At 57.3% G+C, this 57,671-nt stretch carries 48 protein-coding genes and 1 pseudogene (2 of these 49 cut by a window edge); 21 read left to right on the top strand and 28 right to left on the bottom strand.

What is annotated here, in order from left to right:
* The 8 genes from trpC to BMZ66_RS05000 form a co-directional block, all read left to right on the top strand.
* Nucleotides 1-736, top strand: partial view of an indole-3-glycerol phosphate synthase TrpC gene (trpC, locus tag BMZ66_RS05035; RefSeq protein ID WP_092669614.1) — the 3' portion only. Its footprint begins 89 nt before the window's first position; the window shows 736 of its 825 coding nt (coding positions 90-825); the start codon falls outside the window, past its left edge; the stop codon is at nt 734-736.
* A gap of 13 nt (nt 737-749) precedes the next feature.
* Complete coding sequence (locus BMZ66_RS05030; RefSeq protein ID WP_092669611.1) at nt 750-1,520, top strand: phosphoribosylanthranilate isomerase; 771 nt, start codon at nt 750-752, stop codon at nt 1,518-1,520.
* Nucleotides 1,521-1,538: 18 nt separating this feature from the next.
* Nucleotides 1,539-2,735 carry a tryptophan synthase subunit beta gene (gene trpB, locus BMZ66_RS05025; protein WP_092669609.1) on the top strand — a complete coding sequence of 399 codons (1,197 nt, stop codon included), beginning with the start codon at nt 1,539-1,541 and terminating at the stop codon, nt 2,733-2,735.
* A gap of 102 nt (nt 2,736-2,837) precedes the next feature.
* Complete coding sequence (gene trpA, locus BMZ66_RS05020) at nt 2,838-3,620, top strand: tryptophan synthase subunit alpha (RefSeq protein WP_092669607.1); 783 nt, start codon at nt 2,838-2,840, stop codon at nt 3,618-3,620.
* Between the two features lie 137 nt (nt 3,621-3,757).
* Nucleotides 3,758-4,762, top strand: a complete 1,005-nt coding sequence (gene aroF / locus BMZ66_RS05015) for a 3-deoxy-7-phosphoheptulonate synthase (protein WP_439645757.1) — start codon at nt 3,758-3,760, stop codon at nt 4,760-4,762.
* Between the two features lie 411 nt (nt 4,763-5,173).
* Nucleotides 5,174-5,890, top strand: coding sequence for a hypothetical protein (locus BMZ66_RS05010; protein WP_092669603.1), 717 nt, complete (start codon nt 5,174-5,176; stop codon nt 5,888-5,890).
* A 53-nt stretch (nt 5,891-5,943) separates the two neighbouring features.
* The gene (locus BMZ66_RS05005; protein ID WP_143080059.1) at nt 5,944-7,269 is read left to right on the top strand and encodes a helix-turn-helix domain-containing protein; all 1,326 of its coding nucleotides are present in this window, start codon (nt 5,944-5,946) and stop codon (nt 7,267-7,269) included.
* Nucleotides 7,270-7,365: 96 nt separating this feature from the next.
* On the top strand, nt 7,366-8,205 hold the full coding sequence (locus BMZ66_RS05000) for a DoxX family protein (RefSeq protein ID WP_092669599.1): 840 nt from the start codon (nt 7,366-7,368) through the stop codon (nt 8,203-8,205).
* Between the two features lie 96 nt (nt 8,206-8,301).
* On the opposite strand, the gene BMZ66_RS04995 is transcribed toward BMZ66_RS05000, so the two are convergent.
* The 5 genes from BMZ66_RS04995 to BMZ66_RS04975 form a co-directional block, all read right to left on the bottom strand.
* A complete protein-coding gene (locus tag BMZ66_RS04995; RefSeq protein WP_092670287.1) occupies nt 8,302-9,174 on the bottom strand; it encodes a dienelactone hydrolase family protein in 873 nt (290 codons plus the stop codon).
* Between the two features lie 74 nt (nt 9,175-9,248).
* A complete protein-coding gene (locus tag BMZ66_RS04990) occupies nt 9,249-10,580 on the bottom strand; it encodes an ABC1 kinase family protein (protein ID WP_092669597.1) in 1,332 nt (443 codons plus the stop codon).
* A 92-nt stretch (nt 10,581-10,672) separates the two neighbouring features.
* Nucleotides 10,673-11,302: a TetR family transcriptional regulator C-terminal domain-containing protein gene (locus BMZ66_RS04985; RefSeq protein WP_092669595.1), complete on the bottom strand. Its 630-nt coding sequence runs from the start codon at nt 11,300-11,302 to the stop codon at nt 10,673-10,675.
* A 117-nt stretch (nt 11,303-11,419) separates the two neighbouring features.
* A complete protein-coding gene (locus tag BMZ66_RS04980; RefSeq protein WP_092669593.1) occupies nt 11,420-12,745 on the bottom strand; it encodes a cryptochrome/photolyase family protein in 1,326 nt (441 codons plus the stop codon).
* A gap of 137 nt (nt 12,746-12,882) precedes the next feature.
* Nucleotides 12,883-13,599: an SDR family NAD(P)-dependent oxidoreductase gene (locus BMZ66_RS04975; protein WP_092669591.1), complete on the bottom strand. Its 717-nt coding sequence runs from the start codon at nt 13,597-13,599 to the stop codon at nt 12,883-12,885.
* A gap of 330 nt (nt 13,600-13,929) precedes the next feature.
* Between BMZ66_RS04975 and BMZ66_RS04970 the strand changes: the two genes are divergently transcribed.
* On the top strand, nt 13,930-17,370 hold the full coding sequence (locus tag BMZ66_RS04970) for a pyruvate carboxylase (protein ID WP_092669589.1): 3,441 nt from the start codon (nt 13,930-13,932) through the stop codon (nt 17,368-17,370).
* 81 nt (nt 17,371-17,451) lie between these two features.
* The gene (locus tag BMZ66_RS04965; protein WP_092669587.1) at nt 17,452-18,255 is read left to right on the top strand and encodes a hypothetical protein; all 804 of its coding nucleotides are present in this window, start codon (nt 17,452-17,454) and stop codon (nt 18,253-18,255) included.
* 134 nt (nt 18,256-18,389) lie between these two features.
* On the opposite strand, the gene BMZ66_RS04960 is transcribed toward BMZ66_RS04965, so the two are convergent.
* On the bottom strand, nt 18,390-19,220 hold the full coding sequence (locus BMZ66_RS04960) for a transporter family protein (protein WP_092669585.1): 831 nt from the start codon (nt 19,218-19,220) through the stop codon (nt 18,390-18,392).
* 140 nt (nt 19,221-19,360) lie between these two features.
* Between BMZ66_RS04960 and BMZ66_RS04955 the strand changes: the two genes are divergently transcribed.
* Both BMZ66_RS04955 and BMZ66_RS04950 read left to right on the top strand, forming a co-directional pair.
* Nucleotides 19,361-20,287: an alpha/beta hydrolase gene (locus tag BMZ66_RS04955; protein WP_092669583.1), complete on the top strand. Its 927-nt coding sequence runs from the start codon at nt 19,361-19,363 to the stop codon at nt 20,285-20,287.
* 272 nt (nt 20,288-20,559) lie between these two features.
* On the top strand, nt 20,560-21,918 hold the full coding sequence (locus tag BMZ66_RS04950; protein ID WP_092669581.1) for a M20/M25/M40 family metallo-hydrolase: 1,359 nt from the start codon (nt 20,560-20,562) through the stop codon (nt 21,916-21,918).
* Between the two features lie 64 nt (nt 21,919-21,982).
* Here the strand turns inward: BMZ66_RS04950 and BMZ66_RS04945 are convergent, their stop codons facing one another.
* Nucleotides 21,983-23,335, bottom strand: coding sequence for a leucine-rich repeat-containing protein kinase family protein (locus BMZ66_RS04945; protein ID WP_092669579.1), 1,353 nt, complete (start codon nt 23,333-23,335; stop codon nt 21,983-21,985).
* Between the two features lie 186 nt (nt 23,336-23,521).
* Here BMZ66_RS04945 and BMZ66_RS04940 point away from each other — a divergent pair, with 186 nt between their 5' ends.
* Entirely contained in the window at nt 23,522-24,061 is a 540-nt protein-coding gene (locus tag BMZ66_RS04940) for a vitamin K epoxide reductase family protein (protein ID WP_092669577.1), read from the top strand.
* A gap of 327 nt (nt 24,062-24,388) precedes the next feature.
* Here the strand turns inward: BMZ66_RS04940 and BMZ66_RS04935 are convergent, their stop codons facing one another.
* Genes BMZ66_RS04935 through BMZ66_RS04925 form a run of 3 tightly spaced genes read right to left on the bottom strand, consistent with a single transcriptional unit; the run spans nt 24,389 to nt 28,828 of the window.
* Nucleotides 24,389-27,829 (bottom strand): UvrD-helicase domain-containing protein, encoded by a 3,441-nt coding sequence (locus tag BMZ66_RS04935; protein ID WP_092669575.1) that lies wholly within the window; start codon nt 27,827-27,829, stop codon nt 24,389-24,391.
* Nucleotides 27,830-27,835: 6 nt separating this feature from the next.
* Complete coding sequence (locus tag BMZ66_RS04930) at nt 27,836-28,369, bottom strand: hypothetical protein (protein ID WP_143080058.1); 534 nt, start codon at nt 28,367-28,369, stop codon at nt 27,836-27,838.
* 48 nt (nt 28,370-28,417) lie between these two features.
* The gene (locus BMZ66_RS04925; RefSeq protein WP_177204599.1) at nt 28,418-28,828 is read right to left on the bottom strand and encodes an acyl-CoA thioesterase; all 411 of its coding nucleotides are present in this window, start codon (nt 28,826-28,828) and stop codon (nt 28,418-28,420) included.
* 155 nt (nt 28,829-28,983) lie between these two features.
* Here BMZ66_RS04925 and BMZ66_RS04920 point away from each other — a divergent pair, with 155 nt between their 5' ends.
* Entirely contained in the window at nt 28,984-29,178 is a 195-nt protein-coding gene (locus BMZ66_RS04920; RefSeq protein WP_035564390.1) for a cold-shock protein, read from the top strand.
* Nucleotides 29,179-29,658: 480 nt separating this feature from the next.
* Nucleotides 29,659-31,692, top strand: coding sequence for a DEAD/DEAH box helicase (locus BMZ66_RS04915; protein ID WP_092669569.1), 2,034 nt, complete (start codon nt 29,659-29,661; stop codon nt 31,690-31,692).
* Between the two features lie 370 nt (nt 31,693-32,062).
* Here BMZ66_RS04915 and BMZ66_RS04910 read toward each other — a convergent pair whose 3' ends face one another.
* From BMZ66_RS04910 to BMZ66_RS04895, 4 genes are all read right to left on the bottom strand, one after another.
* Nucleotides 32,063-32,503, bottom strand: coding sequence for a ferritin-like domain-containing protein (locus BMZ66_RS04910; protein ID WP_092669567.1), 441 nt, complete (start codon nt 32,501-32,503; stop codon nt 32,063-32,065).
* Nucleotides 32,504-32,641: 138 nt separating this feature from the next.
* The gene (locus BMZ66_RS04905; protein ID WP_092669565.1) at nt 32,642-33,427 is read right to left on the bottom strand and encodes a transporter; all 786 of its coding nucleotides are present in this window, start codon (nt 33,425-33,427) and stop codon (nt 32,642-32,644) included.
* 33 nt (nt 33,428-33,460) lie between these two features.
* Entirely contained in the window at nt 33,461-34,726 is a 1,266-nt protein-coding gene (locus BMZ66_RS04900) for a BaiN/RdsA family NAD(P)/FAD-dependent oxidoreductase (RefSeq protein WP_234794977.1), read from the bottom strand.
* Between the two features lie 117 nt (nt 34,727-34,843).
* Complete coding sequence (locus BMZ66_RS04895) at nt 34,844-35,722, bottom strand: NAD-dependent epimerase/dehydratase family protein (protein WP_092669563.1); 879 nt, start codon at nt 35,720-35,722, stop codon at nt 34,844-34,846.
* Between the two features lie 180 nt (nt 35,723-35,902).
* Between BMZ66_RS04895 and BMZ66_RS04890 the strand changes: the two genes are divergently transcribed.
* Entirely contained in the window at nt 35,903-36,775 is an 873-nt protein-coding gene (locus tag BMZ66_RS04890; RefSeq protein ID WP_092669561.1) for an SDR family oxidoreductase, read from the top strand.
* 154 nt (nt 36,776-36,929) lie between these two features.
* Here BMZ66_RS04890 and BMZ66_RS04885 read toward each other — a convergent pair whose 3' ends face one another.
* The 8 genes and pseudogenes from BMZ66_RS04885 to BMZ66_RS04850 form a co-directional block, all read right to left on the bottom strand.
* Entirely contained in the window at nt 36,930-37,748 is an 819-nt protein-coding gene (locus tag BMZ66_RS04885) for a DUF1571 domain-containing protein (protein WP_177204598.1), read from the bottom strand.
* 107 nt (nt 37,749-37,855) lie between these two features.
* A complete protein-coding gene (locus BMZ66_RS04880) occupies nt 37,856-38,155 on the bottom strand; it encodes a YciI family protein (protein ID WP_143080057.1) in 300 nt (99 codons plus the stop codon).
* A 431-nt stretch (nt 38,156-38,586) separates the two neighbouring features.
* Nucleotides 38,587-38,739: pseudogene (locus BMZ66_RS26535) on the bottom strand (YkvA family protein); the annotation flags it as partial.
* A gap of 294 nt (nt 38,740-39,033) precedes the next feature.
* Nucleotides 39,034-40,224 carry a hypothetical protein gene (locus BMZ66_RS04870; RefSeq protein ID WP_092669553.1) on the bottom strand — a complete coding sequence of 397 codons (1,191 nt, stop codon included), beginning with the start codon at nt 40,222-40,224 and terminating at the stop codon, nt 39,034-39,036.
* A gap of 30 nt (nt 40,225-40,254) precedes the next feature.
* Nucleotides 40,255-41,079, bottom strand: a complete 825-nt coding sequence (locus tag BMZ66_RS04865; RefSeq protein ID WP_092669551.1) for a type 1 glutamine amidotransferase — start codon at nt 41,077-41,079, stop codon at nt 40,255-40,257.
* A gap of 121 nt (nt 41,080-41,200) precedes the next feature.
* Nucleotides 41,201-42,298 (bottom strand): carboxylate-amine ligase, encoded by a 1,098-nt coding sequence (locus tag BMZ66_RS04860; RefSeq protein ID WP_092670283.1) that lies wholly within the window; start codon nt 42,296-42,298, stop codon nt 41,201-41,203.
* 103 nt (nt 42,299-42,401) lie between these two features.
* A complete protein-coding gene (locus BMZ66_RS04855) occupies nt 42,402-43,523 on the bottom strand; it encodes an ATP-grasp domain-containing protein (protein ID WP_092669549.1) in 1,122 nt (373 codons plus the stop codon).
* Nucleotides 43,524-43,689: 166 nt separating this feature from the next.
* Complete coding sequence (locus BMZ66_RS04850; protein WP_092669547.1) at nt 43,690-44,394, bottom strand: alpha/beta fold hydrolase; 705 nt, start codon at nt 44,392-44,394, stop codon at nt 43,690-43,692.
* A gap of 136 nt (nt 44,395-44,530) precedes the next feature.
* Between BMZ66_RS04850 and BMZ66_RS25985 the strand changes: the two genes are divergently transcribed.
* Nucleotides 44,531-46,093 (top strand): alpha/beta hydrolase-fold protein, encoded by a 1,563-nt coding sequence (locus BMZ66_RS25985; protein ID WP_234794976.1) that lies wholly within the window; start codon nt 44,531-44,533, stop codon nt 46,091-46,093.
* A 428-nt stretch (nt 46,094-46,521) separates the two neighbouring features.
* Here BMZ66_RS25985 and BMZ66_RS04835 read toward each other — a convergent pair whose 3' ends face one another.
* Nucleotides 46,522-47,148, bottom strand: coding sequence for an AlbA family DNA-binding domain-containing protein (locus tag BMZ66_RS04835; protein ID WP_092669545.1), 627 nt, complete (start codon nt 47,146-47,148; stop codon nt 46,522-46,524).
* Nucleotides 47,149-47,252: 104 nt separating this feature from the next.
* Entirely contained in the window at nt 47,253-47,675 is a 423-nt protein-coding gene (locus BMZ66_RS04830) for a DUF3127 domain-containing protein (RefSeq protein ID WP_092669543.1), read from the bottom strand.
* Nucleotides 47,676-47,800: 125 nt separating this feature from the next.
* On the opposite strand from BMZ66_RS04830, the gene BMZ66_RS04825 reads away from it, so the two are divergent.
* Nucleotides 47,801-48,796, top strand: coding sequence for an isoaspartyl peptidase/L-asparaginase family protein (locus tag BMZ66_RS04825; protein ID WP_092669541.1), 996 nt, complete (start codon nt 47,801-47,803; stop codon nt 48,794-48,796).
* Between the two features lie 264 nt (nt 48,797-49,060).
* On the opposite strand, the gene BMZ66_RS04820 is transcribed toward BMZ66_RS04825, so the two are convergent.
* From BMZ66_RS04820 to BMZ66_RS04810, 3 genes are all read right to left on the bottom strand, one after another.
* Complete coding sequence (locus BMZ66_RS04820; protein WP_092669539.1) at nt 49,061-50,047, bottom strand: aldo/keto reductase; 987 nt, start codon at nt 50,045-50,047, stop codon at nt 49,061-49,063.
* 184 nt (nt 50,048-50,231) lie between these two features.
* Nucleotides 50,232-51,152 (bottom strand): cyanophycinase, encoded by a 921-nt coding sequence (locus tag BMZ66_RS04815; RefSeq protein ID WP_092669531.1) that lies wholly within the window; start codon nt 51,150-51,152, stop codon nt 50,232-50,234.
* 100 nt (nt 51,153-51,252) lie between these two features.
* A complete protein-coding gene (locus tag BMZ66_RS04810) occupies nt 51,253-53,064 on the bottom strand; it encodes a M1 family metallopeptidase (protein WP_092669491.1) in 1,812 nt (603 codons plus the stop codon).
* Between the two features lie 408 nt (nt 53,065-53,472).
* Between BMZ66_RS04810 and BMZ66_RS04805 the strand changes: the two genes are divergently transcribed.
* The 3 genes from BMZ66_RS04805 (at nt 53,473) to BMZ66_RS25485 (ending at nt 57,494) form a co-directional block, all read left to right on the top strand.
* Nucleotides 53,473-55,245 (top strand): L,D-transpeptidase family protein, encoded by a 1,773-nt coding sequence (locus tag BMZ66_RS04805; protein WP_092669488.1) that lies wholly within the window; start codon nt 53,473-53,475, stop codon nt 55,243-55,245.
* A 335-nt stretch (nt 55,246-55,580) separates the two neighbouring features.
* Complete coding sequence (locus BMZ66_RS04800) at nt 55,581-56,321, top strand: helix-turn-helix domain-containing protein (RefSeq protein ID WP_092669487.1); 741 nt, start codon at nt 55,581-55,583, stop codon at nt 56,319-56,321.
* Nucleotides 56,322-57,317: 996 nt separating this feature from the next.
* The gene (locus tag BMZ66_RS25485; RefSeq protein ID WP_177204597.1) at nt 57,318-57,494 is read left to right on the top strand and encodes a hypothetical protein; all 177 of its coding nucleotides are present in this window, start codon (nt 57,318-57,320) and stop codon (nt 57,492-57,494) included.
* A gap of 152 nt (nt 57,495-57,646) precedes the next feature.
* Here the strand turns inward: BMZ66_RS25485 and BMZ66_RS04795 are convergent, their stop codons facing one another.
* On the bottom strand, nt 57,647-57,671 hold the end of the coding sequence (locus BMZ66_RS04795; RefSeq protein ID WP_092669486.1) for a hypothetical protein. Its footprint extends 473 nt past the window's final position; the window shows 25 of its 498 coding nt (coding positions 474-498); its start codon lies beyond the right edge, outside the window — the gene reads right to left on this strand; the stop codon is at nt 57,647-57,649.

Raw genomic sequence — 57,671 nt, 5'->3', positions numbered from 1 at the left:
TGAAACCAGCCTGTACTTCAAGTCCAAGCCGCTTTCGTTGCGGCAGTACCTGCTCCGTGAAAATGGCAGTGGCCTCGTTGCGGAGTTCAAGCGCAAGTCGCCTTCCAAGGGCTGGATTAATCAATACGCACCCGTGGAGCGCACTACGCTGGGCTACATGCAGGCCGGCGCTGCTGCACTCTCTATTCTGACTGATGCTGAGTTTTTTGGCGGCAAAAACGAGGACCTGTCTACTGCTCGTCGCTTCAATTTCTGCCCCATTCTGCGCAAGGACTTTGTGGTAGATGAATATCAGATTCTCGAAGCCAAGAGCATTGGCGCTGATGCCGTGCTACTGATTGCCGCAGTGCTCACGCCCGAAGAAATCAAAACACTGGGCAGCCTGGCGCGCTCGTTTGGTATGGAAGTGCTGCTCGAGGTGCACGATGGCGACGAGCTGGCCCGCTCCATTAGTGCCGATGCGGTGGATTTGGTGGGGGTCAACAACCGCAACCTGCACGATTTCAGCCTAAGCCTCGACACCTCGTTGGACCTGGCTGCGGCCATTCCCAATGAGTTTGTGAAAGTATCGGAAAGCGGCATCTCCAGCGCTGCGGCCATTGGCACACTGCGCGAGGCGGGCTACCGGGGCTTTTTGCTTGGCGAAGCTTTTATGCGAAACGCCCGCCCAGAGCGTGCCTGCGCGGCCCTGGTACAGGAAATCGCGGCTTTGCCCAAGCCGGTTCTCGTTTCCTAGTCAGCAATAAGCCATGAAAACGCCCCGACACTTACCTGCTGATGTTGCCCTGGCCGCTGGCTTGCCCGTGGCGGTTGGTCAGCCGCAGCCAGCTGGTGCAACTGAGCTAGCGTCGCGGCTTTTGGTGAAAGTGTGCGGCATGCGCGATGCAGCAGCCCTGGCTGGCGTTGCCGAACTAGGCCCGGACTTTTTAGGCTTCATTTTCGCCCCGGCTTCTCCGCGCTACGTGGGGGAGGCGCTGGCTCCCGAGCGGGTGCAGGCACTGCCCGCGAACATCTGGAAAGTGGGCGTTTTCGTGAACGAAACCACCGAAAAGATTATAGCTATTGCCGCCCGGTTTGGGCTCGGGGCCGCACAGCTCCACGGCCAGGAAACGCCCGCACAATGCGAAGAATTAAATGACGCCGGGTTGCTTGTTATGAAGGCTTTTGCGGTGGGCAAAGCGGTTGATTTTGCGGCTTTGTTGCCTTACGTACCGCATTGCGACTTCTTTCTTTTCGACACCAAGGGCGCAGCTTCGGGCGGCAACGGAGCCGTTTTCGACTGGGATTTGTTAAAGGGCTACAATCTGCCAGTGCCCTACTTCCTGGCTGGTGGGCTGGGGCTTGAACATGCCGCTGAGCTTGCGGCTTTGCGACTCCCCGGCCTGGTTGGGGTCGATTTGAATAGCGGCTTTGAAACCGCACCCGGAATAAAAGACGCCGGCCGAGTAAAGCAGATGCTTGCCACGTTGCACAAGCAACGACAGGCTAAGCGCAGCGAGCCGGAGGCCGGGACACTTTAACTGAAACATCATCTTGCCATGACCACATCCTATCAGCAACCCACTGCCCGCGGCTACTACGGCGAATTCGGCGGCGCCTTCATTCCCGAAATGCTCTACCCCAACGTGGAAGAGCTACGCACGCGCTACCTGGAAATTCTGGCTGACCCGGATTTTCAAATCGACCTACAGCACCTACTGCGCGACTACGTGGGCCGGCCTACGCCGCTCTTCGAAGCCAAGCGCCTCTCGGAGCGCTACGGCACGCGGGTATTCCTGAAGCGCGAGGACCTTTGCCACACCGGCGCCCACAAAATCAACAACACCGTGGGCCAGATTCTGCTGGCGCAGCGGCTGGGCAAGAAGCGCATCATTGCCGAAACCGGGGCCGGCCAGCACGGCGTGGCCACGGCCACTGTCTGCGCCCTGATGGGCCTGCCTTGCGTGGTATATATGGGTGCTGTTGACATTGAGCGCCAAGCTCCTAACGTAGCGCGGATGCGTTTGCTGGGCGCCGAAGTGCGCCGCGCCGAAAGCGGCAGCCAAACGCTGAAAGACGCCACCAACGAGGCCATCCGCGACTGGATTGCCAACCCCGTGGATACGCACTACATCATTGGCTCGGTAGTGGGGCCGCACCCGTACCCGGATTTGGTAGCGCGCTTGCAGGCGGTTATCAGCGAGGAAATGCGGGCCCAGTTGCTGGAGAAAACCGGCACCGAGCTGCCCAATTTTGTGGTGGCCTGCGTGGGAGGTGGTTCCAATGCGGCCGGCGCGTTCTATCATTTCCTGGACGAGCCTTCCGTGCGCTTGATTGCCGTGGAGGCGGCCGGGCACGGCATCAATACTGGTCATTCGGCGGCAACGTCGGTGCTGGGCACACCGGGCATCATCCACGGCAGCCGTACGCTGCTCATGCAGGACGAGCACGGCCAAATCACGGAGCCTTATTCGCTCAGCGCGGGCCTGGACTACCCAGGCATTGGGCCGTTGCACGCCCACCTGGGTGCTTCGGGCCGGGCGGAGTTCATCTCCATAACCGATGATGAGGCCCTGAAGGCCGTGAGTGAGTGCAGCCGCCTGGAAGGAATCATTCCGGCGCTGGAAACGGCTCATGCCTTATCTGCTCTTGGCCAACTCGGCGCGGGCCCCGACGATGTAGTGGTAGTCAACCTCTCGGGCCGCGGCGACAAAGACCTGGAGACCTACCTGAAAAACATGGACAAACTCATTTAATCTTTTCACCGCAGAAGACGCAGAGGTTTTCGCAGAAGAGCGCAGAGGTCGTTTTTCTGCGCTCTTCTGCGAAAACCTCTGCGTCTTCTGCGGTAAATATTCATGAACAACCGAATAAAAGACGCCTTCGCGAGCAAGCAAAACCTGCTCAACATGTATTACACTGCCGGCTTCCCTAGCCTGCATGACACCCTGCCGCTGGCCAAAGCCCTAGTGGCTGCAGGCGCCGACATCCTAGAAATCGGGATGCCCTTTTCTGACCCGCTGGCCGACGGCCCGGTCATTCAGCGCAGTAGCTCGGCCGCCCTGGCAAATGGCATGAACCTACCCGTGCTATTTGGGCAGCTGCAGGAGCTGCGTGCCGCCGTGCCTGAAACACCGGTGCTGCTCATGGGCTACCTCAATCCGGTGCTGCAATTTGGCATGGAAGCTTTCCTAAAAAAAGCCGCCGAAGTGGGCGTCGATGGCCTGATTTTGCCCGACTTGCCTTTGGATGAGTACGAAGAAATGTACCACCCCATGTTCCAGAAATACGGGTTGAAGGCTGTCTTCCTCATCACGCCACAAACCTCAGAAGAGCGTATTCGCCGGCTCGACGCCCTGTCCGATGCCTTTCTCTACCTGGTGTCGGGGCCGGGCACTACCGGGGGCACTACGCTGCCCGATGTAGACGCGCAGCGGGAATACTTCCAGCGCATCACGGCCATGAACCTGAAGAATCCGCGTCTCATCGGCTTCGGCATTGCGGATAAAAGTGGCTTCGACAATGCCTGCGAGCACGCCGACGGCGCCATTATTGGCTCAGCTTTGATTCGGGCGCTGCAAGACACCGACGACGCCCCAGCCACGGCGGCCAACTTTGTGCAAGGCATTAAGCAAGCATAACCACTTCAAAAAACACTCAGACCGTCATGCTGAGCTTGTCGAAGCATCTCTACCGCTTCGTTGAGTCAATAGAGTTAGCACTGAGGTAGAGATGCTTCGACAAGCTCAGCATGACGGTCTTTTTTCTCTTCAAATCCGTGATAATTCAACTTGAAAATGCTGCCGTGGTCCCCGGCATCACCGAGCACCTGAAGCAACAGGGCTACAAAGCCACCGAAGTCAACACCCAGCACGCGCATTACCTGGTTGCCATTGGCAAGAAGGACTTAGATATCCGCACCATCGGCCAGTTGCCCGGCGTGCGCGACGTGCACCGCGTATCGGACGACTACAAGCTGGTGAGCCGCAAGTGGCGAGTGAAACCTACCGTGCTCGACCTCGGCGACGGCGTGACGATAGGCGAAGGCACCCTGGCGCTGTGCGCCGGCCCTTGCAGCATTGAAAGCGAAGCCCAAATGGAAAAGGTGATGAACCACCTGGTGGAAAACGGCGTGCGTCTGATGCGCGGCGGCGTGTTCAAGCCCCGCTCGTCGCCGTACTCGTTCCGCGGCCTGGGCATGGAAGGGTTGCGGCTGTTTCACAGCATGGCCCGCGAGCGCGGCATCAAAATCGTGACGGAGGTAATGCAGGTGTCGCAGGTAGAGGAAATGCACGATTTTGTCGATGTGTTTCAGGTGGGGGCCCGCAACACGCAGAACTTCAACTTGCTCGATGCCCTGGGCGGCGTTGACAAGCCAGTGATGATAAAGCGCGGCATTTCGGGCACTATCGAAGAGCTGCTGTCTTCGGCCGAGTACGTATTTTCGGGTGGTAATGAGAAACTGATTCTATGCGAGCGGGGCATCCGCACTTTTGAAACGGCCAGCCGCAATACCCTGGACCTGAATGCCGTGCCTATTCTGAAAGAGAAAAGCCACCTTCCGGTAATTGTCGACCCATCGCACGGCATCGGCATTCGCGAGTACGTGCCCGCCATGGCCTTGGCCGGGGTGCTGGCCGGCGCCGACGGCATCGTGTACGAAACCCACGAAACACCCGAAACGGCTGCTTCCGATGGCCAGCAGACTTTGAATTTTGATGAGTCGGCGAAGCTGGTTCGCAACCTACGGCGCGTGTTCCAGCTGCGGGGAGAGCTGGAGTAGACGTATTTAGCTGTTATCCGGAAAGTGAGTGGACCGTCATGCAGAGCGTAGCGAAGCATCTCTACCGCAATACTAAAATCAATTAGTTGCGCGGTAAAGATGCTTCGCTACGCTCTGCATGACCGTCTTTTTTAATATTCTTACCTCTTTGATAAGCTCTTAGCGGTTCAGCTTACTTAATTATTTAATTTTAGCTGTGCTTGTATTTTCAAAAACGCTTCTTAAATTCGTTCCACTCATGCGCCACCAACTCGTCAATTGCACTGCGTTCCTAATGATTTGCCCCAAAAAGGGCAAGGGAGGGCTGCATTTGGCGAACAGGAAGAACAAGGCATGAGGCCGAAACTTCACTAGAAACCTTCAAAAGCCCGAATCCGCCAGGATATCGGGCTTTTTTTTCGCCTAACTGCAATGTTTACCAAGCTCAACCCCGCCACCGCCCACAGCCAGGACCAACTGGTTTGGAAAGTTTTGTTTGACCGCCAAACGGCGCTGCTGCACCGGCGCGCTGCGCCTGCCTTCGCACAGGGCCTGGCCAAGCTGGGCTTGCGGCGCGAGGCCATCCCCGACATCGCCGAGCTCAGCGCCACGGTGTTTGAGCACACGGGTTGGACACTGGCCCCGGTTGGGCGGCCTTTCGAGCCAGGCGCATTCTTCGAATTGCTGGCCGAGCGGCGCTTCCCGATTGTAACGCGCATCCGGCCGATGCATGCCTTCGATTTCAGCCCGCAGCCGGACCTGTTTCACGACCTGTTTGGGCACGTGCCCATGCTGCTCGACGAGGGCTTGGCTGATTTCCTGCACATGCTGGGCCAGGCCTACTGCGCTCAGCCAGTAGGCTCGCCGGCGCGGGAGCAGTTGTGGGCGCTGTATTTCTTCACGGCCGAGTTTGGCCTGGTGCAGCACGAGGGGCAGCCGCGCTTGTACGGAGCGGGCCTGTTGTCGTCGGCCGGTGAAATCCACCACTGCGTGAATGAGAACACGCCGCGGGTGGTGTTCGACCTGGCCACGGTGCTGCGCACGCCCGTTACTGGCGAGCGCTACCAGCAGCAGTATTTTGTGTTGCCTGCCTGGGAGCAGCTCACCGAGTGCGTGGCTGAGCTGGCGGGCCTGCTGGCCATGGCTTAGCAGTAGCGCAAACGCATTGGGCAACAGCCGGCTGTGGAGCGTAGCTTCGTGCCGTGCTATTCGAATTCAGAGCCTATAGTTCGTTGCTGTTGCCGTTTGTAGTGCCCGGCCTGGTGCTGGCGGCGCACCTGGCCGTGCGCGCGGCCCGCACCAGCACCCTGGCCGACGGCCTGCTGGGCTTGCTGCTCTTGCTGAACGTGCTGCCCGTGGCGCAGTGGATGCTGGGCTTTGCCGGGTGGTACGACAGCCACGACGCCTATTCCACGTTCATGTTCTACATGCCGTGGCAGCCGTGGCTGGCCTGGGGGCCCGTGTTCTACCTGTACTTCCGCAGCCTCACCAATCAGGAGTTTTCGTTGCGTCGCCACTGGTGGCACTTGCTGCCGTGGCTGCTCTACGTGGCAGCGCACCTAGGCGCGGCACTACACGACGTGCTCTGGCAGCAGGGCATTCAGGGAATGAAGCTCCCTTACCACTTTGGCACCAAAGGCGTTGCGGTGGCGGCTTTGGAAAGTTTGGACTTGATTCCTTCCGTGCTCGGCTATGTCTCCATGCTGGGCTATGGCATTGCCACGCTGCGTCGCTACCGGCGTTATCGGCGCTACCTCGACGACCATTTTTCGGATACAACGCGGCTGCGCTTTCTCGGCTTGCGCGATTTGCTGCTGGCCGCCCTACTGGCCTTGGTGGTGTGGGTAGGCTTCGAGACCTTGGATGCCGCAATTGGGCCCCTCGGCTACACCGATTCCTGGTATGCGTACCTGGCCAATGGAGTTCTGATTTACTACTTGAGCATAGTAGGCATTCAGGCTAACTACGCCGCCACCGTGCCCCTGCGTTTCGAAGATGAAGCCGGTGCGGTGACTGACGCACAGCCGACGCCCGTGCAAGAAGCCCTGCTTTTTGAGAAAGCAGAAAATGTATCTCCTGAGTCAGCGTCAGCGCCACCGAAAATCAGGCGTGAGGTTGCTGCTCAGCCCGCCGAAAGCTTCGCTACCGAGATAACATTTGAGGCACGGCCCGCAGCATTGGCTCCGGAGCTGCTGCCGTGGCGCGACAAACTGCTTCACCTAATGGAGGTGGAACAGCCCTGGCTGGAGCCCGAGTTGACCCTGGCCGAGTTGGCGCACCGGCTCCGGACCAATACCTCGTTGCTGTCGCACGTCATCAACACCGGCTGCGGACAGAACTTCAACGATTTTGTGAACCGGTACCGGGTGGCCGAGGCAGAGCGCAAGCTGCAGGATGCTCGGTTTGGACATTATTCGCTGGTAGGCATTGCCTTAGAATGTGGCTTTAACTCGAAGTCCACCTTCAATCGGGTTTTCAAAAAACTTACCGGCCGCACGCCGGGGGAGGTAGCCAGGCCCAAATCATAAGCTGGGACGCCCCAAGGCGTAAGTTGAAGCGCAGGCCCGGGAGGGGCGGGGGACTTTTGGGCATCGTTTCACAAACCCCACAAGCCTCCTGCTCCCATGAAAAACGCAACCACCTCACTAGCCGCTTGGCGCGGCCCAGCCGCCGACCTAGGGCTGTTCATTTTTCGCCTGCACCTGGGCGTAATAATGGTGCTGTCCGGCGAACCCAAGCTGGTTCCGAACGACTGGTTTATCAACCAAGTGGCCGACCTGGGGTTTGTTTGGCCCACGCCAGTGCTGTGGGCATGGTTGGCGGCCTGGGGCGAATTCATTGGCGGCTTCCTGCTGCTACTGGGGTTGGCTACACGCTGGGCCGCTTTTCAACTGGCCTTTCAGTTTTTTGTCATCGCCTTTTTGTGGTACGATAAGCCAGATTTCTTCACGGGCGTTTACGTGCAGCAGGAATTGTTCTGGGGATTCGTGCTGCTCATAGCCACCGGGGCGGGCCGCTGGTCGCTGGATAGCTGGCTGCAGGGCCGCAACTTGCTGACGCCGGTGCGCAAAGCAATAGCCACCAAAGTCGCGGTAGGAACTGCGGCAGTGGTTCTGGTTGGGGTATTGGCCACTTCGCCGGCAGTAGCCGGCCTGGTGATGGGCCCAATTCATTCTGACTTATTTATTGAGCCGGGCAAGCAGTTTGTGCTGGGTGGCGGCCAGCGCGGGGCCTTCAAAGTAGCGGCGATAAACAAAAGCAAGGTGGCCATTGAAATCAAGGAGCGGCCTCTGGGCGGCGGCATCTTTGGCAGAGCCACGCTTGCGCCGGGCCAAAAAGGCGTCATCCGCTTTGCCGCAGGGTCGACGGCCGTTCTTCTCAACCCCAGCACCAGCCGAGCCAACCTAGACGTCAAAATAACGGGCGACACCAACCTGAGTATGACCTACGAACCCCTGAAATGAATGCTGATTGCCGGTGATGTCAACCCCTTTTTTTCTGCAATAAAAAAGCCATCCTTATACAAGGATGGCTTTTTGGGTATTCTGTGGAATAAGCAGCTAGGCTTTGACCTTGAATTTGGTGCGCAGGTAGGTGAGCGACTGGGCGTGGGCTTTGGCCGCGTATTCCTTGTTGAACTTGGGGTTGGAAGGGTTCGCGAAGGCGTGGTCGGCGTTGTAGCTCTCAATGGTGACCTTTTTGCCGGCGGCCGTCATGTTCTTCTTGAATTCGGCAGCTACTTCCGGGTTAATCCATTTGTCCTGAGTCGCGAAAATGCCCAGCACATCCGTGTTCAGAGTTTTGAGTTTGGCCACGTCCTTTTCGGGCATGCCGTAATACATCACGCAGGCCACGCTCTGCTTGCCGCCCAGCAAGGCCTGCTGTAGGCTCCAGCCGCCGCCAAAGCACCAGCCAATGCTGGCAAATTGGGCCTTGGGGCCGGCGTAAGCTTGCGCTCCTTTGAGGATGGCCACGGCGCGCTCCGACTTCACTTCGCCCATATACTTGCCGGCCTCTTCGGGCGTGGTGGCTACTTTGCCATCGTACAAATCCACGGCGATGACGTTGACGCCGGGCATTTCGGCAGCGAAAGTGGCGGCTTCCTTCTTGATGTAGTCGTTCAGGCCCCACCACTCGTGAATCACGAAGAGGTACTTGTTGCTGGGCGTTGCGCTCTTTATTTCGAAGCCGCGGCCGGTGCTGCCGTCGGCCGTTTTGAATTCGATGTTCTGGCCTTCGCCCTTGAACTCGAAGGGCAGAGGAGCATCGTGACCACCAGAGAAGTCTTTGTCGGCCGCCAGCATCGCAAAAGATTCCGTGGCCGAGGCCGATAAGTTGCCGGCCGGACGGGCGCAGCAGCTGGCCATTTTTTGGGCCGATGCCGAGAAGGTAAGGCTCAGGAGGGCCACACCAAGGGTAAGTAATTTATTCATTCGGATGTGAGTTGGAAAAATGATAAAGTCGCTTGCCGGCTGCTTTTGCAGTACCGGGGCGCTCATCAAAACACTCACCCCTCGTTTTGTTTTGTCGGCGCGTCGGCGAAGCCCGTTTTCACGCGCGCCCGCAGCTCGGTGAGCAGCGCAAACAAGCCCACGTAAGTGCGGTTGAGGTAAATGAAATGCGCCGAACCGCGCGGCTCCCGCTGCTTTTTTAGCTCGGGGTCAGCCATCAGGTCGTCGCCGAGGGCGTAGAGACTTTGCATGTAGGCGGGGTCGCCGAAGTCGAAGTTGGCCTGGCGGAAGGGGCGGCCCACCAGTTCCAGCGATACCCGCAGCGTGCGCAGGTACAGCGCCCGCATGGCGGCGGGGTCGGTGGGGCGCAGCACGGTAGCTTCGACGAGCAGCGCTTCGAGCCGGGCTTCGTCGGCGAAAGTTTCGGGCGCTAGTAGGGCGGTGAACATGGCCAGCACATCAACGGGCACTTCCTTCACGCAACCAAAGTCGAGCACGCCCACTGTGCCGCCGCCGTCGGCGCGGAGCAGAAAGTTGCCGGGGTGCGGGTCGGCGTGCACTTTGTGCAGGGTGTTGAGCTGAAATTGATAAAAATCCCACAGCGTTTGGCCCAACTGGTCGCGCACTTCCTGGCTGGGGTTGGTGGCCAGGAATTCTTTGAGGTGCTGGCCGGGCAGCCAGTCCATGGTCAGGATGCGGGCCGACGACAGCGCGGGGTAGTAAGCCGGAAACTGCAGGTGCGGAATGTGGGCGCAGCTGGCGGCCATCTCCTGGCCGCGGCGCAGTTCCAGCGCGTAGTCAGTTTCTTCCAGCAGGCGGGCTTCCACTTCCTCCAGGTAGGGCCGCACCTGGCTTTCGTTGAGGCCCATCACGCGCAGGGCAATGGGCTTCACCAGGTTGATGTCGGACTTAATGCTGGCGGCGACGCCCGGGTACTGCACTTTCACGGCCAGCTGAACGCCGTTTTTGCGCGCCAGGTGTACCTGGCCAATGCTGGCGGCTTGCCGTGCTTCGGGCTCAAACTCATCAAATAAGCCGAAAGGCGACTGCCCAAACGCGTCGCGGAAGGCCTTCACCACCAGCGGGCCCGAAAGCGGCGGCGTCTGGTACTGGGCTTTGGCAAACTGGTCGGCGTAGGCGGTGGGCAGGAGGTTTTTCTCCATGGCCATCATCTGCGCCACTTTCAGTACGGAGCCCTTCATTTCGCTCAGGGCGCCGTAGAGTTCGGCGGCATTGGCGGCGTGCAGGTCCTCGGTGGTCGACTCGGCGCCCACGGCCCGCTTGGCGTAGTGCTTCACGTAGTTGGCGCCCACGCTGATGCCGGTTTTGGCAAAGCGGGCGGCCCGGGCCACTTTGGTGGTGGGCAGGGAAGTTTGGGGTTCGTCCATTAAGTCAGGGAGAGGGGTAGCTGAAAAACAGCACGTCATGCTGAGCACAGCCGATGACGTGCTGTTGCTCGCTTGCCTGCTGATAATCAGCGTTAGCGGCGCACCAGAAAGCGCACGAAATCAAAAGCCGAATCCAGGGTATTGCGGCCCACAAGGTCGAAGCTCAAGGTGACAGCCTTTTCCACCGCGGCATCGGTACGTTCAAAATTCACGGTGTCGTCCTTAGCAAAAAAGCCCAGCACAAACAGCGCCTGCTGCCAGAAGAAGCGCGGGTAGCCCTCCTGCACCACGGGGCGGTTGGCGATTTCGCCACTTACCCGGCCGTCGGCCAATAAGTCGCTCACAAACATTTCAAAGTCCTGGCGGAAGTCGTCGAGCACGCGGGGCGAAAGGGCGGGTACGCGGCTCAGCGAGCGGCGCAAGCTCATGAGGGCGTAGGAACGGTTTTGCTTGAGAATTTCGAGCAGCGTATAGTAAAAAGCAAGCAGCTTCTCGCGGCTGCCGTAGCCTTCCCACACCGGCTCAGCGGCCGCAGTGGTGCGCGCCTGACGCCCAAAATCGGCCCACAGCTCGCGGTCGATGGCTTCGAAATTGGGGTAGAATTTGTAAAACTCCTGCTCGGCGATGCCCAGCTGCTGAGTCAGCTTAAACACCGATTGCGGCGGGTGTCCTTCGTTGAGCACGAAGTTGAGATAAGCTTGTTTGATGCGGTCCTTTTCCATAGACTCACAACCGCTTCAGGGCACCAACGGTTCGGCTGTTGTAGCGCGAACTTTGCAGTTCGCGTGTCCGAACGACAGACGTATGGCGCGGGAACGCGAACTACAAAGTTCGCGCTACTAGCTTGCTGCGATGCGAGCGGCCCGGATGGCCTCCACGGCGCGGTCGCGGGCGTACTTATGCTCGACAATGGGGGCAACGTAGGCGCTACTGACCACTTCCGGCACCCAGCGCTTTACGTACTTTAGCTCGGGGTCGACCTGCGCCAGCTGGCTTTCCGGGCTATACACCCGAAACCAGGGGGCGGATATGGCGCCGGTGCCGGCCATCCACTGCCAGTTGCCCACGTTGTTGGCTAACTCGTAGTCTAGCAGCTTATCAGCAAAATATTTCTCGCCCAAGCGCCAGTCGATAAATAGGTGCTTGACGAGAAAGCCCGCCACGGTCATGCGCACGCGGTTGGGGAGGTAGCCGGTGGCGTTTAGCTCGCGCATGCCGGCATCCACGAGGGGGTAGCCGGTGCGGCCCTCGCACCAAGCCCGGAACTCGTCCTCGTTGTTGCGGTAGGGCACGTGCCGCATTTTGGGGTCGTAGGCTTCGGTGGCGGTGTTGGGGTAGTGCCAGAGCAGCATCATGAAAAAGTCGCGCCAAATAATTTCGGCCATCAGCTTCGGGTTCAGGGCTTTGGCTTGGCGCATCACCTGCCGTACGCTGAGGGTGCCGAAACGCAGCTGCACCGAGATGCGGGAGGTGCCGTTTTGCAGGGCGGGGGTGTTGCGGGTTTTGTGGTAGTTGCGGACTACGTCCTCGGCGGGCAGGTCGGCGGTGGGCACGTATTGTTCGAGGCGCTCGAAGCCCATGCTGGCCAGGGTGGGGCGGGAGCCTGCTTGCGCCTCGGGCAGGCGATGGAGGCGTTCAGCAGTGAAAGCTTCCTGCGAGCCAAAAGGCAGCAGCAGGTCGTCGGTGAGCTTGGCCAGGTAGCTTTTGTGGTAGGCCCCGAAAACCTTGGGTACTGTGCCCGACTTGGTCATAATGTCATCTTTGGCGAAGATGACCTGGTCTTTGTAAAGCAGGAAGTCGACGCTGTGCTTGTGCAGCATCTGGCCCACGGCGGTGTCGCGCTCCCGAGCGTAGGGCTCGTAGTCTTCGTTGGAGTGCACGGCCGCGATGTCGTACTCCTGCACCAGTGCTTCCAGCACCTCCACGGGCTTGCCGTAGCGCGCCAGAAAAGTGCCTCCGGCGGCTTCAGTGGCCCGAGCCAGTTTTTCTACTTCGTCAAAGATGTAGGTCAGCCGAGCGTCGGCCTTGTTGGGAAGGTAGTCGAGAATGTCCCGGTCGTAGATGAACAGGGGTACCACCGGTAACCCGCTGGCCAGGGCAGCCGCTAGCCCGGCATTGTCGTGAAGGCGAATGTCGCGCCGGTGCCAAAAGAGGCAGATTTTCATGGCGTGCAATTTATAAGTAGAAAGCTGGTGGCAGTCTGAAAGGAGCGCAGCGACTGTGACTGCCAACCACGACAACGAGGGCAGTCTCGCGAATTTCATTCGCTTAAGACTGCCGCCAGTGGCTGTTTTTTATCTAATTACTTCAGTTTTCCCATGCCGCCATCCACGGCCAATACCTGTCCGGTCACAAACGCGCTGTGGTCGGAAAGTAGGAACGAGGCCGTATAAGCCAGGTCCTCGGGCTGGCCGATGCGCTGCAGCGGATGACGTTTGCCGCCAGCTTCCACTTTCTCGGGCGTGTTGAGCAGGGCCGCTGCCAGGGGCGTGTTGGTGAGCGAAGGCGCAATGCAGTTTACCCGCACCCCGCTGGGCGCGTACTCTGCCGCCAAGGCCCGGGTGAGGCCTTCTACCGCTGCTTTGGCCGTGGCAATGCTGGTGTGAAAACTCATGCCCGTATCGGCCGCTACAGTGCTGAACAAGACCACGGACGCCCCGCCTTCGGCCTTTTTCAAACGCTTGATGGTGGCCTGCAGCACCCGCACGGCCCCCAGCACATTCAGGTCGAAGTCGGCCTGAAAATCTTCGGTAGGAATGCGCTCAAAAGGCCGCAGCTTGATGCTGCCGGGGAAGTAAGCCACTCCGTGCAGGACATCCGGCAATCCATCGAAAGCAGCCCCAACCGGCTGGGTAGCATCGTATTCTACGTGCGTAGTGCCTAACTCCTGAAGCTCCGGCGACAGGTGCCGCGAAGCAGTGAACAAGTTTACCTGCAGCTTGCTCAGCAGCTGGGCCGTGGCTAGGCCAATGCCCGATGATGCGCCAATGAGAAGGATATTTTTGTCAGTGAAATCCATGCGGAGGAAGCTTAGCAGTAAGAATGCTTTGCTAACCCATGCACTAGCGGAAAGTTTGGCGAATTGCTTGGTAACTGGACCAGGATGGTCTTAAGCCGGGGCACGGCTGGGTTCAGGTCTTGAATAAGCCAGGACCGTTTTGCTAACAAAAAATTGACTTCTTTTTCCAACATGATTTTTGCTCTATTTTAGTATTTGCGAAGCTGAATATCAGCCTGAAATGCCGTAGCCGCGCAGGGGGTGAGCTGACTGCAAACGTTTGCGGGAGCCTTGTTCCGCAGCCTTTGCCGTAGTTTCGCCGTATGCGCGGCTATTCCACCACTCCTTTCTATGAACATAACTAAACTCCTTGTTGCCAACCGGGGCGAAATTGCAATTCGCGTGATGCGCGCGGCCACCGAGCTGAATATCCCCACCGTGGCCGTCTACACCTATGAAGACCGGTACTCGCTGCACCGCTACAAAGCCGATGAAGCCTATCAGATTGGGCGCGACGACGAACCCCTGAAGCCCTACCTAGACATCGAAGGCCTCATCCGAATTGCGAAAGCCAATGGTGCCAACGCCATTCACCCCGGCTATGGCTTCCTGAGTGAAAATGCCACCCTCTCGCGCCGCTGCGCCGAAGAAGGCATTGTGTTCGTAGGCCCTCGCCCCGAAGTGATGGAGGCCCTCGGCGACAAGGTGCGAGCCAAGGAAGTGGCCCAGCGCTGCCAGGTGCCCCAAATTGAAAGCAGCGAGGCCGACCTGGTTGACTTCGAAACCGCCAAAACCGAAGCCAACCGCATTGGCTACCCCGTGATGCTGAAGGCGGCCAGCGGCGGTGGCGGCCGCGGCATGCGCATCATCCGCGACAACGACCAGTTGGAGAAAGGCTTTTTTGAGGCGCGCAACGAGGCCCTGAACGCCTTCGGCGACGACACCGTGTTCCTGGAGAAGTACGTGGAGCGCCCCAAGCACATCGAAGTGCAACTTGTGGGCGACCAGCACGGCAACCTCGTGCACCTCTACGAGCGCGACTGCTCGGTACAGCGCCGCTTCCAGAAAGTGGTGGAAGTGGCGCCTGCCATGAACCTGCCCGACCACCAGCGCCATCTGCTGTATGAGTACGCCCTGCGCATCGGCCGGGCCGTGGGCTACGACAACGTGGGCACCGTAGAATTCCTGGTTAACCCCGAGCAGGACCGCATCTACTTCATCGAAGTAAACCCCCGCATTCAGGTAGAGCACACCGTAACTGAGATGATTACGGGCGTGGACTTGATTAAAACCCAGATTTACATTGCGGCTGGCTACAACCTGAAAGACCCCGAAATTGGCCTGGGGCCCGATGTCAAGCCCCTACGGGCCGGCTACGCCATTCAGTGCCGGGTGACCACAGAAGACCCCGAAAACGATTTCAAGCCCGACTACGGCACCATTGTGGCCTACCGGGCGGCGGGCGGCTTCGGTATCCGGCTCGACGAGGGCTCGGTGTACCAGGGCGTGGTGGTGTCGCCATTCTTCGATTCCATGCTGGTGAAGGTATCGGCCCACGCGCCCACGCTGCACGGCGCGGCCCAGAAAATGCTGCGCAGCCTCGACGAATTCCGGGTGCGCGGCGTGCAAACCAACATCCAGTTCCTGAAGAACATCATTGGCAACAAGGACTTTCAGTCGGGCCAAGCCAACGTGGACTTCATCAAGGACACCCCGTCGCTGTTCAAGTTTGAATTTCGGCAGGACCGCGCCACGCGCATGCTCAGCTTCATTGGCGAAGTGGTGGTGAACGGCAACCCCGACGTCAAAAATCTGCTCGACCCCCGCCACAGCCCCCGCCAGCCCCGCCTACCGCACTCCGACCACACGGCGCCCGCGCCCGGCACCAAGCAAAAGCTGCACGAGCTAGGCCCCGACGGCTTCTCGAAGTGGCTGCGCGACGAGCCCCTGATTCACTACACCGACACCACCTTGCGCGATGCCCACCAGAGCCTGCTCGCCACCCGCATGCGCACCTGGGACATGCTGAAAGTGGCCGGGCCCTATGCCCAGCAGCACCCCCAAACCTTCAGCCTCGAAGTATGGGGCGGCGCCACGTTTGACGTGGCCCTGCGCTTCCTGCACGAAGACCCCTGGGAGCGGCTGGCCAAGCTCCGCGAAGCCGTCCCGAACATTCTGCTGCAAATGCTGATTCGCGGGGCCAACGGCGTGGGCTACAAGGCCTATCCCGACAACCTGACCGAACGATTCGTAGAGCAGGCCGCCGAAACTGGCGTCGACATCTTCCGCATTTTCGACTCGCTGAACTGGCTTAAAGGAATGGAAGCCTGCATTGGCTTTGTGCGCAACAAAACCGACCGGTTGGCTGAAGCCTGCATCTGCTACACCGGCGATATCCTCGACCCGAACCGCACCAAATACACCCTCGATTACTACTTGAAGCTGGCCAAGCAGCTGGAAGACGCCGGCGCGCACATCCTCTGCATCAAGGACATGGCAGGTCTGTTGAAGCCCTACGCTGCCACTGAGCTGATTGCCGGCCTGCGCGACACCGTGAAGCTGCCCATTCACCTGCACACCCACGACACTTCGTCGCTACAGGCCGCTACTTACATGAAGGCTGTCGAAGCCGGCGTTAACGTTATCGACGTAGCCTTGGGCGCCTTATCGGGCCTCACCTCCCAGCCCAACTTCAATTCGGTGGTGGAAATGCTGCGCGGCACACCTCGGCACCGCGAGTTCAACCAGCAGTCGCTGAACGAGTTCAGCAACTACTGGGAAGGCGTGCGCGAAATGTATTATCCCTTCGAGTCGGGTCTGAAGGCGGGCACTTCGGAGGTGTTTCAGCACGAAATTCCAGGCGGGCAGTATTCCAACCTGCGACCGCAGGCCTCGTCGCTGGGCTTGCTCGATAAGTTTGAGGAAGTGAAGCAGCGCTTCGCCGACGTGAACGACATGTTCGGCGACATCGTGAAGGTGACGCCCAGCAGCAAGGTGGTCGGCGACATGGCCCTCTTTATGGTGTCCAACGGCCTCACGCCCGCCGATGTCATGGAGAAAGGCGAGACCCTGAACTTCCCTGAGTCGGTGCGTGAACTGTTCCGCGGCGACATTGGTCAGCCCGAAGGCGGCTGGCCCGAGGAGCTGCAAAGACTGATTCTGAAAAATGAAACTCCCTTTACCGACCGGCCCAACGAGCATCTGGCGCCCATCGACTTCAAGAAAGAGTGGAAGGGCTTCCAGGTGAAATACCCCGGTGCGAAGTTCACCGACATGCTGTCGTCGCTGCTCTACCCCAAGGTGTTCGATGAGTATTGGGCCCACCGCATCAAGTATGGCGACGTGAGCAAGGCGCCGACCTCGGTGTTTTTCTATGGCCTACAGCCCGGCGAGGAAACCATTATCGAAATCGCCAAGGGCAAGTCGGTTATTGTGCGCCTGGAGTCGGTAGGCACGCTCAACGAGGAGGGCTGCCGCACCATCTTCTTCACCCTCAACGGCCAAACCCGCAACCTGCAGGTGCGCGACCAGTCGGTGGCCGTCACCAAAATCAGCAACGCCAAGGCCGACAAGGCCAACCCCCGCCAGGTGGGTGCCCCGCTGCAAGGCATGCTGAGCAAGGTGCTGGTGAAGCCCGGCCAGAAAGCCGCCAAAAACACGCCGCTCTTCGTCATCGAAGCCATGAAAATGGAAACCACCATCACCGCTCCCAAGGACATTGTGGTCGACAGCATTACTCTCACCGAAGGCAGCCGCGTCTCGGCCGATGACTTGGTGCTGACATTAAGTTAAATGCAACAAAGGATGAGGAACAATCAATATAGCGTCACTATATTGTAAGCGTTATTTATAAATCCTCACCCAACTTCTGCCATGCGATTCTACTTATTGTGCTTAATTGGTTTTAATTTCACTGTGCTGCCCTTGGCCGCCCAGACCGTAGTGTTGCCTACTTCCGCCGGTGGAAAAGCCTCTACCATTAGCGATAAGCCGGATAATGCACTTGTATTGGCAGACAAAGTCCGGAATGTGACTGAGATTGGTCTCAGTGGATACGATGCAGTTGCTTTTGACATGCGTCCGCGCCTGACGCGGGGGACGCCGTTCTTGGTGCCAGGCTGGGCGATGGGCGAGGTGTTATTGGGTAACCAAGACCAGCCGATAGAAGGTGTGCTCAAGTTTGACATACACAACCAGCAGTTGCGAGCCATGCGGCCCCAGGGCGACTCTCTCATCTTGGCATCCCATGCGATAAAAACATTTATGCTGCGCCCCACCGGACCAGACGGCAAACCTGTAGAACGGCGTTTTGACCAAGTGCCAAGCGGTTTGGTACCAAGTTTGGGTGTGGCTTTTGCTGAAAATTTATCAACCGGCAACGAAGTCAGCTTGCTTAAACTTCAGTGGAAAACAATTCTCAAAGGACAAGTTGAATCCACTTATAACAGCAACAAGCCTACTGACTCCTATCAGATTAACAGTCAGTATTACTTGCGTTGGGCTGATGGCAGTATGACGCCGGTGAAACCAACGTCAAACAGCATTCTGGCTGCCCTAGCAATGCGGCAGGCCGCTGCCGCTGCGGTCGAAGCGCAGAATAAAAGCAAGGCCCGGACTGATGCAGAACTGGCAGCCATCGTGCGCCGTGTGAATGACAAAAGTACTACCAAACAGTAGCTTGCCTACTGTTAGGGTTTAATACAACTTCATTTACCAATCCTAATAGTAAGTAGAGGTCAAAATAAGAAGCTGGCCCCGCCGCGACAGTATTGCACTGTTGCGGCGGGGCCGATTTATGTACGTATAGGGGTCTATTTCCCCAACTTGAAGGCCATGCCCGCGCCAAGTGTCGCGGTGCCGCTGGCCGTGCCACCCAGCACCCGGCCGGCGTTCACATCGAGGCGCAGCAGGGAAATGGGGCGCCAGTACAATCCCGCCGTGGCACCCGTGTTTAACTGTCCTCGGCCAATGCCGTAGCCTTCAACAAAGAAGCCGGTTTTGTCGCTGATAGGGCCGTTCAGGGCCAGTGTGCCTATAAACTGGCCTTTTTCAATGTCGGCCACCCTCAGGCCGGGTTGGCTGAAACCGAAGTTAGCTTCCAGCCCGTACCGCTCCCCAATCTGTTGGCTAACCAGCAGGCGCCCGCTGGGGGCCAGGCCTTTCACAGCGAGCTCTTTGCTGCCCGTGCCGGGCAGCGGCGACTCTACCAAAATGGCCACTTGGGTGCGGGTGTCGTAATTTGGGGAAATCATGAACTTGGAGCCCACAACCAGCGGGGCCCAGCCCGCCGCCATTTCAAACCGCTCGCCTTCGCCGGTGCTGATGCGCTGCTGGTACCGGTTCAAGTAAGGCTGAGTCACCCGCAACTCCATGCTATTGAAGAAACCAATGCGCAGAGTAGCGCCGCTGTTCAGCAAACTTTCTCCTGTTGCCGGGGCTACCCGCTGCGCTCCAGCTTCGAGCTGGAAGCGGCCGGCCCGCAGCACCTGCGCGGTGATGGTTTGCCCGGGACGGTCGGCGCGAATGTTTCGCACGAAAGGAGCATCAACGTTGGGGTTGTTTTCTTCCGGCGTGTTTTGGGCCAGGGTGAGGCCGGGGCTGCCCAAGAGAGCAGCGACGGCCAGCAGAGTGGTCTTGCGCATCCACCACAGACCCCCGCCGCTACGGCAAGGTTCATATTTGGTTGCTTTTTAGTGAAATTTCTTTAAATAATTCAGGATTTATTTCAGATAATGCCACCGGTTTGACAATTAGCTCAGCCGTGTGTACAATTGTACTGCTTATGAAAACACGCTTCTTTCTCCTTGCTTTGAGCCTGCTGTTGCTGGCTACGGGCCGCTCGTTGGCCCAGCCCGTGCTTCCGCTATACACTGGTACCATTCCCAATTCCATCGCCGGCAATGTGCAGGAAACCAGCACCACGCTGGCTAATGGCGGTATCCGCATTTCCAATGTGGTGCAGCCAACTCTTACGGTGTTTGTGCCCGCTCCCGGCACGGCCAATGGCACATCGGTAATTGTTTGCCCTGGAGGTGGTTACACCCGCCTTTCCATCGACTCAGAAGGCTACGAAGTGGCCAAGCGCCTCAACGAAATGGGCGTAACCGCCTTCGTGCTTAAGTATCGATTGCCCAACGATGAGTCGCAGCCCGACAAAGCCATTGCCCCGCTGCTCGATGCTCAGCAAGCCCTGCGCCTGGTTCGGCAGCAAGCTGCGAAGTACAGGCTCAACCCCGAGCGCATTGGCCTCATGGGTTTTTCGGCCGGGGGGCACCTGGCCGCCTCAGCCGGCACCCAGTTTGCGCGGCCGGTGGGGGCCAACCCGGGCCCGGTTTCGGTGCGACCAGCCTTTCTGGTATTGATGTACGGCGTCATCAGCTTCAACGACAGCCTGCAGCACCCCGGCTCCCGCCAGAATTTGTTGGGCAAAAGCCCATCAGCGGCGCTGGTTCGGCAGTATTCCAACGAATTGCAGGTGACGGCCCAAACCCCGCCCACTTTCCTGGTTCATGCCCAAGACGATAAAACCGTGTCCGTGCAAAACAGCATTGTGTTCTACCAGGCCTGCCTGCGCCACAACGTACCGGCCGAAATGCACCTCTACCCCAAAGGAGGCCACGGCTTTGGCCTGAACAATAAAACCACTAAAGACGACTGGACCGAACGCTTGAAGAACTGGCTCGACGCCAACGGCTGGCTAGCGCAGTAGGCGAGTGGCACGTGCCAGTACACGTAAGGTAAGCTTTCGGGTTCGAGGTTAAGAACCTATCCCAAAGCAATAAAAAATAAAACCGTCATGCCGAGCGCAGCCGAGGCATCTCGCATGGGATAGTAACTCAATCGAATGGAATACTGCCGCACGCGAGATGCCTCGGCTGCGCTCGGCATGACGACCTAGTGGGATAGGTTCTAAGTTTGTGCGGCTAGCACCGTGGCCCGGCTGCCGCTGGTGTTTGCCTTCGTCGTCCAATATTTCCTGCAATGAAAAGAATCCTGCTTACCCTGGCTCTGGCCTCGCTCACCCTGGCCTCTTCCGCTCAAAAACGCAAGACCCCCAAACGCAAGGCAGGCGCGCAGGTATCGGCAGTGACGGTGGCGCGGGTAATAAACGCCTTGGCTGCCGACGACATGCAGGGCCGCGGCACCGGCCAGCCCGGCGGCCTGAAAGCCGCGCAATTCCTGGCCGCGGAGTTTCAGCGCATCGGGCTGCAGCCGTTGCCGGGGGCAACGGGTTTCGAACAGGTGTTTTCGGTGTACGATTCACCCGTAACTGCCGTGAGCGCCAGCTTAAATGGTACGGCCATGCCGGCTAGTCAAGTGCTACTTTTCTCCAGCCAACCCGTGGTGGAGTGGACCAACCAAACCCCCGCCGTGGAGGTGCTCACCATTGGTCCCGATGAGAAACCCATGCAATTCGCGGGGCGCATTATGCGGCCCACGCAAAACCTGCTGGTGCTGCTCGACCCCGCTCACGCCGAAGTATTCAAGCGCTTGCAAAGCGTCAATCGCCAACCTCGTTTCCGCACCGCCGAAGCCGGCAATGCCTATTCCAGCGTGGTGCTGATGGCGCCCGCGGGCGCCACTCCGCAGGCCAAGCCGGCCAAGTTTGAGGTCAAGGGTAAAACCGAGCAACGCGTGGTGGAACTGCGCAATGTAGTTGGCATGCTGCCCGGCTCCGACCCCGCCCGAGCGCAGGAAAACGTAGTTTTCTCGGGCCATTACGACCATCTGGGCATCATCAAGCCCAACGTGGCCGGCGATTCCATCGCCAATGGTGCCGATGATGATGCCAGCGGAACCACTGCCGTTGTGGCCCTAGCCGAGTACTTCAAGCAGGTGAAGAACAATGCCCGTCCGCTCATCTTCACGGCGTTTGCGGCCGAAGAAGTAGGTGGATTTGGCGCTCGGCATTTCTCCCAGCAACTCGACCCCAACCAGGTGGTGGCCATGTTCAACATCGAGATGATAGGCAAAGAAGCCAAGTTTGGCCCCAATACCGCCTTCATCACGGGGTTCGAAAAGTCAGATTTCGGCCCGTTGCTGCAAGCCAACCTGCAAGGCAGCAAGTTCCGCTTCGAGCCCGACCCTTACCTCGAGCAAAACCTCTTCTACCGTTCCGACAACGCCACCCTGGCCAAACTCGGCGTGCCAGCCCACACCATTAGCAGCGACCAAATCCCGGATGACAAGCTCTACCACACCGTCGACGACGAGGTGGAAAGCCTGAACCTGGTCAACATGACGGCTATTATTCAAGCAATTGCCGAAAGTGCGCGCGGCATTGTAGCCGGGCAGCAAACGCCGTCGCGCATCGCCCCGGAGCCCGCCAATGGCAAGTAAGTAGCGCCGCAAGGCTGGTTTGCGCCGCCCAGTTTATCAATAGCGACAAATGAAGCAGCACTAGCTAAACAGCTAGCTGCTTCGCGGCAGCTGCTTTCGCCTGCATCAGTGTATCGTGAATTTCGCTGAACAAAGGGCGAGCAGCCACAGTGGGCTGCACACATTGTTTTTGCAGCTCCCACAGCGCCGCCATGGCAGGCTCGGAGGCTGCCGAAGCAGTACAATGAGTCAGTAACTCTTCGAGCAGGCAGCCAAAAGCGCGGGTTTCGATTCGCTGCAAGGCTTGGCTGGTTGTCGCTTCGTCAGGCGAAAAAAAGCAGGCCGCACCAAAATCACCCAGCAGGGCCTTGCCCGTATCCATTGTGAGGATGTTATGGGCATACAAGTCACCGTGTAAAATGCCCCGGGCGTGGAGGTGCTGAGTGGCGGCGGCAATATCCAATGCAGTGCGCAGGGCAGTTTCTAGGGTGAAAGACGTGCCCGGTGCGTACACGTCCCGCGTGCATGTAGCCAGGCTGGGCGGGCCCGCAAGATTGCGAAAATGCGAGCTGATGAGCTCCAGCACCAGCCCTTCGGCCTGGGCCGGGTGTTGAACTATTTTGCCTTTCACGGCAATCAGGTTGGGGTGAGTGCCCGCACCGATGCAGGCCGCCATTTCGCTGTGCGGCAGGCCGTCGCTGGTCAAGGCTCCTTTGAAAAGCTTTACGGCAACTTCGGCCACGGCCTCATCAGCGCGCTGCCATTTCGCTTGGTAAATAACCCCCGAAGCCCCTTCGCCCAGCTGCTGCTCTATGACGAGCTGCTCCCAGTTAACAATATCAATGACCTGACTCTCCGTTACAGCCGCCTCAGCCTGTGCACCAAACGGATTGCCGGCATAGGCCAGCCAGGCCAGCCGGGGCATGGCCAGCAGCCATGCCGGCAGCTCTGTCAGCTGGTTGGCGGCTATGCGCAGCAGCTCCAGGTTGACACAGGCGGCCAGTTGCTCAGGCAGCTCGCGCAGCTGGTTGCCCGCCAGCATTAGCTTTTGTAGCTGCGTGCAGGTGCCTATCTCAGCGGGGAGTTCATTGAGTTGGTTATCGGTCAGAATCAGCCAGCGCAGGGCCGGGGTGAGCGCCGCTGCGGGCAGCGTGCGAATCTGGTTGGCCTTGAAGCCTACCATACTGAGCTGCGGGCACTGCCCCAGCACCGCAGGCACGGCGGTAAAGCGGTTGTCGGAACAAAACAGCACGCGCAACTTGTGCAGCCGCCCTAGGTCGTCGGGCAAAGTAGAAAGGGCATTGCCTGAGAGGTTGAGTACCTCTAGGGTGTCGGCTAAGTCAAAAATCTCGCGGGGAAATTCGGTCAGGCCAGCGGCCAAATCGAGCCGACTAATGCCGGCCAGCTCGCCGGCGCGCAATTGTTCGAGGGTGTGCATGGCGCAAAGTTCGGCAGAGCAAGCTGAAGGTCGCTTCCAATAATGGCATAAGAATTACACAGCGCGATGGCTAAAAATCGAGCTGGGAGCTGATTATTAAGCTCAACAACAGCCACGATTGCCAAAACCTAGCGGTTGCCAGTGCGTATTTTTTGATAGTCCACACCTCATTCTTTCCTTTTTCTTATGCCAAATCCCTCTCCATTGCAGTTGAGCCATGAGCTGCGCGAAGGCGTTTCGTCCGACCTTACTCGGCGCCGCTGGATTATCGGCCTCTCGCTATTCGGTACGGCCATGGGTCAAATAGTGAGCCTCTACCAAACCGGCATCATCAAGCACTTGCCCGACCCACCGCCCCACAGCCTTTTTAATGCCGACAAAGTAGATGCGTCGACCTACGCCTACAAGCGCATGGCCACCCCCGATGCCCTGCTCATGGTAGTGAATTACGGCATCACGGCCGCGCTGGCCAGCGCCGGTGGAGAACACCGCGCCATCCAAAGCCCGTTGTTGCCCGTCGCGATGGGTGTGAAAACGCTGATTGATACCGGCACAGCCGTTAAATTAGGTCAGGAAGAATGGCAGGAAAACAAAGCGTTATGCGCTTATTGCCAAGTTGCCACTATTGCCTCAATTGCCTCTGTAGTGCTGGCTGCCCCAGAATTAATAAAAGCAGTAAAACAGTTATTTGGTCGCCGCACGCAACCAGCTATTGCAAATAATTAATTTACCAATCTGTAATTAATAATCCGGACTTTTCGCGAGCTTAAGGAGGTTGCGAAAGCCCGGTTTATTAGTTTAAAACATTTAAATAGTTAGGACACTCGTGCTGTGAAAAAAGTGACATGAGTGTTGATGCAATCATCTTTATTTATACTGGTCAGGAAGTGGTTTGCGAGAGCGGGGTAGAGACGCAACATTTTGCGTCTCCGGGACCGCGCCGTTGAGGTGTGCTAGTCAAGTCGTTCAACAGTCGTTCAACGACGAGACGCAAGATATTGCGTCGCTATCTCCGCCAGCCGATTTCCGCATGCCACTTCGCGATGAGTATAATTACACCGTTACCACTTCTCCGGTACCGAAATAATATATTACCCCACGCACTTCAGAGTAGCCTAACTCCTCAAACAACGTAGCGTAATTACGCAGCAGCCGCTTGTGTTTTTCATGCGGCGGGGGCAACCGGAAATCCATCAGTGTTACGCGGCCGCCAATGCGGTTGTGCTCTTCCAGCGACGGGTCGAGCACCACGCGGTCGGGTTTGTAGTCGCGCAACTTCACGCCACCAACAAGGATTTCGCGTTCAGTTTCCACACTCAGGTGCGGGGCGAAGTAGGGGGCCAAGCGCGGGTCAGTCACCAGCTTTTCCAGGCTTTCCACCAGTGCTGGTCGTTCGCGGGCGGCCAATATTCCCTCAGCTACGAGCTGGCTGGCTACCCGGCCCACATCGGAAGCCTTAAGTAGGCGGCGCAGGGCATAATGTAGCTTACGATTCCACTCGCCCTGGGCCTGTTGCTCATCGAAGTCAAAAAGCGTTGTGGCGTGGCGCCGCAGCTTGAGCCGGTCTTCCCAGGGCGCAGCGGCCAGATTAGTCAGGTCGAAGCTATTAGCTGTTGATGCCCTGGAAGTATTCTTTTTTGCTGCCAGAGAGCCCTTTGAAACCACAAAAGACACCTGGTCTTCCTGCCATTCGCCACGGCCTAGTAGGTAGCCGTGCAGCAGGTCGGCCACGTTGCGTGCCGCCGAGATAGGAGCGGTTGCCTCAGCGTCTTCCGAAGCCTTGGTGCTCTTCTTTTCGTCGGGCCGCTTGCTGATAACATATAGCCGGTGGCGTGGCCTCGTAAACGCTACGTACAGCGTATTCAGGCCTTCCAGGAAGGTTTTTTCCCGCTCTTCGTCGTACTGCGGGGCCAGCGCCGTTTGCTGAATGCCCTTACTCAGGCTAACTACTGCCACCTCCGGCATGGCGTCCAGGGGTTTCTCGTGCGCTTCCAGATGCCCCCAGAGTAATGTGCCGCGGTGAGGTTCCAAGCTCCAGTCGGCAAAGGGCACAATGACCACTCCATACGCCAATCCCTTGGCCTTGTGCACCGTGGTGATGGTGATGGCCTCGCGCCCGCCCGGCGCATTAATGCTGATGCGGCCCTTGCGCTCCTCCCAATGCGTGAGGAAGTTGCCCAGGTTATTGCCAAATTTCAGGCTGTATTCCAGCGTCAAATCCAGGAAGCGGAATAGGTAGTCGCTCTCGCCGTTGCGGCCCAGCAAGCCAAACAGGTTCAGCAGCCGCTCGGCCAATTCATAAAGCCCCAGGTTGCCGGTTTCGTCTTCCCGCACATCGTAGCCCAGGGCGCGCAGCTCGTCAAAGAATGGCTTGCCGTGGTGCTCATTCGCGATTTGGGCAATGTGCCGGGCGCGGGTCGGAGTAGGAGCGAGGCCCCGCACCACTTTGTCTACCAAAAGCAATGCTTCGGCCCGCGCCAGCGTATCGGCCGGCTGGTGCAGCACCCGCAGAATGCCCACGAGCAGGTTCACCACTTCCGCAAATTCCAGCGCCAGCGAATCGGCCGAAATAATAGGATAGCCCCGTTCCTTCAGGAACTTGGCTATAATCTTACTGGCGTAGCGAGTCCGGCACAGCACCGAAATGTCACTAAGGGCGTAACCGTCGCGCAAGGCCTGCTCCACCAGCTGCAGGGTCAGGTAGCAGGTGCTTTCGTCGTAGTTCAACACCGCTTCGGGCACGTGGCCGGGGAGGGGCTCGCTGGTGTAGGTGCCCGCGCTGGCGTCGTAGCGCATGGCGGGGGCATCTTTCTGAGTAAAAAGCAGCTCCACATGACCCTGTTGCGCCTCGCTCAACGACGTTGGTACCTGTTGCCCAAAAGCATGGTCGTAAATGCCGCCCACCAAGCCCAGCACCGCGTGCCGCTGGCTAATGGCCTCAAAAAACGTGTTGTTGAAGTCGACAATTTCCCGCGCCGAGCGGTAGTTCACTTGCAATGCCTTGGCCTCGAGCTTACCATTAAACGACTCGTAGCGGTGCCGCAGCAGCTCGCGCATTTCTTCCTCCTTGGCTTTTGCTACCAGCGCCTCGGTATTGCCCTGGTGCAGGCGCAGAATCTGCTCCATCTCGCCCCCGCGCCACCGGTAAATGGCCTGCTTGGCATCGCCCACCGCCAGGCTGGAATGACCATTGGCCAGGGTGTTTTCTACCAGCGGTAACAGGTTGTTCCACTGCAGCACCGAAGTGTCCTGAAACTCGTCAATCAGAATATGCTCGTACCGCTCGCCCAGCCGCTCATATAAAAACGGCACTGGTTCGGTGAGCACAATGCTGGCAATGCGCCGGTTAAATTCCGAAATCAGCACCACGTTGCGCTCCATGCTGATTTGCTCCACAATCTTATTTAATTCACTTAGCAGCGAGGCATGAAATAAATACGGCTGCATAGCCGACAGCAAGCCGTAATTAGGCAGATACTTCGTGCGCAATTCATCCAGCGTGGCCACCAATTGACTGAGCGGCTCTCGCACTAAATCCACGCGTGCTTTGTCAACCGGCGATTTAATTTTCCCACCGTACCATTTGTCCTCGGCCAGTGTTTTGCGCACGTAGCTATTGGGGCCGGCATCGGGCTGTAGCAACGCCACGCCCTTTTGCACATACTGGCCAATGCCGGTTTTGCCGTAATACAAATCATCCACGCTCACATTCGCATCGGCCAGCACCGCGGCTCCCAGCTCCTGCGTTTGCGCAAAAGCAGTTTCAATCTCCGTGCGCCGCGCCCTGATTTCGCGGTCCAGCCGCCGGAAATCAGCCAGGGACAATTTGCCCAGCTGGGCCACTGCCTCCTGCACCGTTTCATTAAACAGCACCTTGCCAAAAGTGGCCAGTTCTTCTGGCAGGCGGCTCCAGCTTTTGCCTTCTTCGGCTTGGCCCAGCGCATATTCCGCCAGCGTCTGCGAGAGCAGCTTGGTATTGGGGTCGCGGTTTACCTTGTCGAGCAACGTGGCCACGGCGCTTTGCAGCACACTATCGGTATCCAGTTCTACTTCAAACGTGGCCGGCAGGCCCAATTCCCGCGTGAAAGCCGTCACAATGCGCTGTACAAAGGAGTCGATGGTACTCACTGCAAAATCGGCGTAGTGGTACAGCACCAGCCGAAACGTTTCGGTAGCGCGCCGTTGCACTTCCCGCTGCCGTTCCTCAGGCGTGCGGGCGTGCGGTGGTAGGTGCCCGCCTGCACCCAGTTCCGCCGCTACCTCGGCCAGCAGCCCATCTACTTTGCCGGTTTCCGGATACGCAAAGCGCCGCAAAGCCCCCACAATCCGCTCCTTCATTTCCCCCGCCGCATCGTTGGTGAACGTGATGGCCAGAATGCGCTTGAAATAGGAGGGGTCATCTGCTCCTAAGGCCAGCACGAGGTATTCTTTAGTAAGCTGATAGGTCTTGCCCGAGCCGGCAGAAGAGGAGTAAATGCGGAATGAAGCAGGCACTGTTTTCTATTTAATACGTTTCAGAATTAATAACACTTGATAATTATCTAACAGTAGACCAGCAAGGTTATTATCAATAATACATAGCCTAGCTACGAAATTATTGGGGTTATTACTTTGGTAAGTAATAACCATCAAATCATTAGATGAATTGCCAAGTAGCTTCATGAATGAATCGCTTACAAGACAAGTGTTTTCTGATTTGTAATTACAGGTTAATTCATCACCCGGCCAACGTTTCATTGCATCATTGTCAGTGACTTTTTTAAAAGTGGCTTGCCCGACCAGGTTTGATATTTTACCATAACCATCCTTTTCATTGAGCTTTTCGGGAAAACTCAATGAGTTGCTTTCGATGCTGAAGTTATCACCAATGTAGCGCTGTCTGATTTTATGAAAATCTTTGAGGCTGCTTTTCACCGTCCCTAGTTCCAGCTTTGTATTCTTGACGCTAATAACTTTCCACACTCCTTGATGTCCATTAGAACTGCTTTGAAAAGATGTAAGCAGTACTAATTGGAACAGTAATACGAAGGGCATAGACATGCATAATTATCTATTTTGAATGTTACAAAGCTCAAATAGAACTCAGTTCGGCCTCAACCACTCCACCATCTCGGGCGTCACCCGCACCGGCCGGCCGCTCTTGGGGTCCAGCAACACCCAGGTAGTTTCTGCCTCGCACAGCAGCACATTATCAGCAACGCGGGTAATTGTGGTTAAGCGGAGCGAAGTAGCCCCACTGGTTTCGCCAACCCAAGTGGTGGCCCGCAGCGTTTCATCCAAAAAGGCGGACTGCTTGTAGCGAATGCGGTGTTCGCGCACTACCCATATGTACGCTTCGTGTTTTTCTGGTGGGCAAATACTTAACCAGTGGGCCCCAGCTACGTCCTGCACCCAGCGCACATACTCCACATTATTAGCGTGTCCAAGCGCATCTATAGCGCTTGCTGGAACCTGAAATTCATGCGAGAAAGTGTTGGCTGGAACGTCTGACATAGCTATTGGGTAGGGAAGGAGCGGGCAAAGGTCGGCATCCATTCAAAAAAATAGCTATCGACTTGGTGGTTTAGAATTTCTGCCTATCTTTGACGCAACCTAAGAAACCAAGCCACGGTGGCCCAAAAGCTTAGGGAAACCACAACACAACCACCATGCCCACCGGAACGGTAAAATTCTTTAATGAGACCAAAGGCTTTGGTTTCATCAAAAACGACGAAACTGGCGAAGACATTTTCGTACACATCAGCGACCTGCAAGTAAGCTCGATTCGCGAAAACGACAAAGTTCAATTTGAAGTAGCTCAGGGCAAAAAAGGCCCGAATGCTGTTAAAGTATCGCTGGTTTAGTCCTGCCTTAGCTTTGTATTAAGAAAGCCTGCCTTTGGTGGGCTTTTTTTTGTGCCCTTTAGTTTCTCTGTCCTGAAAGAAGAAGTTACGTCATACTCAATGAGTAAGCATTCACAGCTTCCGCGTAAGCTGTAAAACCGTAGCCTTCTGAACTTGCCGCGCATATCCGGCTATGGAATTATTTCGTCAGCAATATGCTTGAGGCAACTCAGCAACACGCACAATAAGTGCTTGTATGCTGAGACGCTCGAAATCATTTCCCGTACACCTTAGCTATTGCGATTTAAAGTCCGTACCTTTGCACCCGCATTTGAGGACGGCCCTAAGTCCGCGCAAGCCTAGAAGAGGCAATACGCATTGGCCGCATAGTTTTTTGGTTGTTTTTCCCGCCTGATTGTGACAAGGTAGAAGGAGGGGAAACGTCGCTGAGTACGGCTGTTTTCGGAGCGAGTCTCTTACCCCTTTACCAATTCCACATTCATGGAAGCTGAAAAAATTGTAGTTCGTTTTGACGAACTGAACCTCTCTGAGGAAGTACAACGCGCCATCACCGAGATGGGCTACGAAGAAGCTTCGGCCATTCAGGCTGCTGCTATCCCCGTGCTGCTCGCGGGCAAAGATGTTATCGGCCAGGCCCAGACGGGTACCGGCAAAACCGCTGCTTTCTCCATTCCCGCCATCGACGGCGTGGATGCCGACAGCCGCGACGTACAAGTATTGGTGCTCTGCCCCACCCGCGAGCTCGCGGTACAGGTGTCGGGCGAAATCCAGAAGCTCGGCAAATACAAGCGTGGTTTGATGGTGGTGCCTATCTACGGTGGCAGCCCCTATGACCGTCAGCTCCGCGCCCTGGAGCGTGGTGTGCAGATTGTTATCGGCACGCCTGGCCGCATCATGGACCACATCGAGCGTGGCACCCTGAAGCTGGAGAACACCACCAAAATCATTCTTGATGAAGCCGACGAAATGCTCGACATGGGCTTCCGCGACGACATCGAGTTCATTCTGAGCAAGATGCCGAAGGAGCGCCAGACGGTGTTCTTCTCGGCCACGATGAGCAAGCCCATCATGGAGCTCACCAAGAAGTACCAGCGCGACCCGCAGGTAGTAAAGGTGAACCACCAGACGATGACGGTGACCAACATCGAGCAGAGCTACTACGAAGTTCGTGGTCCCCAGAAAAAGGACGTGCTAACCCGTTTGCTCGATATGTACAACCTGAAGTCGACCATCGTTTTCGCCAACACCAAGCGCATGGTGGACGAAATCGTAGCTGACTTGCAAGCCAAAGGCTATTTCGCCGAAGGCCTGCACGGCGACATGGGCCAGCAGCAGCGTCAGAATACTCTCGACAAGTTCCGCAAGACGACCATTGAAGTGCTGGTAGCTACCGACGTAGCTGCCCGTGGTATCGACGTGGACAACGTGGAAGCCGTAGTGAACTACGACCTGCCCGCCGACGAAGAATACTACGTGCACCGCATCGGCCGCACCGGCCGCGCTGGCAAGTCAGGCAAAGCCTTCACGTTTGTGAGCGGCCGCGACATCTATAAGCTGCGCGACATCATGCGCTTCACCAAGGCTCAGATTAAACTGGAGCAGGTACCGTCGTTTGCCGACGTATCGGAGGTGAAAACCACGCTGTTCCTGAACCAAATCAAGGAGATTATCGAGAAAGGCAACCTTGATAAGTACGTGGGCCGCGTGCAGCGCCTGCTCGACCAGGGTGAAGAAATCACGTCGCTCGACATCGCTGCGGCGCTGTTGAAGATGACCATGAAGGAGGACAAGAGTGCTCAGCAGAGCCTCGATGCCAGCAAGGCAGCCGGTACGGCTCGCCCCGGCTACACGCGTCTGTTCGTAACCATGGGCAAGAAAGACCGGATTCACCCCCGCGACATCGTGGACCTGATTGCCGAGTCGAGCAACCTGACCGGTGCCAAAGTAGGCGACATCGCCCTCTACGACAAGTTCAGCTTTGTGGAAGTACCATCGGAATACGCCGACGAGATTGTGGGCAAGCTGGGCCGCACCAGCATCCAGGGCACGCCCGTAAGCTTCAGCATTGCCACTCCGGTTCAGGAGGGCGCAGCTAAAGAAGAAGGCTTCAGCCGGACCGGTGGTTCGGGTGGTGGTCCCGGCGGCTTCGGGGGCGACCGCGAGCGTCGTCCGTTCAGCGGCGGCGAGCGTCGTGAGGGCGGCTACGGCGGTGGCTACAAAGGTGGCAACCGCGGTGGCAGCAGCTACGGTGGCGGCGAGCGCCGCGAAGGCGGCTACGGCGGTGGCTACAAAGGCAACCGCGACGGTGGCGACCGCCCCAGCTACGGCAACAAGCCTGCATATGGCAACCGCGAAGGCGGCAGCGGCTACGGCAACAAGCCCAGCTACGGCGCCAACAAAGGCAGCTACGGCGACAAGCCCAGCTATGGCAACAAGCCCAGCTACGGCACGCCCCGCGAGTACGAAACGCCTCGCGCTCCCCGTGCTCCCCGCAACGAAAGCTTCGATGAGTAGACCTTATTTATGTAGGTGACTCTGGATTATCCAGCTGAAGTGAGTCGTTAGGTGAAAATATGTTAGGTTAAAACAAAAAAGCCGCCCGATTTGAGCGGCTTTTTTGTTTTAAGTGCATTAAGTTAAATGTATGTGGGGTGTTAATAGAGTGGGTGTGCACATGTAACCGTACTGCCAGTCCGACCGCCCTAGGCGGTCCGACCAGTTGTCGTAACAACTAATCGGGTCTTCTTCAACCGGTCGGACCGCCTAGGGCGGTCGGACCGGAGCAGGCGATTATTCATGTTTAGCCTAAAGCAAAAGGAGCCGCTCAATTTGAGCGGCTCCTTTTGCTTTTGCATACAGAGTGTTAACTCTTTGTGTGGTGTTGTTACGCGGTTTTCAGTGACTTAATGGTGCTAAGAGCCTCTTGAACGCCTTGGTACTGCTTTTCAATCACCGATTTTACGGGCGAAGGCAAGTCCTGCGCTTTCAGGGCCGTTTGGTAGGCTTTCACGGCGTAGTCCTCGCCGCGCTCGCACTCGTTGAGTACGGCATTATTGTTTTTGCTGGTCAGGGCAGCTTTCAGGTCTATCCAGGCCCGGTGTACGGTGGCGGTAACTGAACCGCTTTCGTCGGGCTTGAGGTTCAGCTTGAACATCTGGTCCTCGATTTCGGTGATGTACTCGGAGCGCTGGGCAGCGTATTTCTTAAAGGTGTCTTTCAAGCGCGCGTCCTCAACGTCGGTCATGGCGTCGGCATAGCCTTTTTGGCCATCTTTGAGAGTTTCAACCAATTCGTTGAGCAGGGCTTGGGTGGCTTTGGCTTCCATCGGGAATAGTGTTTAGTTGGGAAAGGGAATGTGTTTGTGTTCTCTAATACTGCCAAAACCGGAGTCGGGTTGTGGTGGCCATAGCCAGCCTTGGCTCATGGCTAACGGCCGCGGGTTGCCAAATGGGATGGCACCGTACTAATAGGGGAGCCGAACCGAGAAGCCGGTGGTAACGAAATAAACCGGCCCCGCACTGGTAAGGCCGGTTCCGAGCGCAAGGTCCAGTTGAAGGTTGTCTTTTAAGAGCCAGAGTATACCGGCGTCAGTTTCATTGCCAGGCCGGCTGCCAGAGGTCTTAATGCCAAAAAACTCACCGTAAACCGATAGCCGCTGACTCAATCTGGCCGCCAGCTTTGCCGCATACTTATGCTCGGTCGCGTTTTGCAGCCAGCCATAGCCGTAGGTGTACGTCAGAGATATATTGTCGGTCAGAGAGTTGGTAAGGCCGAGGCGAAGACGGGCTTCGGGGTTGGCCGGGCGCAGAATTTCGGCACCGATGGGCAGGGTAACTCCGCCGGTCAGGGCAACTTCAGGCAACAGCCCGGTCTCCTCCCACAAACTAAAGCGCGCCCCGATTTCAGGGGGGCCTACCCCGCGGCTACGCGGGCGGCTGCCCTCTGGCAGTGAATCCTGAATGGCGCTGCCCACGCGCAGTTCCAGTCGGTCGAGCAAGCCATAGCGCATCACCAACGACGGATAATTGAATGACCGCACTGCCTCATCGCGCTGGTACCGCAGACCGGATTCTAGCTGGAGGGTATGCTTTGGAATAACGTTTGTTCCAGTGGTCTGGTCGGGGCGCCCCGTGCTGATGGGCCCCGGGTCGCGGCGTTGGCCGAAGCTGTGTTCAGCCAACGACAGCAGCAAAGCAGAGGTAAACAGAAACCGGGGTAGGGCCGCTAGGGCAACCAAGTTTGGGGTCATGTTGCGTGCTTTAGCGGTTGGCGGAGCCGGTATTTACGAACCAGCGGTTCCCATTGCCCGCCCCGCCAAATAGCCAGTAGTCCAGGCTGCCTGAAAATTGAAGCCACCCGTAATGCCGTCGATATCCAGCACCTCACCGGCAAAAAATAAGCCCGGCACCCGGCGGCTTTGCATGGTTTTTAAATCGATTTCATCTAGCGAAATGCCACCACACGTCACAAACTCTTCCTTGTAGGTGGTTTTGCCACGCACGGCCAGCGGATAGCGAAGCAATAACTCCAGCAGGCGGTTTTGTGCCTTGGCGGGCAGGTCGCTCCAGCGCGTGTCGGCCCCAATGCCGGCTTGCTCGGTCAGGTTGCGCCAGAGGCGTTGGGGCAACCCAAACTGGGGGTTGACGGCGACAGTTTTTTTGCCGTTTTCCTGTCGGAACTGCTGCAGCCAGAGCCGCAGGGTTTCTTCGGTGAAGGTAGGAATCCAGTTTACCAGGGCCGTGCCCACGTAGCCTAAGTCGTTGAGCCGACGAGCGCCCCAGGCCGAGAGCTTGAGCACGGCCGGGCCGCTCACGCCCCAGTGGGTCACGAGCAAGGGGCCTTCGTATTGCAGCTTTTCGCCGGCCAGCACCACGCGCACCTGGGGCACGCTCACGCCCATGAGCTCGTTTAGGGGCGAGTTGGGAACATTGAAAGTGAACAGCGACGGCACTGGCTCTGCCACGCTGTGGCCCAGGGCGCGCAGCCAGTCGTAGTTGGCGCTTTTCGGATTGCCGCCACTGGCAATGAGCACGCGCGAGGCCCGCAGGGCGCCGCCGAGTTGAGCAGCTCCACTGCCGCTAAGTTTCAGGTCGAAGCCGCCCTCGGCTAAGGGCCGAACCTCGTCAACGCCGGTGTTGAGGCAGATGCGGACCCCGGCCTGGCGGGCCGCTTGCTCCAGGGCCTGGGCAATGGTTTCGCTCGAATCGGTGGTGGGAAACATGCGGCCATCGGCTTCGGTCTTTAGCTGCACGCCCCGCTTGGCAAACCACGCCACGGTTTCGGCCACGCCAAACTGCTGGAATGCCGATTTGAGCTGTTTGCTGCCCCGCGGGTAGTGCGCCACTAGTTGGGCTGGTGTTTCGCAGGCATGGGTTACGTTGCAGCGCCCGCCGCCCGAAATCCGGACTTTGCCCAGCAGCTTGCCCGTTTTTTCTAACAATACGACCTGGAGAGCGGGGTTGGCTTCAGCACAGGCAATGGCACCGAAAAAGCCGGCTGCGCCACCGCCAAGCACGGCTATTAGGGGTTTGGCTGTGTCAGTTTTCACCACACAAAGGTACGGCTGCAACTGCGGCCTCGACTAAAAGGACAGCATACATTCTAGTCACTGGCTTGTGCAGCGGCTTTGCTTCAATCTATCTCCTCTGTAAACCCGAACAGCCTCTTAGCAATGCTCCAGGGCCATTAGCACATCGTCGTGCTGAAATTTATATGGTAGAATGCTCCGCACCAAGCTGCTATCAACTATTTTCCCACTCAGGCCGGCTTCCTCTTTAAAGCTCGGGGATTCCAGTTTTAAGTACTGCGCCGCTGCTGGGTAAAACTCACGCCGCAGCGGGTGTTGCGCGGCGCACACGTTGAAGGTGTGCCCCCAGGCATCGTGCTCAATAATGGCCGATAGCACTCCCACCGCATCGGTCAGGTGAAGCAGGTTGACCGGGGCGTTGCCATTGGCCAGGTCGCGGCGACCGGCCAAGAAGCGGCCGGGAGCCCGTTCGGGCCCGATGAGGCCCCCCAAGCGTACTACTGTGCTTTTCCATTGGCCGTAGCGCGGCACAAAATGCCCCTCGGCGCGCAGCACGTCGGAGGCAGCATCGCGGGTGCTCAGGGCGTCGCTTTCGCGCATGGTCCGGGGCTCGTCGGGGTACACACTGGTGGAGCTCACGAAGATGACGTGCTTAGTGCCCGCGGCTGCCACTGCCCGGTGCACAGGACGCAGCAAGGAAGGGTAGGCCCCAGCCGAGGATGCGCGCGGAGGTACGTTTAGCACCAGCACGTCGGCCGCGTGCAGCAGGCGTTTGAGTAAGGCGTCGGCAGGGGAGCCAAAATCGGAGCCAAGCCGCAGCAAATGCGACTCGATGCCGGCGGCTTCCATGGTCGGAATTTGCTCGGGAGTGGTGGTAGTGCCCAGCACGCGGTACTTCGACGCGGCCAAGGACCGCGCCAGGGCCATGCCCAGCCATCCGCATCCAAGCACCAAAACGGTTGGGGTATCCGCTCCCGATGCTGCGCTCGTGGAGCCCCCGGAACTGGAACTATTCATGAAAATAAAGTAATTTATCTCTTTCGAAACACGAAGGTGCAAAAAAAATAGTTACCACTATATTTAACCGAAAGAAATGTTGCTGCGTGCAGCAGTGAGCGAGAAAATATTCAAACCGTCAGTCTTGTACCTTCGGGGCGCGGACTAAACCGCAATTCCCACCACTACACTTGTTTTTGCATGAATACTCCGTACACCCAGCCCATGCTGCGCGACAACGCTTTGGCCGGCAAAACCATCATCGTAACGGGCGGCGGCACCGGCCTCGGCCGTGCCATGACCACCTACTTTTTGCAGCTTGGTGCCAACGTGACCATAACCAGCCGCAAGCTGGAAGTGTTGGAAAAAACTGCGGAGGAGCTGCGCGAGCAAACCGGCGGCAAGGTGTTGGCCATTGCTTGCGACGTGCGCAAGTACGACGAAGTAGAAGCCATGCTGGACCGCACCATCCAGGAGTTCGGGGGGGTGGATGTGCTGTTGAACAACGCGGCCGGTAATTTTATTAGCCCCACCGAGCGCCTCTCCCACAAGGCGTTTGATGTGATTGTGGACATCGTGCTGCGCGGTTCTTACAATTGCACCCTTGCGGTAGGCAAGCGTTGGATAGCCGACAAAAAGCCCGGTACCATCCTCAATATTGTCACTACCTATGCCTCGGTAGGGTCTGCTTTTGTGGTGCCTTCGGCAGCGGCAAAGGCGGGTGTGCTGGCCATGACCCGTTCGCTGGCAGTGGAATGGGCCAAATACGGTATTCGCTCCAACGCCATTGCGCCCGGCCCGTTCCCCACAGAAGGTGCGTGGAGCCGTCTCTTCCCCGAGCCGCTGGCCAGCAAACTCGACCCCGCCGCCAGCGTGCCGCTCAAGCGAGTGGGCCAGTACCAAGAGCTAGCCAACTTGGCGGCGTATTTGGTGTCCGATTTCTCTTCCTACGTCAACGGCGAGGTGGTCACAATTGACGGTGGTGAGTGGCTGAACGGTGCCGGAGAATTCAACAAACTAGAAATGCTTACTCCTGATATGTGGGACCAAATAGAAAAAACCATGCGCCGTTAAGTCGCAAGTGTTGTCTGTTTAATTAATGGTATTAATTAATCAAATAAAAAGGCCGTTCATTTGAGCGGCCTTTTTATTTGCATTTGTAACACGAAACAATTAATAATTAAGTTGTCTCTAATTATTATTTGTTTGCAAGGAAATAAATTGATAATTATAATTTGTATCCCTTGTAATCCTTGGTAAATTCTTCCAATGGAATAGGCTGATTGGCAATAACGTCGCTGAATTCAAACTTCTCAAACAGGCCCTTATCGTCATCTACCTGCACCATGGTTGGGAGGTAGGTTTTAGGGTCGACACAGATGGTAGTACGGCGACCGTAGCAGTTTGGTACCAGTAGTACCTTGCCCTCGGGAATCTTCTCTCCAATTGTTAAGCCGTTACGTTCAATAACACGAAATTCGCCGCAGCCGAAACGCTCTGCAACGCTACTTATCGTCTCATTTTTCCCCGCCTTATAATTCACGTACCGAAATTGCGGGTAGTCGGAGCGAAGCACATGGCTGGTGCGGCCCAGCAAAAGGGTGTCGCCGGTGTAGCGGAACGAGCGGCTGAAGGAATTGTCCTGGCGCAGGGGAGTGGTGTGCAACAAGTCGGTAATGGTGCCAAAACCAGCCTGTAGAGCCGTGTGGTGCTGGCTGCCGCGCATGAGCTTGCCTTTGGGGTCCAAGCTCAGGGTCACGTACGGGAAACTGGCGGGGTACACCCAGGCATCGCCGTTGTTCTGGCCAGCCAGCCACAATACTTCTACTCCTTTTTGGTTTTTGATGTAAATCCGCAAAGGGTTGTAGGTGAGCTTCATGATGCTGCGCGCTTGGTTGATATTACCACCAATGCGCTCCTGCGCCTTCACGGTGCAGCGCAACGTTTTCAGGTTCTCAATAGCTGCGCTCATGCGCGAGGTTAATTGCTCGGTAGTGGGTGGTGGGGAGCTAGGAGCGGTGGCGGCAACCAGGCTCAGAGCAGCCAAGGGAACTATTTTTTTTGCAAACGAACGATAAGGAGCTGGCAGCGCTACCATAAAAATTTGAATCGAATGAAGTGAATAATGCCCGCTAATTGACAGGCCGTAAATAATTAGTTTAAGCTAATGTGGGGAAAACGCGAAGCAGTGCTATCGAAAATAAATAGCTCGTCAATTTCCACGGCCTGTAAGTAATTATAAAGGGGAAACTGCTCCACTACGGCTTGCACAGCCGCGGCATCGTCGCCGTTGATGGTGACCCAGCCCCGGCTTCGGTCACTGCTGATGGCGTAGACCTCCACTATTTTTTCATTTATCATGCGGTTAATAAAATCACGGTGACTTGGAATAAGAGCAATGAACTCCTCATCGTAATCATCGGGTAGGCGGAGGGAAACGACAAACGTAGGCATAAAATAGAATAGACAAAGTTGGCACTCTAACACCAGTAATTTCCCGAAAGTTAACGCGGGAATGGGCATGAGGTCTATTTTTTGTTGAGCGTAATCTTAAGCAGTGAGCAGTGTGTTTACTAACTGGTTGAACTGGGGCGCTCAGGGTTGTTAAAGGATAATAGAAAACTTAGAATAATGAAAAAGCCCCAGCGTTAGCCAGGGCTTTCGTTCATGGAGTTCAGTATCGAACTGCAGACTCGTAGATGAGCAAGCTACTAAGAGTGGCCAAGCTCCGCTACACTGGGTTGACTTGTATCTCCCAGAGCCGGCATGGCTATCAAATCGGGGGTTGCCTTTGCATCTGAAGCGCTAGTTGCCGTGCCCTGGCTCGTTTTCTCCCATTCCTTATAGCGAACAATTTCATCCTGGAACTTGCCAGCAAACCAGCTGATTAGGCTCAAGTCATCGAGAAAGCCGATTACGGGGATGAAATCAGGAATCAAGTCGATGGGAGAGAGCACGTAAAGCAACACAGCAAGGCCAGTGACAATAGTGCTGGTCGATACCTCGCGGTAGCTGCCGTTGATGTAATTCTTCACCATGCGGACCAAGGTCAGGGCCGTCTTGAAAAGCTGTTGAAACTTGTTATCGGTGCTTTTTTTGTCGGCTAGTTTCTCCGCTACTTCGTTTAGCGTAGTAATAACCTTGAAAGGCCGGCCCAATAGCTTGGTGGAACGGCCAATAAATACGTTAAATAGGGCATTCTTCGAGAGCCGAAGGCCCATTTCAGACAGAGAAGACATAAAATGAGGGTAAGGGGTGATGGGCTGCCTTTACGCGGAACCATAACCTTGCGTTGTTCTCATTATGGCTACAAACCGTGCCATGCCCGCGACTTATTTCTCGAATAGCGGAGTGGTGCCACCAACCCAGTCTTTGTCCTTGTTAAAGTCGACGCCTATCATTTCGCCGCGGCTCAAGCGGCCGAGGCCCGTGAGGAGCTGTGGCCGAGGCTCACCAGTGGGCCAGATATATAGCAAACGGATTTCACATTTAACCAAGCCATTTGTCGACTGCACCACGGGTTCGTACGATACCTTGCGCTGCAATAAGTAATTCTGCTTGTCGGGCAATGCGTCTAAGTCTGCAGCGGTAACATGCAGCCGCACGCCGGCTCCGGCAAACGAGAATAGGGGCTTGAGTACGTAGTTGTGCAAGTCTTCAGGATACTCCGACAACTCGTGCAAATAGTAGCTTGGTGGTACGAAAGGACCCTGAAGCAGCGGCAAAGTGTACTTACTAATTCGAAAAAACCAATTAGGATGTCCAACCCATTTTACATCAACATCCTCGGTTAAATTAAATGATAAATTCAACTCCGGATGACGAGCTAGCTCATCAAAAATAACGCGGTTATAAATCCGTTTTATTTTAATTAACTCACCATTTTTCTCGTAAAATAACTCCCGGGCTTTGCGCTGAATTTTAGTCAGACAAATGGCATCTACTCCCCAAAGTTTTTTTGACAGAAAAAAGTCAATTCGGGTCTTCTGCTTTTCAGGAAATAATTCGAGTAAAATGACTTGCTCTGCCGGTTCGCCGCCCAGAATAAATTGGCGCATCAGTTCCTGATAGCCCTCGTAATCAATTGAATCAAGAAAAGGGGTGACAGTATCTGCAATGGGGTAATGCTGTTTAAAAACAGTTGGGAGCCAGGACTGAAAAGCATACAAGGAAGGGAATCCCTGCATTTCAATTAGCTGCGGTTCTAGCTCACCGGCGGCGTCCCGGCACACTGCAAAATCAAAGGTTAAAAACTCAGGCCGCTCGTCTTCGTGGGGCACCCGCTGGTGAGCAGGAATAGAGGCTTCGGTTAATTCCTTGAAGTTTGGCTGTTCAATTACCTTAATGATGCTTTCGCCTGCAGCAATCAATTTGTCGCGCAGCACGGCCGGAATGAAAACCGGCGTTTCGGCCACCCGGAAGTCGAGCTGGCCGGGCAGCTGACGTTCAATGTCAGCCAGCATTTCCTGGTAGGTGGCCGGGCTGAACGCGGCGTTGAATCGTTGGCGGTGTTCAGGAATCATAAGGCAAGAGTTGGCCAAAGCGGCGGGGAGTTAGGCGGCGGTGAGCTGACCCATGTGGGCCAGGGCGCGGCGCAGAAAAGTAGGCACGATGACCGACTCGGTGCGCTCGATGGTGTTGGGGTCGGCCAGCAGGTGCACCATTTCCTCGTACTTCTCTTCGCCGTAGGTGGTCACCACCTGCTGCTTACGCTCGTCAGTAAGCATGTAGCGGAGCATGCCTTCGCCGTCGGCTTCGGGGTGGAACTGAGTTCCCAGGACTTCGGGCGTAAAGCGAATGGCCATTATGGCGCGGGGCAGCGGTACGTGGGGCCGGTCTTTTTCCAGGCACAGGACTTCGGCGCCCAGCTCTTCGAGGCGGCTTGCATTGAGGTTGGTGAGCTGGTAATCGCGCGAATCAACGATGTAGAACGGCTCGGGCAGGCCGTGCAGCACGGGTTCGTCGAGGCCAGCAGGGGTGAGGTGCACGGGCAGCACTCCAAACGAGGTAGACTTGCGCCGGCTGATTTCACCCACACCCAAGTGCCGGCTTACCAATTGAAACGAATGGCAAATCAGCAGCAGGTGTTTTTTCTGCTCATGAGCCTGATTGTGGGCCAACAGTGCATCAATAAAGGCGAAGTAGCGGGGCTCCCAGGCCTCCCCAGATTCGAGGGGACTGCCGGGGCCGCCCGACGAAATGTACAGGTCGTAGTCCAGGCCGGGCACCTCGTTATTGGCCCGCACATTAAACGTGTCAACGGCAAACGGAACCCCGTTTTCTACGCTGCCCCGGCTCAGCAGCTGCCGAATGCAGCGCATGCCTTCGTTCGGCGCGTTGTTATACATATCAAGAATGGCAATGCGAATAGCCTCCATAGAGTATCAAAGTAAGCAGCCGGCAGCACCGGCATATAAATAAAAGCCAGGCAGTAGCCCGGCCAAAAAAAGAAGCAACGCCCCCGGTTAGGTGGGCGTTGCAAAGACAAATATAATTGATTTACAGCCCGTGGGCAGTTTCGCTCAGAATGTAGTCGACCACTTTGCTCAGGTCGCCGGTTTCGCGGAATACCTTAAGTTGGCGGTCGGCGCCGGTGCCCATCTCCAGCATCTTCAATACGTATTCTACTTCGTGACGGCTGCCTAAATCGTCAACAACATCGTCGACGAAGTCCAGCAGCTCCAAAATCAGCTGCCGGGTGGGCACTTCTTCCTGCTTGCCAAAATCTATCATGCGCCCGTCGAGCCCGTAGCGGGCGGCGCGCCACTTGTTCTCCTTGATGAGGGCGCTGCGGTAGACGCGGAAATTGAGGTTCTGCGATTTGAGCTTATAGATTTTTGCGACCAGCGCCTGCATCACGGCGGCCACGGCCACGGTTTCGTCGGCGCGCATCATCATGTCGCAGATGCGGTATTCGATGGTGTCGAAGAAGGGGTGGAGGCGGATGTCCCACCATATTTTTTTGCCGTTGTCGATGCAGCCGGTCTTGATGAGCAACTGCAAAAATTCGTCGTAGTCGCTGGCACTGTGGAAGTAGCCCGGAATGCCCGTGCGCGGAAACCGCTCAAACACCTTGGTGCGGAACGACTTGTAGCCCGTTTCGCGGCCTTCCCAAAACGGCGAGTTGGTGCTGAGCGCAAACAAGTGCGGCAGAAAATACCGCAGCGTGTTCATCATGTACACCCCAATTTCCCGGTTTTCGATGCCCACGTGCACGTGCATGCCGAAAACGAGGTTGGACCGGGCCGCTTCCTGCAGCTCCTCCACAATCTTATCGTAGCGGACGTCGGGCGTGATGGGCTGGTCTTGCCACCTCGAAAAAGGATGGGTGCCGGCGGCGCCTATTTTCAAGCCCTGCTTGTCGGCCAGCTCCATTACCTGGCGCCGGAGGTGAAATACCTCCGTGCGGGCTTCTTCGATGTTGTGGCAGATATTGGTGCCGACCTCAACCACGGCCTGGTGCATTTCGGCTTTCACCTGCTCGTGGAGCGTGACTCGGCCCCCCTCCACAATTTGCGAAAGGTGCGAGCGCAGCTCCCGGGTTTCGGGGTCAATGGTTTGAAATTCTTCCTCGATGCCGAGGGTAAACACGGGCATGGCCATAAACGGAGTGGTATAAACGAGGAATGAATAGGCCCCAAGGCCCGGCGTGTAAGCGCACGCCGGGCCCGGCCGCTAGCAATTCGATGCGGAATACGCCTTATTCGGATTTCTTGGCCGCAGGTTTTTTGGCAGCGGCTTTGGGGGCTGCTTCTTTTTTGGGCGCAGCTGCTTTGGCAGCAGCGGGCTTAGCCGCGGCAGCAGCTTTAGGAGCCGCCTTTTTCTTGGGAGTTGGGGTTGGTACGTCGGCTACCGTAAAGTGGGTTTCGGCGCTCTTGGCGCGGTGCGGGTGCACGAAGGTGCCCCAGGTCAGGTTGTCTTGGCCGGGCTTTTGGGCTTGGGCGCGGGCAATAGCCATGTTAGCGGCAGCTTCTACCACCCACTCAAAGTTTTTCTCGCCCACGGAGTTGATGTCGGCATCGGGGGCGGGGTTGCCAAAGTCGATGGCCAGCGGAATGCCGTCGCGCACGGCAAATTCTACCGTGTTGAAGTCGTAGCCCAAGCCGGCGTTCAGCTTCAGCACGTAGTCCTTCATGGTGGCGAGCAGTTTCTCGCCGGCTTCGCCCGTCGTTTTCATCTCGGTGGCGTAGCGCAGGTGCGGCTCGTTGCGGGGCTCGTAGGGCATGATGAGTACTTCGGTGCCGCCGATGCAGTAGCAGCGGAAGTAGTCGGTGAAGTCCACGGCTTCCTGGAATAGCATCACCAGCTGGCCGGTTTCAGCGTAGGCGCGGAAAAAGTCGTCGGGAGAATCCAGCTTGTACACGCTTTTCCATCCGCCGCCGGAGTGCGGCTTCATGTAGGCGGGGAAGCCGATGTGCTCGAAGGCCGCGTCCCAATCCATCATCGAGAGGTTGCGGAAGCTGCGCTCGCTGGTGTCGGTGGGCCGCTCTTTGCTGGGCAGGAGCAGGGTTTTGGGCACGGGCACGCCCAGGCGCACGGCCAGCGCGTTGTTGAAGAACTTCTCGTCGGCCGACCACCAGAAGGGGTTGTTGATGACGGCTGTGCCCATCAGGGCCGCATTTTTTAGGTAAGCCCGGTAAAACGGCACGTCCTGCGAAATGCGGTCGATGATGACGGCGTAGTCCGGGGCCACGTGCTGTTCGACTTGGTCAATTTTCACAAACTCGGCCATGATGCCGGCCGGAGCTTTCTGGTTGACGCGGTCGATAAATGCTTGCGGGAAAGTGTTTTCTTGTCCGAAAAGGATGCCAATTTTTTTCATAGTTGCGGGTGTCTTGGTGTTTGGTAATAAAGAAGAGAATGAAGGGAGAGCAGGGGCGTCATGCTAAGCGGAGCCGAAGCAACCTTACCGCGTCACTACCTATTAAGTAGTGTAGTGGTGGGGAAGTGCTCTGGCTCCGCTTCAAATCACGGTTTCAAGGGGGGTATTATATTGTATTCAGGTACTGCGGAAACATCTCGCGCCACACCGGCCAGTCGTGGTCACCGTGGGGCTTCACGTCCAAGGTATGACGAATGCCTTTATCGTGCAGTATTTGAGAGATATTAAAGGTTGAATGCCGGCAGAAGTCGTGCTCCGCCGTGCCGAGAATGATGTTCATCCATTGGAAATGCTCGCTCTGCGCGCCGGGCAGGTACTCGGGCGGGTTGTTGTAGTACACGTTGTCGTCGTGGTAGCCGTCCAGGAACTGGCGGATGTCGAAGGCGGCGCCCATTGTAAATACATGGGCGACCTGGTTGGGATGACGGAGGGCGAAATTCAGCGCGTGGTAGCCGCCGAAGCTGCAGCCAGCTACTCCAATCTTGTCCACGTTGCATTCCTGCTGCAGCATCGGCACTAGTTCATCGCTCAGAAACTGGTCGTAAAACACATGGTTCTTCACCCGGATGGCCGGCTCCAGGTGCTTGGCATACCAGGAAAAACGGTCTATGCTATCGATGCAAAATAGCTTTACGCGGCCGGCCTCAATCAAGGGCCGGGCGGCTTCAATGAGCTTAAAGTCACGGGCTTCGTTGTCGTGCCCCCCGGAGGTGGGGAAAATCACGACGGGATATCCCCACGTGCCGAAAACCAGCATGTCGATGTCTTGGCCGAGGTGGTGCGAGTAAAATCGCCGGTGTTGTTCGTGCACAGTTTTGGGGGCTAAGAAGGCGGAAGTGTATTTTCAAGCTGCACGGCAAACTAGTTAAAAATAACCGCCCAGCCACAATTGGCCTATTTTAATCTGAATGGGGGCTAACTCCCGCGGCCTGCGTTACTTTGTCTTTATGCTTCCCGACACTCTCCACTCTCCTGCGTCTCCCGCCGGCACCCGGCTTCACCGGGAGGTGCTGGCTTCTAGTTTCTTGAAGCGCGACGTGGAGCTGAGCATCCTGCTGCCTCCCGCCGAAGCCGAGGCCCGCAGCAGCTACCCCGTTTTGTATCTGAACGACGGGCAGGACCTGGAGCGGCTGAATTTTCAGGTCACGCTTGATAATCTGTACGCCCACCACGCAGTGCAGCCCTTTGTAGTGGTGGCTATGCACGCCAACGAGCAGCGGGTGCAGGAGTACGGCACCGCCGCCCACGCCGACTACAACGGCCGTGGTAGCCTGGCTGGGGCCTATTCGCAGTTTGTATTGGAGGAGCTGCTGCCGTTTGCGCAAGCCCACTACCAGGCTTCGGCCGACCCCGCACAGGCGGTGATGGCTGGTTTTTCGCTTGGCGGCTTGTCGGCTTTTGATTTGGTCTGGCACCACCCAGAAGTGTTTGCGCGGGCGGGGGTGTTTTCGGGGTCTTTTTGGTGGCGTCAGCGCGCAGTGGGCGCTGGCTACACGCCCGCCGACCGCATCATGCACGGGCTTGTTCGAGTAGGTGAGCTGCACCCCAGCCACCGGTTCTGGCTGCAAAGCGGCACCCTAGACGAACGCAGCGACCGCAACGAAAACGGCGTCATCGACTCTATCGAAGACTGCCTTGACTTAATTGAGGAACTAGTAAAAAAGGGCCTCGATGCCCAGCACTCGTTGCGCTACGTGCAGGTGGAAGGCGGCCACCACCACCCCAATACCTGGGGCCGCGTCATGCACGATTTCCTGCTGTGGGCTTTTGGGCAGGAGGGAAGCGCCGCCTTAATGCCTGCCCCATTGCCCATTGTGCGCCTGCAGTTCGACCCCACTCTGGCGCCGGCCATTCTCTCGGCTACGGCGGCAGCGGCTGAAGAACCGGTCCACGAGCCGCTTGAGTTGCCTAATGCCCCGAGCCATTTGGCGCCACACACGGCGGACCTGATGGCTCCCTCACTTTCAACCCCACCCTCGCACATGCCCATTGCCCGCCCCGCCGAAGGAGATTTTCTTCCTTACGCCGTTACTTATATCAACCAGATTCCCGAAGGCGCCGACCCGCGGGAAGTATTGCGGGGCATTGCGCAGGAATTCCACGCCATCTTCCATAACCTAAGCGAAGCGCAAACCGAAAAAGGCTACGCCGAAGGCAAGTGGACCCTGAAGGAAATGCTCCAGCATCAGATAGATACGGAGCGCATTTTTGCATACCGCGCCATGCGGTTCGCACGCGGCGACAGCCAGGACCTGCCCGGTTTCGACCAGGATGACTATGTGGTGCAAAGCGGTGCCAATGCCCGCACCATGGCCAGCCTGCTGGCCGAGTACGATGCTACCCGTGCCGCAACCCAAGCCCTATTCGACAGCTTCACCGACGAGCAACTCGACCGGCGTGGCACGGCCAATGGCGGCCCCACCACGGTACGGGCGCTACTTTTCATCGTTCCCGGCCACGAGCTGCACCACCTTCATGTTCTCCGCGAGCGGTACCTGCCCATTCTGTAGGATTTCACGAAATTTTCTACCTTCGCCGGGCACAACACGCTGGCGGGGCTACGCGTTAAAATCCTCACCAACTTAGACCCTACTTAAACTTCTTTTCAATCATGGCCAAAGCACAAGACGCCCGCAAAGAGAAAAAGAAAGAGCCCGTTAAATCCTTGAAGGAGAAAAAAATAGAAAAAGAAGAAAAGAAAGTAGCTCGCGCCCGCAAGCAGGAGTAATCTGAACCGCGGATTCGGCGGATTTTTCGGATTGCACGGATTTTGTGGACGATTATCGTACATCGTTAAGACAAAGAAGGCCACTCATTCGAGTGGCCTTCTTTGTTGCTTTTTATTTCTGTAGTAGAAGTTCTCTAGTAGAAGTAGTTCGTGCCAACTACAAAATCCGTGGAATCCCAAAAATCCGCCGAATCCGTGGTTCAGACAGGCCTACAAGGTATAATACGGCTCCTTCTCTTTGTCGTGGTGGCGGATGTACCCGTGCAGCACCAGTTTAATAAGCGTCTGAAAGGCCCGGCGCTTGCCAAAGTTTACCAACTTCATAAACTGCGCCAGTGTAATGCGCGGGTGGGTTTTCAGGTAATCGAGCACGGCCAGCTCTTGCTTGTTGAGTGGAAGCTTTTCGAAGCGGGACTCGGGTTGCTGGCGTTCCAGTAGTTTCTCGGTGAGGCCGCTGGTTTGCACGCTGGCGTCGCGCACGCGCACGTAGCCGCGCCAGTCGTCGGGGGCTACCTGGGCGCGGTGGGGTTTGTTGCGGCTTTCGGGCACGGTCACTATCAGCACCGTGCGGCCTTCTTCCTCCAACTCCTCGAAACGGAGGGAGGTGAGCGGCGGCTCGATGTAGTGCTGGGCAGCTTCGCGGAGCACGAATAGCTCCTCCTCGGCGTCGCGCACACCAATCACGCGGCCGGCATCGTCGACGCCCACCAGCACCAGTCCGCCGCGGGTATTGGCCAGCGAAACCAGGGTGCGCGAGATTCGGTGCGGGTGGGTGGTCTTCTGTTTGAATTCCAACTCCTCGCCTTCGCCGCGGGCAATCAGCTCAAATAAATCCATGGCGCAGTATACGGCAGCCAATAAAAAATGCCGCCCCCGATAATCAGGGGCGGCATTTTCAGCAATTGATTTCGGTGGGCGAAACGCCCAACCGGAGAGCTGCCTTAGAAAGGCAGGTCGTTGTCGTCGTCGCTGGCGATGGGAGCGGCGGGCTGGGCACGCAGCGTGGGGTTCTGGTTCTGAGCAGCGGGGCGGGGAGCCGCTTGCTGCTGCTGGCCACCACCGTAGCCACCGGCATTGCCACCTGCCGAGGCGGGCTCAATCTTCCAGGCTTCCAGGTTGGTAAAGTACAGCATCTGACCGTTTTTGTTGAAGCCACGGCCGCGCAGGTTGAAAGTAACCTTCACCTCGTCGCCCATTTTGAAGGGGTCGATGAGGCTGGTTTTGTCCTGGACCATCTGGAACTTAATATGCTCGGGATACTGGCCGTCCTGGACCTCGAGCACGAACTCACGCTTGCGGAATTTCTCGCTTACCTGCTGTTCGTCAAATATTTCGTGCAGCCGGCCGGTTACGTCGTATGCCATAAAAGTAAGGTGTTTGGGGATTAGAAAACTTGAGGGTCAAACCTACGAAAAAAAACACGAGCCGGCCACTGCCCGTTCCCGCCAGCTACCTTTGAAGCCATAATTCTCAACATTTTTCTTCCTTCATGTTCGCTCTCGCAATCCACGGAGGGGCCGGCACCATTGCCCGCGCTTCGCTTAATCCCGCCGACGAAATGCGCTACCGCGCCGCCCTCGAAGCCGCCCTTAACACCGGTTACGACCTGCTCCGCGACGGTGCCTCGGCCTTCGATTGTGTGGAAGCCGCCGTACGCAGCCTCGAAGATTGTCCCTTGTTCAACGCTGGCCGCGGTGCGGTGTTTACCCACGAGGGCCACCACGAGATGGACGCCGCTATTATGGCCGGGCACACCCGCCTGGCCGGGGCCGTGGCCGGGGTGCGGCAGGTGCAAAATCCCATCCGCGCCGCCCGCCTCGTGATGGAGAAAACCGAGCACGTGCTGCTAGCCTACCCCGGCGCCGACGAGCTGGCCCGCGAGCACGGCCTGCCGCTGCAGCCCGCCGAATATTTTTTCACCCAGCACCGCCACGACCAACTGCAGGAAGCCCTGCGCGAAGGCCGCATGCGCCTCGACCACAGCCAGGCCCAGGATACCGATACAGCCGCGCCCCTCGATGAGCCCGAAATGTTCTCGGAAGTGCCCGTTACTGCCGACCCCAACTGGAAAAAGGGAACCGTGGGCGCCGTAGCCCGCGACGTGCATGGGCACCTAGCCGCCGCCACCAGCACCGGCGGCATGACCAACAAGCGTTACGCCCGCATCGGCGACACGCCCATCATCGGGGCCGGCACCTGGGCCGATACGCGCTGCGCCATCAGCTGCACCGGGCACGGCGAATACTTCATTCGCGCCGTGGCCGCCTATGACGTCGCGTGTTTGATGGAGTATAAAAACCTTTCCTTAGAAGAAGCCTGCCGGATTGTGGTGCACGACAAGCTGGCCCCCGATGGCGGCGAAGGCGGCCTGATTGGTATCGACGCGGCGGGAAATGTGACCTTGCCTTTCAATTCGGAGGGGATGTACCGGGGGAGCCGCTCTGAGGGAGGCGAGGCGATGGTGGCTATTTACAAGTTCTCTTGAGGGATACCTTTTTTGGTTGAGTTCTTAAAAAAGAACGTTCAGTCGGGTGTGGCGTCGCCTGCCGCGGGACCTCACCCCCGGCCCCTCTCCCGCGGAGAGGGGAGCCACGGCACAAGCACGAAGTAGCTTATCACGCAGAAAGCCTCACTGCAAACTGCAGTGAGGCTTTCTGTTTAATCGTCAGGCTCCCCTCTCTTTTGGAGAGGGGCCGGGGGTGAGGTTCCACACGCAAGGTTTCGCTTAGCATAACCGAGCTATTTGCTGCTACCAAACGTGGTGCACCAGCGGCTTGATTTTGCGGTCGTAAATCTCCCGCACCTTTTGCATCTGCTCAGCCGAAAGGGCCGGCAGTTCGGCCGCTTGCAGGTTCGAGAGAATCTGCTCGGGGCTGGAGGCTCCCGGAATCACGCAGCTCACTTCGTCGAACATCAACACCCACCGCAAGGCCAAGGCCGCCAATTGGGGCTGTTCAGGAAAAGCAGCTTTCAGTTCTTCTACTGCTTCAAGGCCCGTGGCGTAGTCTACGCCCGAGAAGGTTTCGCCTTTGTCAAACGCTTCGCCGTTGCGGTTGAAGTTGCGGTGGTCGTCGGCCGAAAAGCTGGTTTGGGCCGAGAACTTGCCCGTCAGCAGGCCGCTGGCCAGGGGCACGCGCACTATCAGGCCGATGTCGCGGCGGGCGGCTTCTTTGAAAAGCAATTCCGGCGGACGCTGGCGGAACATATTAAATATGAGTTGCACGGTGGTTACGTTGGGAAATTCAATGGCCTTCAGGCCTTCTTCCACTTTCTCGACGCTGACGCCCAGGTGCAGGATTTTGCCTTCCTCGCGCAGCTGGTCAAATAGCTCGAATATCTCGGGGCGGTAATAGACATCTGTGGGCGGGCAGTGCAGCTGCACCAGGTCGAGGGTTTCGAGCTGCATGTTGCGCAGGCTGTCTTCCACAAATTGGCGAAGGGCTGCCGGCTGGTAGGCATCGGCTACGTGGGGCTGCAGGCGGCGGCCACATTTAGTGGCCACGTAGATGCGCTCGGACCGGGAACGGACGAGCCGGCCCACGGCCTTTTCGCTCTCGCCGTCGCCGTACACATCGGCGGTGTCGATGAAGTTGATGCCGGCATCGGCCGCGGCGTTCAGGATTTGGTCGGCATTGGCGTGGCTGAAGGGCTCGCCCCATTTGCCGCCCACCTGCCATGTGCCCAGGCTAATTTCAGAAACAGAAAATCCGGTTTTACCCAGCTTGCGGTAGTTCATAAAAAACGGAGCTATATAATAAGGAGTGGAATGACGGGCATCGTGCCCCCGGCCCAGGGATACTGAGCGTGAAAGTAGCGTACGCATGCCGTGACTTAGGGTCGCAAAAAAGCCCACTTACCGAAGAAATAAGTGGGCTTGCGCAGCAATACCAGGTGGTGCTTCTGCTTACTTGGATTAGTAGCTATGCCACCGTGGAGCGAACGGCCGCCTCGTGAGAAAGGGCGTGCGCGGCTTGCGCTTCTTTGCTCACGTAGAATTTCCGGGCTTGCATGTCGTACACGTTGCCCTTGGCCAGCACGTGCATGGTCACGTTCTCAACGGAAAGCACCGTTCCTTTTTTGGCAGCGGCGGCGTTATTGTGCTGGATGGTGTGGCCATCCATGATAATAACCAGGTTCGAGCCGATGGTTTCTACCAAGTTGCCCTGGGTGATGAGCACGCCGGTGTCTTCGCCCAAGCCAATGCCGATAAGTTTGGGGTGCAGCGCTACCGACTCGATGAGGCGGCCAAAGCGGCCGCGCTTGACAAAGTGCGAATCGATAACGGCGGCTGGCAACAAGCTCAAACCAACCCCAATTTTAACCGCGCCCTTCAGCAGCGCATCGGGCACCGAGCCTCCCCGAATCATAATGTGCGACATAGCCATGGCCCCGGCGCTGGTGCCGGCAATCACGAAGTGAGGCTCGGCGTAGTAGCGCTGGGTCATGCGGTCGAGAAAATCCGACTCGCCAAACATTTCGCGTAGCCGCGACTGGTTGCCTCCCGAGAACATGAGGACGTCGGCGGCCATGAGGCGCTCCAAGTATTCGGGCTGGCGGGCGTCTTCGGGTGTGCGGATGTCCATGATGCCCACATTGTGGCAATTGAGCATGGCGAAGGACCCCGTATAGATAGGACCAACTTCTGCCGGAATCATGGATGCCGTGGTGATGACTTCGATGCGCGGGTCGGCTTTGCCCGTTTCAAGCACGATGCGCTTGAGAATGCCCAACTCAAAAAAGTTGAGGTAGTACTTGCGGCGGGTGCGGGGGTTGGGGTAGGTGCCTTTGTCTTCGTTGCCGCCAACGGCGATGAGCTTGCCAAGAGGGATGATGCTTTTCAACGGATATCTATTGTTACTGAGAAATTCTTTTCAAAGGTCGCCGCAGCGACCAACGGAGCCATGCCCCGCACAAAGTTCGGGCCGGACGGCCGGTTGTGCCTCACACCACCAACGCATCGAGCGTACCCGTGGCCACGGAGTGGTAATTGGGCCGCGCTTCTGCGTAAATTTTTCGAGCCCGGGCCGGTCCGTCGGGCGTGGCCAGCAAGGCCCGATACAGCGGCACCAGAAATTTCCGTCGGCCCACGTGCCGCAAGAAATTTTCGAGTGCTTCGTCGGCCGCCGCATATCCGGCTAGCAAGGTATGCGGAAACCAGGCGGTGAGAATTTCGGCGTTGCCCGAAGTGGTGAATTCAAACGCGGCGTCAAGCTGGGCGAGCTCCCCGGCCGAGAGCGTGGGCGGCAGGCCGTGCAGGAAGTGCACCCACTCGTGGCTGCTCCATTCGGAAGTGCCGGGCTGGAGCTCGGCGGGGGAGGTTCCGCTTTGCAGCTGGGCCAGCGCTTGGTCCACGGCTGCGAAGCGGTGCGAGGCAATGGCCGGGGCATTGGCGGGTAGGCCGGGGCCGTCGACCCAGTCGCTCAGCTGCAGGCGCCCTTCGAGCCCGGGCTCCTTGTTGAGCAGTTCGGTGCGGAGGTAGTCGAGGAAGGTGGCCGTGTCCATGGCCTGAAAACTGAACCGGGCGAAGTACTCCTTAATGAAGGTGTCGAGACGGGGCCGACCGACGAGCGCTTCAAGTGCCAGTAGGAGGGAGCAGCCTTTCTCGTAAGTAATTTCAGTCAAGCCCTCGTCGGGGTCGCGGCCGGCTAGCTGCAGGCGCAAGTGGGTGTCGGGGCTGCCCGCTCCGATTTCGGCAATGGTGTGGTGCAAGGCATCGCGCCCGAGTACCTGCAGCATGTCGGCGTACTCGCGACCATACAAATGTTCCATGATGCGCCGCTCGAAATACACCGTGAATCCCTCGTTTAGCCAGAAATCATTCCACGTTCCATTTGTAACGAGGTTGCCCGACCAGGAGTGAGCCAGCTCGTGGGCAATCAAACTGGTCAGGCTTCGGTCACCAGCTAGAATGGTTGGAGTTACAAATGTTAATCGTGGGTTTTCCATTCCACCAAAGGGAAAGCTGGGGGGCAGCACTAGCAAGTCGTACTGTTCCCATCGGTACGGACCATAGAGCTGCTCGGCGGCGGCCACCATTTTTTCCAGGTCGGCAAACTCGTGGGTAGCCGTGGGCAGTGTGGCCGGCTCGGCGTAGATGCCGGTGCGGTGGCTGAGCTGGGCGAACTCCAGGTCGCCCACTGCCAGCGCCATCAGGTAGGCCGGGATGGGCTGGGTCATCCGGAAGTGGTACGCGCCGGAGTCATTTCGCTGCTGCGGGTTTTCGGCGCTCATCAGGGCCAGCAGGTGAGGGGGGACGCGCACGCTGGCCTCGTAGGTAAAGCGGATGCCCGGGGAGTCCTGACAGGGCAGCCAGGTGCGCGCCAGGATGGCTTGCGACTGCGTGAAGAGGAAGGGCTGGGTACCGGCCGTCTGGGCCGGTGCCAGCCACTGCAGCGCGGCCGCGGTGGGAGCGGTGCGGTAGTGAATGCGTAGGGCCGTGGTGTCGAGCGCCAGCGCCACGTGCAGGGCCTGCCCCAGCGTGGCGCTGGCGGCGCCCAAGAAGAAGTCGGCAGGCGTTGGGTGGCCGGCCGCGTCCAGGCGCTCCACGGCCTCGATGGTGAGGTCCCTGGTATCGAATACCACCTCGCTGCCAGCCTCGGGGTTTGCCAGCTGCCAGGTGGCGCTGCCGGCCAGGGTGTGGTGGTCGAAGTCAACGGTAAGGGCGAGGGCCAGGTGTTGCACTCGCACCGGGCTGCCACTGGCGGCGCTGTGCGGGTCGGCGGGGAGGGCGACCGAAGGAGAGGGAGGAGTCATAGGCAGAGACAACAAAAAATTGTGGGATTCAGAGAGCTTGAAAAAAATAATCGATGCAGGTCTTGTCAGACCGGCGGGCGGGTAGTCAGCCACACGTTGCCGAGGCCCCAGCGTCCGCAACCACTTAGTTATTTGGGTCTCAACAGCGGAAAAGGCGTAGGACGGTGGCTGTATTGAAGAGCCGCAGCCTAGGAAACAGCCGCCAACACCGGTAGTTGGCCGGGTAAGGGTACGAACGTTGGCACGATTAAGGCCGTTATGAAAGACAAGCTCTGCCTTGTGGTTGCGTACTTTGCATCAGGACTGCCCCCGGGCGGCCGGCGCAACCCCGCTTCCCGCATGGCAGTACAATGCCCGGCTTGCGGGAAACACCCCAGGCCCTTGTCCTTACTTGCTTTGCTTTCTTCGATGTCTTTTCTGATTCGTTTTACTTCTTTGCTGTGGGTGCTACTTCTGGTAGCGCTTGGCAGTGCCACGCTCCAGTCCTGCGGGTCTGACCAAGGCTCCGGGACTGGTAAGAGTGGCGGCGGGCTGTTCTCTTCGGATGCCGGTCCTCAGCCGCGCCTCGACAGCACGTACATCATCAACACCCTGCGGGCCGACCCAAACTTCAAGCCCCAGCTGCTTGCGGCACGGCGCTTTTACCGAGACCGCAACTACCAGTTGGCTTGGTTTAAAAACCATAACCCCGTACCGCAGGTCCAAACTTTGCAAGAAATTATTGCTAAAGCAAACGATGAAGGGTTGGACCCTAAAGACTACCAGACTAAGGACTTTAAGAAGCTATTTGATGACTTGGAAGCGGCTCGGTCCGATACCGCACGGCGCAATGCGCTCGAACGCCAGATTGACGTAGCCCTCACGGGTACCTACATGAAGTGGGGCTCTGATTTCTATCGGGGCATCGCGAACCCGCGCGATTCCAAGAACACCGCGTGGCAGGTAAAGCCCAATAAGATTAAGCTTCACAAGGCCTTGTTGACCTTCTTGGGAGAGCGTAAAAGCCGGTATAACTACTACGAATTTGCGCCCCTTCATCCCGAATACGCCAACCTGCGCAAGGCCCTTGCGGCCTATCGTGAGCAGGAGCGCGCCGGTGGCTGGCCGGTGCTGCCCGCTAATCTAAAGCTGCGCCCGGGGCAGTCATCGCCCGCCGTGGCGGCCTTGCGGCAGCGCCTGCTGGGCGGGGCTGGCAGCCCGGGCAGTGAGCAGCCCGCCACCCCGCCCACGGCCATGCCCGTGTCGCTACGAGACAGTGCCGGCCGTGGTGCGGCTGCCCCTGCGCCCGTCGATGAGCTGTATGGCCCCGAACTGGTAGAAGCCGTTAAAGCCTTCCAGAGCGACGCTGGCCTCAAGCCGGACGGCATCATCAGCGGCGAGACGTTGGCGGCCCTGAACGTGCCCATTGGTACCCGCATCGACCAGATTATTCTCAACATGGAACGGTGGCGCTGGCTCCCCAAGCGCTTCGAGCCAAACTACCTGCTGGTGAATATTCCGGAGTATACCCTGCACGTAGTGGAGGAAAACAAGGAGGTTTTCTCGATGCCAGTCATCGTTGGCAAAGCGCTAAACGAGACTCCCGTGTTCAGCGATAAGGTGGAATATGTGGTGCTGGCGCCCTACTGGAACGTGCCGTTTAGCATCATCGAAAACGAACTTCGCGACAAGCTGGTGGCCAACCCCGACTACCTCGACCGGCTCGATATGGAGGTGGTAAAAGGGTGGGGCGCCAAGGCCAAACCAGTAGACCCCTCCTCGATTGACTGGGCTGGCGTGACGAAGGAGAACTTCAAATACACCCTGCGCCGCCGGCCGGGCCCCAAGAATGACCTGGGCGACGTGAAGTTTATCTTCCCTAACTCCAACGATATTTACCTCCACGACACGCCCCACGACGAGCTGTTTTCCCAAACCAATCGGAGTTTTAGCCACGGCTGCGTGCGGGTGAAAGAACCCATTAAATTGGCTACTTACCTACTCCGCAACAAGCCCGGCTGGGACCAGCAAACCATCCTCGACACCATCTCCCGGCGCCGTGAAAAGTACATTACCCTTAAGGAGAAACTACCCGTTTACCTGGTGTACTTCACCGCGTGGGCCGATGCCGATGGGCACCCCCGCTTCCGGAAAGACATCTACAGCCACGACAAAGCGCTAGCTCGCGAATACTTCAATTAAGATTCTACGCGTAAAACCTGAGGCCACTTCCTGTTTAGTCGCCGGCCCTACCAGAAGAAATTTTGACATATTAGAGCCCGGCAACTTCGCAGTTGCCGGGCTCTTTTTTAATGTCATAATGATAACGGCACAAGCAATAACTACACTAAACAGATTGATTACAATTATAAACGGTGCGTAGGGCATATCCATAGTTGCTTACAAGTAGCTTACAAATGTGATGAACAAATGTAATGTAAAGATTTTAACTATTGCAAGTATTCGTAAATAAATTTTTGTAAATATTTTTTGCCCTCGAAAAATAAACGGTACATTTGTAATTCAATATATTTGTAATGGTCGAGCGTATTCGGACGCTGCTAGAAGTCCGGCAACTTACTCCTACTCAGTTTGCCGATGCCATTGGCATCGCTCGGCCCATCGTAAGCCATATTTTGTCGGGCCGTAACAAGCCCAGTTTGGAGGTAGTGCAGCGCATTTTGGCCGCCATGCCGGACTTATCAATGCCCTGGCTGCTCAACGGTACTGGGCCCATGCTGGCCGGTGCCGCGCAAGCGGTTGAGCCAGTGGTTTCGCCCTCGGCTCTCCCTATACCAATAAAGGAAGCAGAGGCCGAAGAAGTGCCAGCGCCCAACCCGCTGCCAGCTGCTCCAAGTGTACCAGATGCCCCCGCAATTGCCGCTCAGGGCCGTCGCCGTTCCACGCCGCCTGCTGCAGTGGCCCCACCGGCTAAGGTTCCGGCGGCCCCGCCAAGGCCGGCACTAAAGCGCTTTGCCCCGACAACGCCAAAACCGGCGGGTGCCCAGGCCGTTGCGCCCCCGGAGGTCAGCACTTCACCCGTTCCGGAGCCCGTTCCGCAGCCCGTAGCGGCGGCGGCCGAGCCCCCGGCTCCAGCAGTGGTTCAGCCAGTAGAGCCGGTGCCTCCTCCAGCGCCGGTTTCACCGGCACCTGTAGTGCCTACAATAGCAGATGGCAGCGCCACTGCCGCGGCTCTATTTGCCCGGGCCGAAAAACCCATTCGGCGAATTGTGATATTTTATCGCGATGGGTCTTTTGCGGATTATCAGCCCGAGTAGCAAGTCGGGAGCAGAGAAGCTTTGTAATTAACGGGGACCGGCCCCTCTTTGCTGTGCCCAACCCAAGGGTGGCCCAGGCCGGTGCGAGCTTCTGACTCCTTCGCTCTCACCCGTTAAGTAAGCTTGGGCTAAGCTGGCACGCTGGTCCCTCACGGGCAAAAGCTCCACCAAAGCAGGCCTCCAATTCAAAAACTGTGTGCTACGAAAAAGGTCATGCTAAACATGCGGCTAGCCAAATGCAGGCATCTTCCCAGAGGGAGCATAGCTACATTGTTTGTTATTATAGTGCAGTTTGTCAGCTTGCCATCCTATGTATGTCTGGCAAGCTGAAATGGCTAAAAAAACGAGCTTATACATAGTTTCATAATATTGTTTTTATTTAAGTCTTACTAACTTTTGTGGTTGGAAGTAGCCTCATTATATTTGAGGGTTTATCGTATCCATAAATTACTGTCAATCATTAATATAATAAAGACTAACGTAAGTGATGAGTGAATGATAAATGGACCCTTCTTCAGGGGGTTTTGCTTACATATTTTCAGTGCATTCGCTAATGATGTTGTCGCTGCTGGCAGAGGGCACAAGTAGCCATGACACTGACAGGTGCTAATGAAATAAGCCAAGCAAGAGACGGGTTAAGTTCTACTGGCTTATAAGCTGTGAAACGGAGTATGCTAAGTTGTTGAGCGGGGCAAACGCAGCTAAAACGGGGACTGAAGCGTAAGTCGACAGAGAAAATGGCCGAGTTATTTTGCTTGACAATGCTACGGGTTTGGGACTCTTTGGAGGAGATAAGCCAGCGGGTCTGAAAGACGAAGGGATGATAAGATGCTGTTTACAATTGACAATTGTAAACAGTTGTTTGGCCCGCATGGCTGCTTAGGTCGGAGTGCTTTTCGATTACAACCCTGAGTAGTGCAACCCGGTGATTACAACTCCGAGGCTTGGTCCGGCAGGTTGGTTGTTCAATTGGCGGCGGGAGGTTACCTTCGCGGTATGAAACTGCTCCGCACTAATCTCTGGTTGGCCGCTGCCGCGGCATTGTTCCTTACCGCCTCCTGCACCCAGGCTCCCAACGCTGAGGAGGACCCGTCTGCTGACGCTGCTTACAAACGCGCTAACCGCCCTGAAGGGTACCGCGAGGCACAGCGCTCCAACGTAACCCGTCAATAGTTGTGTGATGGCCGGCCGATTTGCCTGAACCGGGGCTGTCTGCTTGTTGCTAGAAATAAAGAAAGCCCCCGCCAAAATCTGGCGGGGGCTTTCTTTATTAAAAACTCTTCCGGTGTGCAGCGGGCTACCAGTCGCTACGCACCACTAGTGAGCTACCGGGCAACGGAGGTGCCTGCA

Origin of the sequence: Hymenobacter arizonensis, from assembly GCF_900115775.1 — a bacterium.
GTDB lineage: Bacteria > Bacteroidota > Bacteroidia > Cytophagales > Hymenobacteraceae > Hymenobacter > Hymenobacter arizonensis.
This window is presented reverse-complemented; position numbering and strand designations above follow the sequence as displayed.

Excerpts from the sequence above, each read along its gene's own strand:
- BMZ66_RS04930 (WP_143080058.1), bottom strand. The coding sequence starts at position 28,369 with ATGCCCTTCGTATTACTGTTCCAATTAGTACTGCTTACATCTTTTCAA.
- BMZ66_RS04835 (WP_092669545.1), bottom strand. The coding sequence starts at position 47,148 with ATGGATTTATTTGAGCTGATTGCCCGCGGCGAAGGCGAGGAGTTGGAA.
- BMZ66_RS04920 (WP_035564390.1), top strand. The coding sequence starts at position 28,984 with ATGCCCACCGGAACGGTAAAATTCTTTAATGAGACCAAAGGCTTTGGT.
- trpB (WP_092669609.1), top strand. The coding sequence starts at position 1,539 with ATGACCACATCCTATCAGCAACCCACTGCCCGCGGCTACTACGGCGAA.
- BMZ66_RS05000 (WP_092669599.1), top strand. The coding sequence starts at position 7,366 with ATGAAAAACGCAACCACCTCACTAGCCGCTTGGCGCGGCCCAGCCGCC.
- BMZ66_RS04980 (WP_092669593.1), bottom strand. The coding sequence starts at position 12,745 with ATGAAAATCTGCCTCTTTTGGCACCGGCGCGACATTCGCCTTCACGAC.
- BMZ66_RS04895 (WP_092669563.1), bottom strand. The coding sequence starts at position 35,722 with ATGAATAGTTCCAGTTCCGGGGGCTCCACGAGCGCAGCATCGGGAGCG.
- BMZ66_RS05030 (WP_092669611.1), top strand. The coding sequence starts at position 750 with ATGAAAACGCCCCGACACTTACCTGCTGATGTTGCCCTGGCCGCTGGC.
- BMZ66_RS05010 (WP_092669603.1), top strand. The coding sequence starts at position 5,174 with ATGTTTACCAAGCTCAACCCCGCCACCGCCCACAGCCAGGACCAACTG.
- BMZ66_RS04975 (WP_092669591.1), bottom strand. The coding sequence starts at position 13,599 with ATGGATTTCACTGACAAAAATATCCTTCTCATTGGCGCATCATCGGGC.
- BMZ66_RS04990 (WP_092669597.1), bottom strand. The coding sequence starts at position 10,580 with ATGGACGAACCCCAAACTTCCCTGCCCACCACCAAAGTGGCCCGGGCC.
- BMZ66_RS04855 (WP_092669549.1), bottom strand. The coding sequence starts at position 43,523 with ATGAAAAAAATTGGCATCCTTTTCGGACAAGAAAACACTTTCCCGCAA.
- BMZ66_RS04955 (WP_092669583.1), top strand. The coding sequence starts at position 19,361 with ATGAAAACACGCTTCTTTCTCCTTGCTTTGAGCCTGCTGTTGCTGGCT.
- BMZ66_RS04945 (WP_092669579.1), bottom strand. The coding sequence starts at position 23,335 with ATGCACACCCTCGAACAATTGCGCGCCGGCGAGCTGGCCGGCATTAGT.
- BMZ66_RS04805 (WP_092669488.1), top strand. The coding sequence starts at position 53,473 with ATGTCTTTTCTGATTCGTTTTACTTCTTTGCTGTGGGTGCTACTTCTG.
- trpA (WP_092669607.1), top strand. The coding sequence starts at position 2,838 with ATGAACAACCGAATAAAAGACGCCTTCGCGAGCAAGCAAAACCTGCTC.
- BMZ66_RS04825 (WP_092669541.1), top strand. The coding sequence starts at position 47,801 with ATGTTCGCTCTCGCAATCCACGGAGGGGCCGGCACCATTGCCCGCGCT.
- BMZ66_RS04985 (WP_092669595.1), bottom strand. The coding sequence starts at position 11,302 with ATGGAAAAGGACCGCATCAAACAAGCTTATCTCAACTTCGTGCTCAAC.
- BMZ66_RS04915 (WP_092669569.1), top strand. The coding sequence starts at position 29,659 with ATGGAAGCTGAAAAAATTGTAGTTCGTTTTGACGAACTGAACCTCTCT.
- BMZ66_RS04865 (WP_092669551.1), bottom strand. The coding sequence starts at position 41,079 with ATGGAGGCTATTCGCATTGCCATTCTTGATATGTATAACAACGCGCCG.
- BMZ66_RS04880 (WP_143080057.1), bottom strand. The coding sequence starts at position 38,155 with ATGCCTACGTTTGTCGTTTCCCTCCGCCTACCCGATGATTACGATGAG.
- BMZ66_RS04970 (WP_092669589.1), top strand. The coding sequence starts at position 13,930 with ATGAACATAACTAAACTCCTTGTTGCCAACCGGGGCGAAATTGCAATT.
- BMZ66_RS25485 (WP_177204597.1), top strand. The coding sequence starts at position 57,318 with ATGAAACTGCTCCGCACTAATCTCTGGTTGGCCGCTGCCGCGGCATTG.
- BMZ66_RS04950 (WP_092669581.1), top strand. The coding sequence starts at position 20,560 with ATGAAAAGAATCCTGCTTACCCTGGCTCTGGCCTCGCTCACCCTGGCC.
- BMZ66_RS04910 (WP_092669567.1), bottom strand. The coding sequence starts at position 32,503 with ATGGAAGCCAAAGCCACCCAAGCCCTGCTCAACGAATTGGTTGAAACT.
- BMZ66_RS04960 (WP_092669585.1), bottom strand. The coding sequence starts at position 19,220 with ATGCGCAAGACCACTCTGCTGGCCGTCGCTGCTCTCTTGGGCAGCCCC.
- BMZ66_RS04965 (WP_092669587.1), top strand. The coding sequence starts at position 17,452 with ATGCGATTCTACTTATTGTGCTTAATTGGTTTTAATTTCACTGTGCTG.
- BMZ66_RS04870 (WP_092669553.1), bottom strand. The coding sequence starts at position 40,224 with ATGATTCCTGAACACCGCCAACGATTCAACGCCGCGTTCAGCCCGGCC.
- BMZ66_RS04925 (WP_177204599.1), bottom strand. The coding sequence starts at position 28,828 with ATGTCAGACGTTCCAGCCAACACTTTCTCGCATGAATTTCAGGTTCCA.
- BMZ66_RS04890 (WP_092669561.1), top strand. The coding sequence starts at position 35,903 with ATGAATACTCCGTACACCCAGCCCATGCTGCGCGACAACGCTTTGGCC.
- BMZ66_RS04800 (WP_092669487.1), top strand. The coding sequence starts at position 55,581 with ATGGTCGAGCGTATTCGGACGCTGCTAGAAGTCCGGCAACTTACTCCT.
- BMZ66_RS04995 (WP_092670287.1), bottom strand. The coding sequence starts at position 9,174 with ATGAATAAATTACTTACCCTTGGTGTGGCCCTCCTGAGCCTTACCTTC.
- BMZ66_RS04830 (WP_092669543.1), bottom strand. The coding sequence starts at position 47,675 with ATGGCATACGACGTAACCGGCCGGCTGCACGAAATATTTGACGAACAG.
- BMZ66_RS04820 (WP_092669539.1), bottom strand. The coding sequence starts at position 50,047 with ATGAACTACCGCAAGCTGGGTAAAACCGGATTTTCTGTTTCTGAAATT.
- BMZ66_RS04940 (WP_092669577.1), top strand. The coding sequence starts at position 23,522 with ATGCCAAATCCCTCTCCATTGCAGTTGAGCCATGAGCTGCGCGAAGGC.
- BMZ66_RS25985 (WP_234794976.1), top strand. The coding sequence starts at position 44,531 with ATGCTTCCCGACACTCTCCACTCTCCTGCGTCTCCCGCCGGCACCCGG.
- BMZ66_RS04860 (WP_092670283.1), bottom strand. The coding sequence starts at position 42,298 with ATGCCCGTGTTTACCCTCGGCATCGAGGAAGAATTTCAAACCATTGAC.
- BMZ66_RS04810 (WP_092669491.1), bottom strand. The coding sequence starts at position 53,064 with ATGACTCCTCCCTCTCCTTCGGTCGCCCTCCCCGCCGACCCGCACAGC.
- BMZ66_RS04905 (WP_092669565.1), bottom strand. The coding sequence starts at position 33,427 with ATGACCCCAAACTTGGTTGCCCTAGCGGCCCTACCCCGGTTTCTGTTT.